63 protein-coding genes and 4 tRNA genes (1 of these 67 running past the window's edge) are annotated in these 54,788 nt (G+C 57.0%); 56 read left to right on the forward strand and 11 right to left on the reverse strand.

Annotation, left to right across the window (positions count from 1 at the left end; translation table 11 throughout):
• Positions 1-179 precede the first annotated feature (179 nt).
• The 50 genes from birA to bfr all read left to right on the forward strand — a co-directional run bounded on the left by birA (position 180) and on the right by bfr (position 36,746).
• Entirely contained in the window at positions 180-1,133 is a 954-nt protein-coding gene (gene birA, locus AC0IXA_RS19175) for a bifunctional biotin--[acetyl-CoA-carboxylase] ligase/biotin operon repressor BirA (protein WP_016772932.1), read from the forward strand.
• Positions 1,123-1,875, forward strand: a complete 753-nt coding sequence (locus AC0IXA_RS19180; protein ID WP_016772933.1) for a pantothenate kinase — start codon at positions 1,123-1,125, stop codon at positions 1,873-1,875. The genes birA and AC0IXA_RS19180 overlap by 11 nt, the downstream gene beginning before the upstream one ends.
• 7 nt (positions 1,876-1,882) lie before the next feature.
• Positions 1,883-2,314: a hypothetical protein gene (locus AC0IXA_RS19185; RefSeq protein WP_136494124.1), complete on the forward strand. Its 432-nt coding sequence runs from the start codon at positions 1,883-1,885 to the stop codon at positions 2,312-2,314.
• Between the two features lie 142 nt (positions 2,315-2,456).
• A tRNA-Tyr gene (locus AC0IXA_RS19190) sits at positions 2,457-2,541 on the forward strand.
• A 25-nt stretch (positions 2,542-2,566) separates the two neighbouring features.
• A tRNA-Gly gene (locus tag AC0IXA_RS19195) sits at positions 2,567-2,640 on the forward strand.
• Positions 2,641-2,667: 27 nt separating this feature from the next.
• Positions 2,668-2,743, forward strand: a tRNA-Thr gene (locus tag AC0IXA_RS19200).
• Between the two features lie 85 nt (positions 2,744-2,828).
• The gene (gene tuf / locus AC0IXA_RS19205) at positions 2,829-4,022 is read left to right on the forward strand and encodes an elongation factor Tu (RefSeq protein WP_024014521.1); all 1,194 of its coding nucleotides are present in this window, start codon (positions 2,829-2,831) and stop codon (positions 4,020-4,022) included.
• Between the two features lie 53 nt (positions 4,023-4,075).
• Positions 4,076-4,151 (forward strand) — tRNA-Trp (locus AC0IXA_RS19210).
• A 45-nt stretch (positions 4,152-4,196) separates the two neighbouring features.
• Positions 4,197-4,565, forward strand: a complete 369-nt coding sequence (gene secE / locus AC0IXA_RS19215; RefSeq protein ID WP_016772937.1) for a preprotein translocase subunit SecE — start codon at positions 4,197-4,199, stop codon at positions 4,563-4,565.
• Positions 4,566-4,574: 9 nt separating this feature from the next.
• Positions 4,575-5,108 carry a transcription termination/antitermination protein NusG gene (gene nusG, locus AC0IXA_RS19220; RefSeq protein WP_007957598.1) on the forward strand — a complete coding sequence of 178 codons (534 nt, stop codon included), beginning with the start codon at positions 4,575-4,577 and terminating at the stop codon, positions 5,106-5,108.
• Positions 5,109-5,226: 118 nt separating this feature from the next.
• Positions 5,227-5,658: a 50S ribosomal protein L11 gene (gene rplK / locus AC0IXA_RS19225; protein ID WP_003176435.1), complete on the forward strand. Its 432-nt coding sequence runs from the start codon at positions 5,227-5,229 to the stop codon at positions 5,656-5,658.
• Positions 5,658-6,353, forward strand: coding sequence for a 50S ribosomal protein L1 (gene rplA / locus AC0IXA_RS19230; RefSeq protein WP_016772938.1), 696 nt, complete (start codon positions 5,658-5,660; stop codon positions 6,351-6,353). The genes rplK and rplA overlap by 1 nt, the downstream gene beginning before the upstream one ends.
• Positions 6,354-6,551: 198 nt before the next feature.
• Positions 6,552-7,052 carry a 50S ribosomal protein L10 gene (gene rplJ, locus AC0IXA_RS19235; RefSeq protein WP_008081912.1) on the forward strand — a complete coding sequence of 167 codons (501 nt, stop codon included), beginning with the start codon at positions 6,552-6,554 and terminating at the stop codon, positions 7,050-7,052.
• Positions 7,053-7,125: 73 nt separating this feature from the next.
• Entirely contained in the window at positions 7,126-7,491 is a 366-nt protein-coding gene (gene rplL, locus AC0IXA_RS19240; RefSeq protein WP_007962228.1) for a 50S ribosomal protein L7/L12, read from the forward strand.
• Positions 7,492-7,712: 221 nt separating this feature from the next.
• Positions 7,713-11,786: a DNA-directed RNA polymerase subunit beta gene (rpoB, locus tag AC0IXA_RS19245; protein ID WP_016772939.1), complete on the forward strand. Its 4,074-nt coding sequence runs from the start codon at positions 7,713-7,715 to the stop codon at positions 11,784-11,786.
• Positions 11,787-11,850: 64 nt separating this feature from the next.
• Complete coding sequence (gene rpoC, locus AC0IXA_RS19250; protein ID WP_016772940.1) at positions 11,851-16,050, forward strand: DNA-directed RNA polymerase subunit beta'; 4,200 nt, start codon at positions 11,851-11,853, stop codon at positions 16,048-16,050.
• 216 nt (positions 16,051-16,266) lie between these two features.
• Complete coding sequence (rpsL, locus tag AC0IXA_RS19255) at positions 16,267-16,638, forward strand: 30S ribosomal protein S12 (protein ID WP_003186084.1); 372 nt, start codon at positions 16,267-16,269, stop codon at positions 16,636-16,638.
• Between the two features lie 107 nt (positions 16,639-16,745).
• The gene (gene rpsG / locus AC0IXA_RS19260) at positions 16,746-17,219 is read left to right on the forward strand and encodes a 30S ribosomal protein S7 (protein ID WP_016772941.1); all 474 of its coding nucleotides are present in this window, start codon (positions 16,746-16,748) and stop codon (positions 17,217-17,219) included.
• Positions 17,220-17,249: 30 nt separating this feature from the next.
• Complete coding sequence (gene fusA / locus AC0IXA_RS19265; RefSeq protein ID WP_016772942.1) at positions 17,250-19,355, forward strand: elongation factor G; 2,106 nt, start codon at positions 17,250-17,252, stop codon at positions 19,353-19,355.
• 31 nt (positions 19,356-19,386) lie between these two features.
• Positions 19,387-20,580 carry an elongation factor Tu gene (gene tuf / locus AC0IXA_RS19270; protein ID WP_024014521.1) on the forward strand — a complete coding sequence of 398 codons (1,194 nt, stop codon included), beginning with the start codon at positions 19,387-19,389 and terminating at the stop codon, positions 20,578-20,580.
• A 154-nt stretch (positions 20,581-20,734) separates the two neighbouring features.
• On the forward strand, positions 20,735-21,046 hold the full coding sequence (gene rpsJ / locus AC0IXA_RS19275) for a 30S ribosomal protein S10 (RefSeq protein ID WP_003186070.1): 312 nt from the start codon (positions 20,735-20,737) through the stop codon (positions 21,044-21,046).
• A gap of 80 nt (positions 21,047-21,126) precedes the next feature.
• On the forward strand, positions 21,127-21,762 hold the full coding sequence (gene rplC / locus AC0IXA_RS19280) for a 50S ribosomal protein L3 (RefSeq protein ID WP_003228738.1): 636 nt from the start codon (positions 21,127-21,129) through the stop codon (positions 21,760-21,762).
• Positions 21,763-21,774: 12 nt separating this feature from the next.
• Positions 21,775-22,377, forward strand: a complete 603-nt coding sequence (gene rplD, locus AC0IXA_RS19285; protein WP_003228735.1) for a 50S ribosomal protein L4 — start codon at positions 21,775-21,777, stop codon at positions 22,375-22,377.
• On the forward strand, positions 22,374-22,673 hold the full coding sequence (gene rplW / locus AC0IXA_RS19290) for a 50S ribosomal protein L23 (RefSeq protein ID WP_002555488.1): 300 nt from the start codon (positions 22,374-22,376) through the stop codon (positions 22,671-22,673). The genes rplD and rplW overlap by 4 nt, the downstream gene beginning before the upstream one ends.
• Positions 22,674-22,687: 14 nt before the next feature.
• Positions 22,688-23,512, forward strand: coding sequence for a 50S ribosomal protein L2 (rplB, locus tag AC0IXA_RS19295; RefSeq protein ID WP_016772943.1), 825 nt, complete (start codon positions 22,688-22,690; stop codon positions 23,510-23,512).
• Positions 23,513-23,528: 16 nt separating this feature from the next.
• Positions 23,529-23,804: a 30S ribosomal protein S19 gene (gene rpsS, locus AC0IXA_RS19300; RefSeq protein WP_011336172.1), complete on the forward strand. Its 276-nt coding sequence runs from the start codon at positions 23,529-23,531 to the stop codon at positions 23,802-23,804.
• Positions 23,805-23,815: 11 nt separating this feature from the next.
• A complete protein-coding gene (rplV, locus tag AC0IXA_RS19305) occupies positions 23,816-24,148 on the forward strand; it encodes a 50S ribosomal protein L22 (RefSeq protein WP_003103908.1) in 333 nt (110 codons plus the stop codon).
• Between the two features lie 13 nt (positions 24,149-24,161).
• A complete protein-coding gene (gene rpsC / locus AC0IXA_RS19310) occupies positions 24,162-24,848 on the forward strand; it encodes a 30S ribosomal protein S3 (protein ID WP_003176422.1) in 687 nt (228 codons plus the stop codon).
• A 12-nt stretch (positions 24,849-24,860) separates the two neighbouring features.
• Positions 24,861-25,274 carry a 50S ribosomal protein L16 gene (gene rplP, locus AC0IXA_RS19315; RefSeq protein ID WP_003228729.1) on the forward strand — a complete coding sequence of 138 codons (414 nt, stop codon included), beginning with the start codon at positions 24,861-24,863 and terminating at the stop codon, positions 25,272-25,274.
• Positions 25,274-25,465: a 50S ribosomal protein L29 gene (gene rpmC, locus AC0IXA_RS19320; RefSeq protein WP_002555481.1), complete on the forward strand. Its 192-nt coding sequence runs from the start codon at positions 25,274-25,276 to the stop codon at positions 25,463-25,465. The genes rplP and rpmC overlap by 1 nt, the downstream gene beginning before the upstream one ends.
• Before the next feature lie 2 nt (positions 25,466-25,467).
• Positions 25,468-25,734 carry a 30S ribosomal protein S17 gene (rpsQ, locus tag AC0IXA_RS19325; protein ID WP_003194644.1) on the forward strand — a complete coding sequence of 89 codons (267 nt, stop codon included), beginning with the start codon at positions 25,468-25,470 and terminating at the stop codon, positions 25,732-25,734.
• Between the two features lie 23 nt (positions 25,735-25,757).
• The gene (gene rplN, locus AC0IXA_RS19330; protein WP_002555479.1) at positions 25,758-26,126 is read left to right on the forward strand and encodes a 50S ribosomal protein L14; all 369 of its coding nucleotides are present in this window, start codon (positions 25,758-25,760) and stop codon (positions 26,124-26,126) included.
• 11 nt (positions 26,127-26,137) lie between these two features.
• On the forward strand, positions 26,138-26,452 hold the full coding sequence (gene rplX / locus AC0IXA_RS19335; RefSeq protein ID WP_003186046.1) for a 50S ribosomal protein L24: 315 nt from the start codon (positions 26,138-26,140) through the stop codon (positions 26,450-26,452).
• Between the two features lie 20 nt (positions 26,453-26,472).
• The gene (rplE, locus tag AC0IXA_RS19340; RefSeq protein WP_003210069.1) at positions 26,473-27,012 is read left to right on the forward strand and encodes a 50S ribosomal protein L5; all 540 of its coding nucleotides are present in this window, start codon (positions 26,473-26,475) and stop codon (positions 27,010-27,012) included.
• Between the two features lie 13 nt (positions 27,013-27,025).
• Positions 27,026-27,331, forward strand: a complete 306-nt coding sequence (gene rpsN, locus AC0IXA_RS19345) for a 30S ribosomal protein S14 (RefSeq protein ID WP_003186042.1) — start codon at positions 27,026-27,028, stop codon at positions 27,329-27,331.
• Between the two features lie 208 nt (positions 27,332-27,539).
• Entirely contained in the window at positions 27,540-27,932 is a 393-nt protein-coding gene (gene rpsH / locus AC0IXA_RS19350; RefSeq protein WP_016772944.1) for a 30S ribosomal protein S8, read from the forward strand.
• Positions 27,933-27,944: 12 nt separating this feature from the next.
• A complete protein-coding gene (rplF, locus tag AC0IXA_RS19355; RefSeq protein ID WP_007966176.1) occupies positions 27,945-28,478 on the forward strand; it encodes a 50S ribosomal protein L6 in 534 nt (177 codons plus the stop codon).
• Between the two features lie 10 nt (positions 28,479-28,488).
• Complete coding sequence (rplR, locus tag AC0IXA_RS19360; RefSeq protein ID WP_003186037.1) at positions 28,489-28,839, forward strand: 50S ribosomal protein L18; 351 nt, start codon at positions 28,489-28,491, stop codon at positions 28,837-28,839.
• 3 nt (positions 28,840-28,842) lie between these two features.
• Entirely contained in the window at positions 28,843-29,343 is a 501-nt protein-coding gene (gene rpsE / locus AC0IXA_RS19365; protein WP_007955637.1) for a 30S ribosomal protein S5, read from the forward strand.
• Between the two features lie 2 nt (positions 29,344-29,345).
• Entirely contained in the window at positions 29,346-29,522 is a 177-nt protein-coding gene (gene rpmD, locus AC0IXA_RS19370; protein ID WP_003176408.1) for a 50S ribosomal protein L30, read from the forward strand.
• Between the two features lie 3 nt (positions 29,523-29,525).
• Entirely contained in the window at positions 29,526-29,963 is a 438-nt protein-coding gene (gene rplO, locus AC0IXA_RS19375) for a 50S ribosomal protein L15 (RefSeq protein WP_003228720.1), read from the forward strand.
• A complete protein-coding gene (gene secY / locus AC0IXA_RS19380) occupies positions 29,964-31,292 on the forward strand; it encodes a preprotein translocase subunit SecY (protein ID WP_016772945.1) in 1,329 nt (442 codons plus the stop codon). It begins immediately after the preceding gene.
• 27 nt (positions 31,293-31,319) lie between these two features.
• Positions 31,320-31,436 (forward strand): 50S ribosomal protein L36, encoded by a 117-nt coding sequence (gene rpmJ, locus AC0IXA_RS19385; RefSeq protein WP_002555468.1) that lies wholly within the window; start codon positions 31,320-31,322, stop codon positions 31,434-31,436.
• A 130-nt stretch (positions 31,437-31,566) separates the two neighbouring features.
• On the forward strand, positions 31,567-31,923 hold the full coding sequence (rpsM, locus tag AC0IXA_RS19390) for a 30S ribosomal protein S13 (RefSeq protein WP_003186020.1): 357 nt from the start codon (positions 31,567-31,569) through the stop codon (positions 31,921-31,923).
• Between the two features lie 30 nt (positions 31,924-31,953).
• Positions 31,954-32,343, forward strand: a complete 390-nt coding sequence (gene rpsK, locus AC0IXA_RS19395; RefSeq protein WP_002555466.1) for a 30S ribosomal protein S11 — start codon at positions 31,954-31,956, stop codon at positions 32,341-32,343.
• An 18-nt stretch (positions 32,344-32,361) separates the two neighbouring features.
• Positions 32,362-32,982, forward strand: coding sequence for a 30S ribosomal protein S4 (rpsD, locus tag AC0IXA_RS19400; RefSeq protein ID WP_003176404.1), 621 nt, complete (start codon positions 32,362-32,364; stop codon positions 32,980-32,982).
• A gap of 22 nt (positions 32,983-33,004) precedes the next feature.
• The gene (locus AC0IXA_RS19405; RefSeq protein ID WP_016772946.1) at positions 33,005-34,006 is read left to right on the forward strand and encodes a DNA-directed RNA polymerase subunit alpha; all 1,002 of its coding nucleotides are present in this window, start codon (positions 33,005-33,007) and stop codon (positions 34,004-34,006) included.
• A 42-nt stretch (positions 34,007-34,048) separates the two neighbouring features.
• On the forward strand, positions 34,049-34,435 hold the full coding sequence (gene rplQ, locus AC0IXA_RS19410; RefSeq protein ID WP_003176402.1) for a 50S ribosomal protein L17: 387 nt from the start codon (positions 34,049-34,051) through the stop codon (positions 34,433-34,435).
• A 239-nt stretch (positions 34,436-34,674) separates the two neighbouring features.
• On the forward strand, positions 34,675-36,111 hold the full coding sequence (locus AC0IXA_RS19415; RefSeq protein WP_341639290.1) for a catalase: 1,437 nt from the start codon (positions 34,675-34,677) through the stop codon (positions 36,109-36,111).
• A 167-nt stretch (positions 36,112-36,278) separates the two neighbouring features.
• A complete protein-coding gene (gene bfr, locus AC0IXA_RS19420; protein WP_016772947.1) occupies positions 36,279-36,746 on the forward strand; it encodes a bacterioferritin in 468 nt (155 codons plus the stop codon).
• Positions 36,747-36,811: 65 nt separating this feature from the next.
• Here bfr and uvrA read toward each other — a convergent pair whose 3' ends face one another.
• Positions 36,812-39,646: an excinuclease ABC subunit UvrA gene (gene uvrA / locus AC0IXA_RS19425; RefSeq protein ID WP_016772948.1), complete on the reverse strand. Its 2,835-nt coding sequence runs from the start codon at positions 39,644-39,646 to the stop codon at positions 36,812-36,814.
• Between the two features lie 191 nt (positions 39,647-39,837).
• Here uvrA and AC0IXA_RS19430 point away from each other — a divergent pair, with 191 nt between their 5' ends.
• The 3 genes from AC0IXA_RS19430 to AC0IXA_RS19440 all read left to right on the forward strand — a co-directional run bounded on the left by AC0IXA_RS19430 (position 39,838) and on the right by AC0IXA_RS19440 (position 43,218).
• Positions 39,838-41,235, forward strand: coding sequence for an MFS transporter (locus AC0IXA_RS19430; RefSeq protein WP_122747494.1), 1,398 nt, complete (start codon positions 39,838-39,840; stop codon positions 41,233-41,235).
• A gap of 9 nt (positions 41,236-41,244) precedes the next feature.
• Entirely contained in the window at positions 41,245-41,763 is a 519-nt protein-coding gene (locus AC0IXA_RS19435) for a single-stranded DNA-binding protein (RefSeq protein WP_003228709.1), read from the forward strand.
• 249 nt (positions 41,764-42,012) lie between these two features.
• Positions 42,013-43,218 carry an acyltransferase family protein gene (locus AC0IXA_RS19440; protein WP_071173744.1) on the forward strand — a complete coding sequence of 402 codons (1,206 nt, stop codon included), beginning with the start codon at positions 42,013-42,015 and terminating at the stop codon, positions 43,216-43,218.
• Positions 43,219-43,272: 54 nt separating this feature from the next.
• Here the strand turns inward: AC0IXA_RS19440 and AC0IXA_RS19445 are convergent, their stop codons facing one another.
• The 7 genes from AC0IXA_RS19445 to AC0IXA_RS19475 form a co-directional block, all read right to left on the reverse strand.
• Positions 43,273-44,430 (reverse strand): glutathionylspermidine synthase family protein, encoded by a 1,158-nt coding sequence (locus tag AC0IXA_RS19445; RefSeq protein WP_471814348.1) that lies wholly within the window; start codon positions 44,428-44,430, stop codon positions 43,273-43,275.
• 1 nt (position 44,431) lies between these two features.
• Positions 44,432-45,127, reverse strand: a complete 696-nt coding sequence (locus tag AC0IXA_RS19450; protein ID WP_341639288.1) for a DUF1190 domain-containing protein — start codon at positions 45,125-45,127, stop codon at positions 44,432-44,434.
• An 18-nt stretch (positions 45,128-45,145) separates the two neighbouring features.
• Positions 45,146-45,571: a DUF350 domain-containing protein gene (locus AC0IXA_RS19455; protein WP_016772952.1), complete on the reverse strand. Its 426-nt coding sequence runs from the start codon at positions 45,569-45,571 to the stop codon at positions 45,146-45,148.
• Between the two features lie 15 nt (positions 45,572-45,586).
• Complete coding sequence (locus tag AC0IXA_RS19460; RefSeq protein ID WP_471814349.1) at positions 45,587-46,237, reverse strand: DUF2491 family protein; 651 nt, start codon at positions 46,235-46,237, stop codon at positions 45,587-45,589.
• A gap of 210 nt (positions 46,238-46,447) precedes the next feature.
• The gene (locus tag AC0IXA_RS19465) at positions 46,448-47,146 is read right to left on the reverse strand and encodes a PspA/IM30 family protein (RefSeq protein ID WP_016772954.1); all 699 of its coding nucleotides are present in this window, start codon (positions 47,144-47,146) and stop codon (positions 46,448-46,450) included.
• Positions 47,147-47,163: 17 nt separating this feature from the next.
• Positions 47,164-47,745 (reverse strand): YjfI family protein, encoded by a 582-nt coding sequence (locus tag AC0IXA_RS19470; protein WP_471814374.1) that lies wholly within the window; start codon positions 47,743-47,745, stop codon positions 47,164-47,166.
• Between the two features lie 230 nt (positions 47,746-47,975).
• On the reverse strand, positions 47,976-48,530 hold the full coding sequence (locus AC0IXA_RS19475; RefSeq protein WP_341639287.1) for a cysteine hydrolase family protein: 555 nt from the start codon (positions 48,528-48,530) through the stop codon (positions 47,976-47,978).
• A gap of 101 nt (positions 48,531-48,631) precedes the next feature.
• Between AC0IXA_RS19475 and AC0IXA_RS19480 the strand changes: the two genes are divergently transcribed.
• The 3 genes from AC0IXA_RS19480 to AC0IXA_RS19490 all read left to right on the forward strand — a co-directional run bounded on the left by AC0IXA_RS19480 (position 48,632) and on the right by AC0IXA_RS19490 (position 51,770).
• Entirely contained in the window at positions 48,632-49,633 is a 1,002-nt protein-coding gene (locus AC0IXA_RS19480) for a GlxA family transcriptional regulator (RefSeq protein ID WP_341639286.1), read from the forward strand.
• Between the two features lie 279 nt (positions 49,634-49,912).
• A complete protein-coding gene (locus AC0IXA_RS19485) occupies positions 49,913-51,022 on the forward strand; it encodes a DUF3182 family protein (RefSeq protein WP_341639285.1) in 1,110 nt (369 codons plus the stop codon).
• Positions 51,012-51,770 carry an alpha/beta hydrolase family protein gene (locus tag AC0IXA_RS19490; RefSeq protein ID WP_016772959.1) on the forward strand — a complete coding sequence of 253 codons (759 nt, stop codon included), beginning with the start codon at positions 51,012-51,014 and terminating at the stop codon, positions 51,768-51,770. The genes AC0IXA_RS19485 and AC0IXA_RS19490 overlap by 11 nt, the downstream gene beginning before the upstream one ends.
• 96 nt (positions 51,771-51,866) lie before the next feature.
• Here AC0IXA_RS19490 and AC0IXA_RS19495 read toward each other — a convergent pair whose 3' ends face one another.
• The 3 genes in view from AC0IXA_RS19495 to AC0IXA_RS19505 are tightly spaced (each overlapping or abutting the next) and all read right to left on the reverse strand, a layout consistent with a single transcriptional unit that may run on beyond the window.
• On the reverse strand, positions 51,867-52,853 hold the full coding sequence (locus AC0IXA_RS19495) for a lysylphosphatidylglycerol synthase domain-containing protein (protein WP_341639284.1): 987 nt from the start codon (positions 52,851-52,853) through the stop codon (positions 51,867-51,869).
• A complete protein-coding gene (gene clsB / locus AC0IXA_RS19500; RefSeq protein WP_341639283.1) occupies positions 52,850-54,124 on the reverse strand; it encodes a cardiolipin synthase ClsB in 1,275 nt (424 codons plus the stop codon). Before clsB ends, AC0IXA_RS19495 begins: the two co-directional genes overlap by 4 nt.
• Positions 54,121-54,788, reverse strand: the 3' portion of a protein-coding gene (locus tag AC0IXA_RS19505; protein WP_341639282.1) for an endonuclease/exonuclease/phosphatase family protein. It continues 130 nt past the right edge of the window; only the last 668 of its 798 coding nucleotides appear in the window; its start codon lies off the right edge, out of view; its stop codon occupies positions 54,121-54,123. Before AC0IXA_RS19505 ends, clsB begins: the two co-directional genes overlap by 4 nt.

Raw genomic sequence — 54,788 nt, forward strand, 5'->3', positions numbered from 1 at the left:
GATGGTAGTGTGGGGTTTCCCCATGTGAGAGTAGGTCATCGTCAAGATTAAATTCCGAAACCCCAATTGCGAAAGCACTTGGGGTTTTGTTTTGCCTGCGAGAAATGTGTCCGCTTGATTTCTATGCAACAGCCCGGGGCATGGCTATTATGCGGGCCTCATTGTGAGGCGATACCTGCATGCTGACGTTGTTGAATCTACTGAAGGATGGACGATTCCATTCCGGACAGGACCTGGGTGTTGCCCTGGGAATAAGCCGAAGTGCTGTATGGAAGCAGCTACAACAGCTAGAAGCTGAACTTGGCCTGTCGATCCATAAAGTTCGCGGTCGCGGATATCAATTGTCGACGCCTCTGACGCTCCTTGATCCTCTGGAAATAACCAGGAAGATGCCTCAATGGCCGGTGCGTGTGTTCGACTCTGTTGACTCGACAAATGCCGAAGCTCTGCGCTCCATCAGTGACGGCGCCGCCGCGCCGTTTTTGGTGCTCGCGGAGCGACAATTGGCAGGCCGTGGTCGTCGAGGTCGTAAGTGGGTAAGCCCATTTGCAGAAAATCTTTATTACAGCCTTGTACTCCGCATCGAAGGCGGCATGCGTCAGCTTGAGGGATTGAGCCTTGTTGTTGGCTTGGCGGTGATGCAGGCCTTGCGAAACACCGGTGTGCCCAATGCCGGTTTGAAGTGGCCCAATGATGTTTTGGTGGGTAACAAGAAAATAGCTGGCATTCTGCTCGAACTCGTCGGCGATCCGGCGGATGTGTGTCATGTTGTATTGGGTATAGGAATCAACGTGAATATGCAGGTTGCCGATGAGGTCGACCAGCAATGGACTTCTATAAAACTGGAGTCAGGCAAAGCCTGCGATCGCAATGCTCTGGTGGTTGAATTGAGTAATCAACTCAAGACTTATATCCATAAACACCAGCTCAACGGGTTCGCGAGTCTGCAGGCAGAATGGGCGGAAAATCATCTGTGGCAGGGGCGCTCCGTGTCGTTGATCGCGGGTAACAGCCGTATCGATGGAGTAGTGCTCGGGATTGATAACCAAGGCGGGTTGCGCTTGATTGTAGATGGTGTCGAAAAGGCCTTTAGTGGCGGAGAGCTCAGCCTGAGGTTGCGTGATGATTCTTGAGCTTGACTGCGGCAATAGCTTTATAAAATGGCGCGTGCTGGATGCGTCGGCCAGCGAGCTGGTCTCGGAAGGAGTTGTAGATTCCAATCAGGCTTTGCTTGAGAGCCTACGCATCATAAAGTCACTCTCGCTGCGCAAGTGTCGTTTGGTAAGCGTCAGGACCAACGAGGAAACCAGTGCTTTAACCGAAATGCTTGAGCGCGAGTTCAGTATTCCTATCTCGTGTGCGAAGCCCGCTCGCGAGATGTCTGGTGTTCGAAACGGCTACGAAGACTATGAGCGTCTGGGGCTTGATCGCTGGCTGGCGATGCTTGGCGGCTTTCACCTGGCTGCCGGGAGTGCTTGTCTGGTTCTCGACTTCGGTACCGCGGTTACTGCCGATTTTGTGGGGCCTGACGGTGAGCATCTCGGTGGGTTCATTTGTCCAGGCATGCCTTTGATGCGAAACCAGCTTCGCACCCATACCCGTAAAATTCGTTATGGTGATGAGGCGGCAGAGCGCGCCCTTTCCAGTCATGTCCCGGGGCGTACCACCGTGGAAGCGGTGGAGCGCGGTTGTTCTTTGATGCTGAGGGGCTTTGTTCTCACTCAATTAGAGCTGGCTCGAGCGTACTGGGGAGAGCAATTCACCGTCTTTATTACGGGAGGGGATGCCGAGTTGGTTAAAGGCGTCGCGCCTGACGCCAGGGTCGTGCCCGACCTGGTTTTTGTCGGCTTGGCGATGGCGTGTCCCTTGTCCTGAGGTTTATATGCGTTGGTTGTTCCTGCTCCTAGTGGTTCTCAATGTTTTTTACTATGTCTGGCATCAGCAGGAAGCGCCCTTGCGAGCCAAAGATGTAACGCCCCTTAGTCTGTATCGCGGTGCGCAGCAGGATATCCGTCTACTGAGCGAAACTGCTGGTGAAAGCGGGAGAGGGCAGGTGGTGCCGCGTCAGCAGTGTCTCTTCGTTGGTGGATTTTCTGAAGAGGATTCAATTGCCAGGTTGCAACAGCGCTTGGTGGCGATGAAGGTCAATGCTCAATCCGTGCCGAAAGCTGCTGCAGGAAGCGGTTACTGGCTTGCAGTTGCGCCGGATGGCCAGCCTTTGTTGGGCGATCAGCAGTTGCAAAACCTTTCCAAGGAATTCAATGGGTTAAAACATAAAATAATGCTGTGCGAAGGGGTTGCACCTGCTCAATAGTTTGCATAGAATGGCGCCCGCTCCACAGCGAACACCTTAAACGGGATTCGAAGTGAAGCGTGTCAACGCAGCTAACCTCAGGTTTTTAAATGAGAAAATGCTTGACAGGGGTTTGGCATGATATAGAATGCCGGCCTGATTAGGAGGGGTTCCCGAGCGGCCAAAGGGATCAGACTGTAAATCTGACGTCTACGACTTCGAAGGTTCGAATCCTTCTCCCTCCACCAGATTTAAGCGTGAGCTGCAGGCTCCGCGGGTATAGTTTAGTGGTAGAACCTCAGCCTTCCAAGCTGATGATGCGGGTTCGATTCCCGCTACCCGCTCCAAGTTTGCAGGTTGTGCAAAAGGGTTTTGCTCTTGTAGCTCAGTTGGTAGAGCACACCCTTGGTAAGGGTGAGGTCAGCGGTTCAAATCCGCTCAAGAGCTCCATATAACAAGGCAGATATGAAAATATCTGCCTTTGTTTTAATGGTTGATATTGTTTGTCTAATTTCTTCTGTAGAGGGTGATATCGATGGCTAAGGAAAAATTTGATCGTTCCCTGCCCCACGTCAACGTTGGGACCATTGGTCACGTTGACCACGGTAAAACCACTCTGACTGCTGCTCTGACTCGCGTCTGCTCCGAAGTTTTCGGTTCGGCCGTCGTTGAATTCGACAAGATCGACAGCGCACCGGAAGAAAAAGCTCGCGGTATCACCATCAACACCGCTCACGTTGAGTACAACTCGACTATTCGTCACTACGCTCACGTTGACTGCCCAGGTCACGCTGACTATGTGAAGAACATGATCACCGGTGCTGCCCAGATGGACGGCGCGATCCTGGTTTGCTCGGCCGCTGATGGTCCGATGCCACAAACCCGTGAGCACATCCTGCTGTCCCGCCAGGTAGGCGTTCCGTACATCGTGGTTTTCCTGAACAAGGCTGACCTGGTAGACGACGCTGAGCTGCTGGAACTGGTTGAGATGGAAGTTCGTGACCTGCTGTCGACCTACGACTTCCCAGGCGACGACACTCCGATCATCATCGGTTCGGCTCGTATGGCGCTGGAAGGCAAAGACGACAACGAAATGGGCACCACTGCCGTTCGTAAACTGGTTGAAACTCTGGATACCTACATCCCAGAACCAGTTCGTATGATCGACAAGCCATTCCTGATGCCAATCGAAGACGTGTTCTCGATCTCGGGTCGCGGTACTGTTGTGACTGGTCGTATCGAGCGCGGTATCGTTCGCGTTCAGGACGCTCTGGAAATCGTTGGTCTGCGTGACACCACCACCACCACCTGCACCGGTGTTGAGATGTTCCGCAAACTGCTCGACGAAGGTCGTGCTGGCGAGAACTGCGGCGTTCTGCTGCGTGGTACCAAGCGTGACGACGTTGAGCGTGGCCAGGTTCTGGTCAAGCCAGGTTCGGTCAAGCCGCACACCAAGTTCACCGCAGAAGTTTACGTTCTGAGCAAGGAAGAAGGCGGTCGTCACACTCCGTTCTTCAAAGGCTACCGTCCACAGTTCTACTTCCGTACTACTGACGTGACCGGTAACTGCGAGCTGCCAGAAGGCGTTGAAATGGTAATGCCAGGTGACAACATTCAGATGACTGTTACCCTGATCAAAACCATCGCGATGGAAGACGGTCTGCGTTTCGCTATCCGTGAAGGCGGTCGTACCGTCGGCGCTGGCGTCGTAGCCAAAATCATCGAATAAGCGGTTGTAATGTATTTTTCGGGCCGGCATAATGGTCGGCCTGATTTTGTTTTAGGTCAGTAGCTCAATTGGCAGAGCGACGGTCTCCAAAACCGTAGGTTGGGGGTTCGATTCCCTCCTGACCTGCCAGATTCACTCGGTGTGTCTGGCTTTCTTTTCACAGGATCTTCATAGATGACTCCTAAAGCTGAAGCTCAAGGCTCTCGCTTCGATCTGCTCAAGTGGCTTGTAGTAGTCGCTTTGGTAGTTGTTGGCGTTGTTGGCAATCAGTATTACGCTGCTTCGCCGATCCTGTACCGTGTACTCGCATTGCTTGCCATTGCTGCTGTAGCTGCCTTTGTAGGCCTGCAGACCGCGAAGGGCAAGTCTTTCTTTGTACTGGTTAAGGAAGCTCGCACCGAGATTCGTAAAGTCGTGTGGCCAACTCGCCAAGAAACCACGCAGACCACGCTGATTGTCGTGGCTGTTGTTCTGGTTATGGCGTTGCTGTTGTGGGGTCTTGATTCCCTGCTCGGCTGGCTTGTTTCCTTGATTGTCGGCTAAGGGTGTCCCGTGGCTAAGCGTTGGTATGTTGTGCATGCTTACTCGGGTTACGAGAAGCATGTGATGCGCTCGCTGATCGAGCGCGTAAAGCTGGCTGGCATGGAAGATGGCTTCGGCGAGATTCTGGTTCCCACTGAAGAAGTGGTTGAGATGCGTAACGGCCAGAAGCGCAAAAGCGAACGGAAGTTTTTTCCAGGCTATGTGCTGGTCCAGATGGATATGAACGAGGGTACTTGGCACTTGGTCAAGGATACTCCTCGGGTGATGGGTTTTATCGGTGGTACCGCTGACAAGCCTGCGCCAATTACAGATAAAGAGGCAGAAGCGATTCTGCGTCGCGTTGCTGATGGTAGCGACAAGCCGAAGCCGAAGACTTTGTTCGAGCCGGGCGAGACTGTACGTGTCAATGACGGTCCATTCGCTGATTTCAATGGCGTTGTGGAAGAGGTTAACTACGAAAAGAGCCGGATCCAAGTGGCAGTGCTCATTTTCGGTCGCTCTACTCCGGTGGAGCTCGAGTTCAGTCAGGTCGAGAAGGTCTAACTGGACAAGCAATCCCAACCCCGCAGCCTTAGGCTGTGGGGTTTTGTCGTCACTGGGATAAACGCGCAAGTAACCGGGGAGCCTTTCGAGGCGTTCGAACCCGTAATTGGAGTGCCTCATGGCCAAGAAGATTACCGCTTACATCAAGCTGCAAGTGAAAGCCGCTCAGGCTAACCCAAGTCCACCGGTTGGTCCTGCTCTGGGTCAGCACGGCGTGAACATCATGGAGTTCTGCAAGGCTTTCAACGCCCGTACTCAGGGTCTTGAGCCAGGTCTGCCGACTCCAGTGATCATCACTGTCTACAGCGACCGTAGCTTCACTTTCGAAACCAAATCCACCCCTGCTTCGGTTCTGCTGAAGAAGGCGGCCGGTCTGACCAGCGGTTCCGCTCGTCCGAACACCGTTAAGGTTGGCACCGTTACCCGTGCTCAGCTGGAAGAAATCGCGAAAACCAAAAACGCGGATCTGACTGCAGCTGATATGGATGCAGCCGTGCGTACTATCGCCGGTTCTGCTCGTAGCATGGGCCTTAACGTGGAGGGTGTGTAATGGCTAAGCTGACCAAGCGTCAAAAGGCTATCGCCGGCAAAATCGAAGCAGGCAAAGCCTACAACATCGTAGACGCCGCTGCTCTGCTGGCCGAGCTGTCGACTGTCAAGTTCAGCGAGTCGTTCGACGTTGCTGTAAACCTGGGTGTAGACCCGCGTAAATCCGACCAGGTTGTTCGTAGCGCTACTGTGCTGCCACACGGCACTGGCAAGACCGTTCGCGTTGCTGTGTTCACCCAGGGTCCAGCTGCTGAGGCCGCTCTGGCTGCCGGCGCTGATCGTGTAGGTATGGACGACCTGGCTGCCGAAATGAAAGGCGGCGATCTGAACTATGACGTAGTGATCGCATCCCCGGATGCCATGCGCGTTGTAGGTCAGCTGGGTCAGATCCTCGGTCCACGCGGCCTGATGCCTAACCCGAAAGTCGGCACCGTAACTCCAGACGTAGCCAACGCGGTCAAGAACGCCAAGGCTGGTCAGGTTCGTTATCGCACCGACAAAAACGGCATCATCCACACTTCCGTTGGCAAGATGGGCTTCGACGCCGTCAAACTGAAGGAAAACGTTGAAGCCCTGATCGCTGATCTGAAGCGTATCAAGCCAGCTTCCTCGAAAGGCATTTACGTCAAGCGCGTTACCCTGAGCACCACCATGGGCCCAGGTCTGGTTATCGACCAGAGCTCGCTCGACGCGTAAGACAAAGGTTGGCGCGGTTTGCCGCGCCAATTGAAAGATTGGGGTCCCTGCCTGGCGGGGGCTATCCAAGACCGTAGGCGGCGCAAGCCTTAAACCTCAAGCCTACGCAGATGGTGCTCCCGGTTCCTTACCGAATCAGACACCAAAACGACATTCGGTTCCGATCGAATGAAACGGTAACAAGCAGGAGTTAAACCCGTGGCAATTAATCTCGAAGACAAGAAGGCCATCGTCGCTGAAGTCAACGAGGCTGCCAAAGTCGCTCTGTCCGCTGTCGTGGTTGATGCACGTGGCGTAACAGTAGGCGCAATGACCGGACTCCGTAAAGAGGCTCGTGAAGCTGGCGTTTACGTACGTGTTGTACGTAACACCCTGCTCAAGCGCGCTGTTGCTGACACTCAATACAGTGTCCTCAACGACGTGTTCACCGGCCCGACCCTGATTGCATTCTCGAACGAACATCCGGGCGCTGCTGCCCGTATCTTCAAAGAGTTTGCCAAGGGTCAGGACAAGTTCGAGATCAAGGCAGCTGCGTTCGAGGGCAAGTTCCTCGCAGCTAATCAGATCGACGTACTGGCAACTCTGCCGACCCGTGACGAAGCAATTTCTCAGCTGATGAGCGTGATTCAAGGCGCAACCAGCAAATTGGCTCGTACTCTGGCGGCAATTCGCGACCAGAAAGAAGCTGCCGCAGCCTAAGGCTCGTCACTTCTCGCGTTTTTTGTTTATTTCGATGGTCGCGTAGGCCGTCCCCCAATTCAGGAATTGAGTCATGTCTCTGACTAACGAACAAATCATCGAAGCAATCGGCCAGAAATCCGTAGTGGAAATCGTTGAGCTGATCAAAGCGATGGAAGAAACCTTCGGTGTTACCGCTGCTGCCGCTTCGGCTGGCCCAGCTGTAGCTGCTGCTGCTGTTGAAGAGCAAACCGAGTTCAACGTTGTTCTGCTGGAAGCTGGCGAGAAGAAGGTTAACGTGATCAAGGCAGTTCGTGAACTGACCGGTCTGGGCCTGAAAGAAGCCAAAGAGAAAGTAGACGGCGCTCCTCAGGTTGTAGCTGAAGGCGTTTCGAAAGAAGCGGCTGAAGACGCCAAGAAGAAGCTGGAAGAAGCAGGCGCTAAAGTCGAGCTGAAGTAAGCATCGACTTTGCTCCTCCAGCCCGAGCGTCAAGCGACAGGCTGATGGCTGGTGGCTCTTGCCACCGGCCTTTTTCCGTTATTGGCAGCCGACTGGGTCGGTGCCGGTAAAGGCGCTGTAACCACCCGATGCGGTGGCGCAAACCATGGGGTTTGCACGATTTTCTGGCTGCTCCCGTCGGGAGGGGCCAAACAAGCAGGTGACCAAGCTGGGGAACGCTGATGGCTTACTCATATACTGAGAAAAAACGTATCCGCAAGGACTTTAGCAAGTTGCCGGACGTCATGGATGTGCCTTACCTCCTGGCCATCCAGCTGGATTCGTATCGTGAATTCTTGCAAGCGGGAGCGACTAAAGATCAGTTCCGCGACGTGGGCCTGCATGCGGCCTTCAAATCCGTTTTCCCGATCATCAGCTACTCCGGCAATGCTGCGCTGGAGTACGTCGGTTATCGCCTGGGCGAACCGGCATTTGATGTCAAAGAATGCGTATTGCGCGGTGTAACTTTCGCCGTACCTTTGCGGGTAAAAGTGCGCCTGATCATTTTCGACAAAGAATCGTCGAACAAAGCGATCAAGGACATCAAAGAGCAAGAAGTCTACATGGGTGAAATCCCCCTGATGACTGAGAACGGTACCTTCGTAATCAACGGTACCGAGCGTGTTATCGTTTCCCAGCTGCACCGTTCCCCGGGCGTGTTCTTCGACCACGACCGCGGCAAGACGCACAGCTCCGGCAAACTGCTGTACTCGGCTCGCATCATTCCTTACCGCGGTTCGTGGCTGGACTTCGAATTCGACCCGAAAGACTGCGTCTTCGTGCGTATCGACCGTCGTCGCAAACTGCCGGCTTCGGTACTGCTGCGCGCACTCGGTTACACCACCGAAGAAGTGCTGGACGCGTTCTACACCACCAACGTATTCCACCTGAGCGGCGAAACCCTCAGCCTGGAACTGGTGCCATCGCGCCTGCGTGGTGAAGTTGCGGTTCTGGACATCCAGGACGAGAAGGGCAAGGTCATCGTTGAGCAAGGCCGCCGTATTACCGCGCGCCACATCAACCAGATCGAAAAAGCCGGTATCAAGACGCTGGACGTGCCACTGGACTACGTCCTTGGCCGCACCACCGCCAAGGCTATCGTGCACCCGGCCACCGGCGAAATCCTGGCTGAATGCAACACCGAGCTGAACACTGAAGTCCTGGCAAAAATCGCCAAGGCTCAGGTCGTTCGCATCGAGACCCTGTATACCAACGACATCGACTGCGGTCCGTTCGTCTCCGACACGCTGAAGATCGACTCCACCAGCAACCAATTGGAAGCGCTGGTCGAGATCTATCGCATGATGCGTCCAGGCGAGCCGCCAACCAAAGACGCTGCCGAGACCCTGTTCAACAACCTGTTCTTCAGCCCTGAGCGCTATGACCTGTCTGCGGTCGGCCGGATGAAGTTCAACCGTCGTATCGGTCGTACCGAGATCGAAGGTTCGGGCGTGCTGTGCAAGGAAGACATCGTCGCGGTTCTGAAGACTCTGGTCGACATCCGCAACGGTAAAGGCATCGTCGATGACATCGACCACCTGGGTAACCGTCGTGTTCGCTGCGTAGGCGAAATGGCCGAGAACCAGTTCCGCGTTGGCCTGGTACGTGTTGAGCGTGCGGTCAAAGAGCGTCTGTCGATGGCTGAAAGCGAAGGCCTGATGCCGCAAGACCTGATCAACGCCAAGCCAGTGGCTGCGGCGGTGAAAGAGTTCTTCGGTTCCAGCCAGCTGTCGCAGTTCATGGACCAGAACAACCCGCTGTCCGAGATCACCCACAAGCGTCGTGTCTCTGCACTCGGCCCTGGCGGTCTGACTCGTGAGCGCGCGGGCTTCGAAGTTCGTGACGTACACCCGACTCACTACGGTCGTGTCTGCCCGATTGAAACGCCGGAAGGTCCGAACATCGGTCTGATCAACTCCCTGGCTGCGTACGCTCGCACCAACCAGTACGGCTTCCTGGAAAGCCCGTACCGCGTGGTGAAAGAGGGTGTGGTCACCGACGAGATCGTGTTCCTGTCCGCTATTGAAGAAGCCGATCATGTGATCGCGCAGGCTTCGGCGACCATGAACGAGCAGAAAGTCCTGATCGACGAACTGGTTGCCGTACGTCACCTGAACGAATTCACCGTCAAGGCGCCGGAAGACGTCACCCTGATGGACGTTTCGCCGAAGCAGGTTGTGTCGGTTGCAGCGTCGCTGATTCCGTTCCTCGAGCACGACGACGCCAACCGTGCGTTGATGGGTTCGAACATGCAGCGTCAGGCTGTACCGACTCTGCGCGCTGACAAGCCGCTGGTAGGTACCGGCATGGAGCGTAACGTAGCCCGTGACTCCGGCGTTTGCGTCGTGGCTCGTCGTGGTGGCGTGATCGATTCCGTCGATGCCAGCCGTATCGTGGTTCGTGTTGCCGATGACGAAGTTGAAACCGGTGAAGCCGGTGTCGACATCTACAACCTGACCAAATACACCCGCTCGAACCAGAACACTTGCATCAATCAGCGTCCGCTGGTGCGTAAAGGTGATCGCGTTCAGCGTAGCGACATCATGGCCGACGGCCCGTCCACCGACATGGGTGAACTGGCACTGGGTCAGAACATGCGCATCGCGTTCATGGCATGGAACGGCTTCAACTTCGAAGACTCCATCTGCCTGTCCGAGCGTGTGGTTCAGGAAGACCGTTTCACCACGATCCACATTCAGGAACTGACCTGTGTGGCCCGTGACACCAAGCTTGGCCCAGAGGAAATCACTGCGGACATCCCGAACGTGGGTGAAGCTGCACTGAACAAGCTGGACGAAGCCGGTATCGTTTACGTAGGTGCCGAAGTAGGCGCAGGCGACATCCTGGTTGGCAAGGTCACTCCGAAAGGCGAGACCCAACTGACTCCGGAAGAAAAACTGCTGCGTGCAATCTTCGGTGAAAAAGCCAGCGACGTTAAAGACACCTCCCTGCGCGTGCCAACCGGCACCAAAGGTACTGTCATCGACGTACAGGTCTTCACCCGTGACGGCGTTGAGCGTGATGCTCGTGCACTGTCGATCGAGAAGTCTCAACTGGACGAGATCCGCAAGGATCTCAACGAAGAGTTCCGCATCGTTGAAGGCGCGACTTTCGAGCGTCTGCGTTCCGCACTGGTAGGCCACAAGGCCGAAGGCGGCGCCGGCCTGAAGAAGGGTCAGGACATCACCGACGAAGTACTCGACGGTCTTGAGCACGGCCAGTGGTTCAAACTGCGCATGGCTGAAGATGCTCTGAACGAGCAGCTCGAGAAGGCTCAGGCCTACATCGTTGATCGTCGTCGTCTGCTGGACGACAAGTTCGAAGACAAGAAGCGCAAACTGCAGCAGGGCGATGACCTGGCTCCAGGCGTGCTGAAAATCGTCAAGGTTTACCTGGCAATCCGTCGCCGCATCCAGCCGGGCGACAAGATGGCCGGTCGTCACGGTAACAAGGGTGTGGTCTCCGTGATCATGCCGGTTGAAGACATGCCGCACGATGCCAATGGCACCCCGGTCGACGTGGTCCTCAACCCGCTGGGCGTACCTTCGCGTATGAACGTTGGTCAGATCCTCGAAACCCACCTGGGCCTCGCGGCCAAAGGTCTGGGCGAGAAGATCAACCGGATGGTCGAAGAGCAGCGTAAAGTCGCTGAACTGCGCACCTTCCTGGACGAGATCTACAACCAGATCGGCGGTCGTAACGAAGATCTGGACAGCTTCTCCGATCAGGAAATCCTCGATCTGGCGAACAACCTGCGTGGCGGCGTTCCAATGGCCACTCCAGTGTTCGACGGCGCCAAGGAAAGCGAAATCAAGGCCATGCTGAAACTGGCAGACCTGCCGGAAAGCGGCCAGATGCAACTGACCGACGGCCGTACCGGCAACAAGTTCGAGCGTCCAGTTACCGTTGGCTACATGTACATGCTGAAGCTGAACCACTTGGTAGACGACAAGATGCACGCGCGTTCTACCGGTTCTTACAGCCTGGTTACCCAGCAGCCGCTGGGTGGTAAGGCGCAGTTCGGTGGTCAGCGTTTCGGGGAGATGGAGGTCTGGGCACTGGAAGCATACGGTGCTGCTTACACTCTGCAAGAAATGCTCACAGTGAAGTCGGACGATGTGAACGGCCGTACCAAGATGTACAAGAACATCGTGGATGGCGATCACCGTATGGAGCCGGGCATGCCCGAGTCCTTCAACGTGTTGATCAAGGAAATTCGTTCCCTCGGCATCGATATCGATCTGGAAACCGAATAACACGTGACGCGAATCGAGAGCGGGGCAGGAATGCCCGCTCTCTGCTCCGCCAGGAGGAAAGGCCTTGAAAGACCTACTGAATTTGCTGAAAAACCAGGGTCAAGTCGAAGAGTTCGACGCCATCCGCATCGGATTGGCCTCGCCGGAGATGATCCGTTCGTGGTCGTTCGGTGAAGTTAAAAAGCCGGAAACCATCAACTACCGTACGTTCAAACCCGAGCGTGACGGCCTGTTCTGCGCCAAGATCTTTGGTCCGGTAAAGGATTACGAGTGCCTGTGCGGTAAGTACAAGCGCTTGAAACACCGTGGTGTGATCTGCGAGAAGTGCGGCGTTGAAGTTGCACTGGCCAAGGTTCGTCGTGAGCGCATGGCGCACATTGAACTGGCTTCGCCGGTTGCCCACATCTGGTTCCTGAAATCGCTGCCGTCGCGTATCGGCCTGCTGATGGACATGACCCTGCGTGATATCGAACGCGTTCTCTACTTCGAGAGCTATGTCGTTATCGATCCAGGCATGACCACCCTTGAAAAAGGTCAGCTGCTGAACGACGAGCAGTATTTCGAAGCGCTGGAAGAGTTCGGTGACGATTTCGACGCCCGCATGGGTGCCGAAGCTGTCCGTGAACTGCTGCACGCTATCGACCTGGAGCACGAGATTGGCCGTCTGCGCGAAGAGATTCCGCAAACCAACTCGGAAACCAAGATCAAGAAGCTGTCCAAGCGTCTGAAGTTGATGGAAGCCTTCCAGGGTTCCGGCAACCTGCCAGAGTGGATGGTGCTGACCGTTCTGCCGGTTCTGCCGCCAGATCTGCGTCCACTGGTCCCGCTGGATGGCGGTCGTTTCGCGACCTCCGACCTCAACGATCTGTATCGTCGAGTGATCAACCGTAACAACCGTTTGAAGCGCCTGCTGGATCTGTCCGCGCCGGACATCATCGTGCGCAACGAAAAGCGTATGTTGCAGGAAGCGGTCGATGCACTGCTCGACAACGGTCGTCGTGGCCGCGCTATCACTGGTTCCAACAAGCGTCCTCTGAAATCCCTGGCTGACATGATCAAGGGTAAGCAAGGTCGTTTCCGTCAGAACTTGCTCGGTAAGCGTGTTGACTACTCCGGTCGTTCGGTAATTACCGTAGGCCCGACCCTGCGTCTGCACCAGTGCGGTCTGCCGAAGAAGATGGCTCTCGAGCTGTTCAAGCCGTTCATTTTCGGCAAGCTGGAAATGCGTGGTCTGGCGACCACCATCAAAGCGGCCAAGAAAATGGTCGAGCGCGAGTTGCCAGAGGTTTGGGACGTTCTCGCTGAAGTGATTCGCGAACACCCGGTTCTGCTCAACCGTGCGCCGACCCTTCACCGTCTGGGTATCCAGGCGTTTGAACCGGTACTGATCGAAGGTAAGGCTATCCAGCTGCACCCTCTGGTCTGCGCCGCGTACAACGCCGACTTCGACGGCGACCAGATGGCCGTGCACGTACCGCTGACGCTGGAAGCCCAGCTCGAAGCGCGTGCGTTGATGATGTCGACCAACAACATTCTGTCGCCAGCCAACGGTGAGCCAATCATCGTTCCGTCGCAGGACGTTGTATTGGGTCTGTACTACATGACTCGTGAAGCGATCAACGCCAAGGGCGAAGGTCGTGTGTTCGCGGATCTGCAGGAAGTCGACCGTGTGTTCCGTGCCGGCGAAGCCGCACTGCACGCCAAGGTCAAGGTTCGTATCAACGAAACCGTCAACGACCGTGACGGCAACAGCGTGAGCGGTACCCGTATTGTCGACACCACTGTCGGCCGTGCGCTGCTGTTCCAGGTTGTGCCAAAAGGTCTGTCGTTCGACGTAGTCAACCTGCCGATGAAGAAAAAGGCGATCTCCAAGCTGATCAACCAGTGCTACCGCGTGGTTGGTCTGAAAGAGACCGTGATCTTCGCTGACCAGTTGATGTACACCGGTTTCGCTTACTCGACCATCTCCGGCGTTTCCATCGGTGTTAACGACTTCGTTATCCCGGATGAAAAAGCCCGCATCATCGGTGCAGCCACCGACGAAGTGAAAGAGATCGAGAGCCAGTACGCCTCCGGCCTGGTAACCCAGGGCGAGAAGTACAACAAAGTGATCGACCTCTGGTCGAAAGCGAACGACGAAGTTTCCAAGGCGATGATGGCCAACCTCTCGAAAGAGAAAGTCATCGACCGTCACGGCGACGAAGTCGACCAAGAGTCTTTCAACTCGATGTACATGATGGCTGACTCGGGTGCGCGGGGTTCCGCAGCACAGATTCGTCAGCTGGCCGGTATGCGTGGTCTGATGGCCAAGCCGGATGGTTCCATCATTGAAACGCCGATTACTGCGAACTTCCGTGAAGGTCTGAGCGTACTTCAGTACTTCATCTCGACTCACGGTGCTCGTAAAGGTCTGGCGGATACCGCGTTGAAAACCGCTAACTCCGGTTACCTGACTCGTCGTCTGGTAGACGTGGCGCAGGATCTGGTAGTAACCGAGATCGATTGCGGCACCGAACACGGTCTGCTGATGACTCCGCACATTGAAGGCGGTGACGTTGTAGAACCGTTGGGTGAGCGCGTATTGGGTCGTGTCATTGCCCGTGACGTATTCAAGCCGGGTACCGAGGACGTTATCGTTCCTGCCGGCACTCTGGTTGACGAGAAGTGGGTCGAGTTCATCGAGCTGAACAGCATCGACGAAGTGATCGTGCGTTCGCCGATCAGTTGCGAAACCCGCTACGGCATCTGCGCCAAGTGCTACGGCCGTGATCTGGCTCGTGGTCACCAGGTGAACATCGGTGAAGCGGTCGGCGTTATCGCTGCGCAGTCCATCGGTGAGCCGGGTACCCAGCTGACCATGCGTACGTTCCACATCGGTGGTGCGGCAAGCCGTACTTCCGCAGCCGACAGCGTTCAGGTGAAGAATGGCGGTACCGTCCGTCTGCACAACCTGAAGCACGTTGAGCGAGTGGATGGTCATCTGGTTGCTGTGTCCCGTTCCGGTGAGCTGGCAATCGCGGACGACTTCGGTCGTGAGCGCGAGCGTTACAAGCTGCCGTACGGTGCTGTGATTTCGGTTAAGGAAGGTGACAAGGTCGACGCTGGCGCAATCGTGGCCAAGTGGGATCCGCACACTCACCCGATCGTTACCGAAATGAAAGGTACCGTGACCTACGTGGGCATGGAAGAAGGCATCACGATCAAGCGTCAGACTGACGAATTGACCGGTATGACCAACATTGAAGTACTTGACGCGAAAGATCGTCCGGCTGCCGGTAAGGAAATCCGTCCAGCAGTGAAGATGGTCGACGACAACGGCAAGGATCTGTTGCTGCCAGGCACTGACGTTATCGCTCAGTACTTCCTGCCAGCCAACGCCCTGGTCGGTGTGGCTGACGGTGCGAAGATTGCGATCGGTGACGTTATCGCTCGTATCCCGCAGGAAACTTCGAAGACTCGTGACATCACCGGTGGTCTGCCGCGTGTTGCCGACCTGTTCGAAGCCCGTCGTCCGAAAGAAGCGTCGATTCTGGCTGAAGTCAGCGGCACCATCGCGTTCGGTAAAGAGACCAAAGGCAAGCGTCGTCTGGTCATTACCCCGAACGACGGTAGCGATCCGTACGAAGAGCTGATTCCGAAGTGGCGTCACCTGAACGTCTTCGAAGGCGAACAGGTAAACCGCGGCGAAGTTATCTCCGACGGTCCAAGCGATCCGCACGACATCCTGCGTCTGCTGGGTGTAAGCGCGCTGGCCAAGTACATCGTCAACGAGATCCAGGACGTTTATCGTCTGCAAGGCGTGAAGATCAACGACAAGCACATCGAGACCATCCTGCGTCAGATGCTGCGTAAAGTTGAGATCTCCGAGTCCGGCGATTCCAGCTTCATCAAGGGCGACCAGATGGAACTGACTCACGTTCTGGTAGAGAACGAGCGTCTGAGCGCGGAAGACAAGTTTGTCTCCAAGTTCACTCGCGTTCTGCTGGGTATCACCAAGGCGTCGTTGTCCACCGAATCGTTCATCTCGGCGGCTTCCTTCCAGGAAACCACTCGCGTACTGACCGAAGCGGCAGTCACCGGCAAGCGCGATTACCTGCGCGGCCTGAAAGAAAACGTAGTCGTGGGTCGTCTGATCCCGGCCGGTACCGGTCTTGCCTATCACAGCGAGCGCAAGCGTCGCCGTGATGCCGACAAGCCGTTGCGCGTAAGCGCCAGTGAAGTGGAAGCTGCACTGACCGAAGCGCTGAACTCGAGCGGTAACTGAGTTCTGCGATAAACGAGCGTGAGGCCCTGATCGCTCCGTTCGTCGAATCGAGACATCAAGTCAAGGTTCGATGGGCGGGGAGGTCGGGGCCTTGCCTTGACTGGAATCAAGATCCTCTTTAGACTCTTGATCCCCTAAATTTGGCGGGAATTCGTTCCTGCCATTTTGCTTTTCTTGCAAGACAATAGCGTCGCAAGACAACAGTGGAGCTAGTAGATGGCAACTATCAACCAGCTGGTACGTCAGCCGCGTAAGCGTATCGTCGAGAAATCCGACGTACCTGCGCTGCAGAACTGCCCGCAACGTCGTGGCGTGTGCACCCGTGTGTACACCACCACGCCGAAAAAACCTAACTCGGCACTGCGTAAAGTATGCCGTGTGCGTCTGACCAACGGTTTCGAGGTTTCCTCGTACATCGGCGGTGAAGGCCACAACCTGCAAGAGCACAGCGTGGTACTGATCCGCGGCGGTCGTGTAAAAGACTTGCCAGGTGTTCGTTACCACACCGTTCGCGGCTCCTTGGATACTTCCGGCGTTAAAGGCCGTAACCAGGGTCGTTCGAAGTACGGTACCAAGCGTCCGAAGTAATCGGCCGTTTTGCAGATTTTTATTTTATTGAGTCGATAAGAGTAAGGTCGGGCACGCATCCATCGGATCTGTCCCGAGCTAACCTGAAGACCGCTTGAGGGCTTATCATGCCAAGACGTCGCGTAGCAGCAAAGCGTGAGATTCTGGACGATCCGAAATACGGAAGCCAGATCCTCGCCAAATTCATGAACCACGTTATGGAAAGCGGCAAGAAAGCCGTTGCCGAGCGTATCGTTTATGGTGCCCTGGAAACCGTTGCGGCCCGTAAGGCTGGCACCGATCCCCTGGAACTCTTCGAAAAAGCACTCGACGCCATCGCTCCGCTGGTCGAAGTGAAGTCGCGCCGCGTTGGTGGTGCTACTTACCAGGTTCCGGTCGAGGTTCGTCCTTCCCGTCGTAACGCTCTGGCAATGCGCTGGTTGGTAGACTTCGCCCGTAAGCGCGGCGAGAAGTCTATGGCTCTGCGTTTGGCTGGCGAACTGCTGGATGCTGCTGAAGGTAAAGGTGCTGCTGTTAAGAAGCGTGAAGACGTGCACCGTATGGCCGAAGCTAACAAAGCTTTCTCGCACTACCGCTTCTAATTTTAGCTTCACTAATTTTGCGAGGGCTTTATGGCTCGTACTACTCCGATTAGCCGCTACCGTAACATCGGTATCGTCGCTCACGTGGATGCTGGTAAAACCACCACCACCGAGCGCGTACTGTTTTACACCGGCAAAAGTCACAAAATGGGCGAGGTGCATGATGGCGCCGCGACCACAGACTGGATGGTTCAGGAGCAGGAGCGTGGTATTACCATTACTTCTGCTGCCATCACCGCCTTCTGGAAAGGTTCCGAGAAGCAGTACTCTCACGAGCACCGTTTCAACGTAATCGATACCCCGGGCCACGTTGACTTCACCATTGAAGTTGAGCGTTCCCTGCGCGTACTCGACGGCGCTGTCGTTGTGTTCTGCGGTACTTCGGGTGTTGAGCCGCAGTCGGAAACCGTATGGCGTCAAGCCAACAAATACGGCGTTCCACGTCTTGTTTACGTAAACAAGATGGACCGTGCCGGCGCCAACTTCCTGCGCGTGATCGGTCAGATCAAGCAGCGTCTGGGTCACACTCCGGTGCCGATCCAGTTGGCTATCGGTTCCGAAGACAACTTCCAAGGTCAGATCGATCTGATCAACATGCAAGCTGTCTACTGGAACGACTCCGACAAAGGTATGGTCCCTGTTCGCAAGGACATTCCTGCCGAGCTGCAAGAGCTGGCTGAAGAGTGGCGCAACAACATGGTTGAAGCCGCTGCCGAAGCCAACGAAGAGCTGATGAACAAGTACCTGGAAGGCGAAGAGCTGTCGATCGAAGAGATCAAGGCTGCTTTGCGTCAGCGTACTATCGCCGGCGAAATAGTTCTGGCCGTTTGCGGTTCTTCGTTCAAGAACAAGGGTGTTCCCCTGGTTCTCGACGCCGTTATCGACTACCTGCCTGCTCCGACCGACATTCCTGCTATCAAGGGTTCCAACCCTGATAACGAGGAAGAAGAGATGGAGCGTCATGCAGACGACAACGAGCCTTTCGCGGCTCTGGCGTTCAAGATCGCTACCGACCCATTCGTGGGTACCCTGACTTTCGTCCGCGTTTACTCGGGCGTGTTGAACTCCGGCGACGGCGTGATCAACTCGGTCAAGGGCAAGAAAGAGCGCGTGGGTCGTATGGTGCAAATGCACGCAAACGCCCGTGAAGAGATCAAGGAAGTACGCGCTGGTGACATCGCGGCCCTGATCGGCATGAAGGACGTCACCACCGGTGAAACCCTCTGCAACGCTGACAAGCCAATCATCCTGGTTCGCATGGACTTCCCGGAGCCGGTTATTTCGGTTGCCGTAGAGCCTAAGACCAAGGATGACCAGGAAAAAATGGGTATCGCTCTGGGCAAGCTTGCTCAGGAAGACCCGTCTTTCCGCGTTAAAACTGATGAAGAGACTGGTCAGACGATCATCTCCGGCATGGGCGAGCTGCACCTGGACATCCTGGTTGACCGGATGCGCCGTGAGTTCAACGTCGAAGCCAACATCGGCAAGCCTCAGGTTTCGTATCGTGAGCGCATCACGAAGAACTGTGAAATCGAAGGCAAGTTCGTTCGTCAGTCCGGTGGTCGCGGCCAGTTCGGTCACTGCTGGATCCGTTTTGCTCCTGCTGACGAAGGTCAGGAAGGTCTGCAATTCGTGAACGAAGTTGTAGGTGGTGTGGTTCCTAAGGAATACATCCCGGCTATCCAGAAGGGTATCGAAGAGCAGATGAAGAACGGCGTTGTTGCCGGCTATCCGCTGATCGGCCTGAAGGCTACGGTGTTCGATGGTTCTTACCACGACGTCGACTCCAACGAGATGGCGTTCAAGGTGGCTGCTTCCATGGCGACCAAGCAACTGGCCCAGAAGGGTGGTGGTGAGTTGCTCGAGCCGATCATGGCGGTAGAGGTTGTTACGCCTGAAGACTATATGGGTGATGTGATGGGCGACCTTAACCGTCGTCGCGGCATGATCCAGGGTATGGAAGACACAGTGTCCGGCAAGGTTATCCGTGCCGAGGTACCACTGGGTGAGATGTTCGGTTATGCGACCGACGTTCGTTCCATGTCCCAGGGTCGCGCAAGCTACTCTATGGAATTCAAAAAATACGATACGGCTCCGTCGCACATCGTCGAATCCGTAACCAAAAAACAAGGCTGATTCAGCCCCTTTAGGCTAGGAGTTAATTGTCGTGGCTAAAGAAAAATTTGATCGTTCCCTACCGCACGTCAACGTTGGCACCATTGGTCACGTTGACCACGGTAAAACCACTCTGACTGCTGCTCTGACTCGCGTCTGCTCCGAAGTTTTCGGTTCGGCTGTCGTTGAATTCGACAAGATCGACAGCGCACCAGAAGAAAAAGCTCGCGGTATCACCATCAACACCGCTCACGTTGAGTACAACTCGACTATTCGTCACTACGCTCACGTTGACTGCCCAGGTCACGCTGACTACGTGAAGAACATGATCACCGGTGCTGCCCAGATGGACGGCGCGATCCTGGTTTGCTCGGCCGCTGATGGTCCGATGCCACAAACCCGTGAGCACATCCTGCTGTCCCGTCAGGTAGGCGTTCCGTACATCGTGGTTTTCCTCAACAAGGCTGACCTGGTAGACGACGCTGAGCTGCTGGAACTGGTTGAGATGGAAGTTCGTGACCTGCTGTCGACCTACGACTTCCCAGGCGACGACACTCCGATCATCATCGGTTCGGCTCGTATGGCGCTGGAAGGCAAAGACGACAACGAAATGGGCACCACTGCCGTTCGTAAACTGGTTGAAACTCTGGATACCTACATCCCAGAACCAGTTCGTATGATCGACAAGCCATTCCTGATGCCAATCGAAGACGTGTTCTCGATCTCGGGTCGCGGTACTGTTGTGACTGGTCGTATCGAGCGCGGTATCGTTCGCGTTCAGGACGCTCTGGAAATCGTTGGTCTGCGTGACACCACCACCACCACCTGCACCGGTGTTGAGATGTTCCGCAAACTGCTCGACGAAGGTCGTGCTGGCGAGAACTGCGGCGTTCTGCTGCGTGGTACCAAGCGTGACGACGTTGAGCGTGGCCAGGTTCTGGTCAAGCCAGGTTCGGTCAAGCCGCACACCAAGTTCACCGCAGAAGTTTACGTTCTGAGCAAGGAAGAAGGCGGTCGTCACACTCCGTTCTTCAAAGGCTATCGTCCACAGTTCTACTTCCGTACTACTGACGTGACCGGTAACTGCGAGCTGCCAGAAGGCGTTGAAATGGTAATGCCAGGTGACAACATTCAGATGACTGTTACCCTGATCAAAACCATCGCGATGGAAGATGGTCTGCGTTTCGCTATCCGTGAAGGCGGTCGTACCGTCGGCGCTGGCGTCGTAGCCAAAATCATCGAGTAAGACTTTTAAAGTCAGCTTGATGGATTGAAAAAGCCCCCGCTCAGCGGGGGCTTTTTTATTGGGTTGACACCTATCGGGGGCGTCTATAGAATTGCGCCTCCTTTTAACGGGCGTATTGCGCCCGGTGGGAATAGCAGCCGGAGTCTGAAATCCAATGCAAAATCAGCAAATCCGTATCAGGTTGAAGGCTTTTGACCATCGCCTGATCGACCAATCAACCCAGGAAATCGTGGAAACCGCGAAACGTACTGGTGCTCAAGTGCGTGGTCCAATTCCACTGCCTACCCGTAAAGAGCGGTTCACCGTTCTGGTTTCCCCGCACGTCAACAAAGACGCGCGTGACCAGTACGAGATCCGCACTCATAAGCGTGTTCTGGACATCGTCCAGCCAACGGATAAAACCGTTGATGCGCTGATGAAGCTTGATCTTGCGGCCGGTGTGGAAGTGCAGATCAGCCTCGGCTAAGACTCGGTCTTGGTCGTGTAACGCTCTGAAATGGGCGGCCATAGCGGGTGAAAGCCCCGTACACTCATGAGGTTTACAACATGACTATTGGTGTAGTCGGTCGTAAATGCGGTATGACCCGTATTTTCACCGAAGAAGGTGTCTCCATTCCGGTCACGGTCATTGAGATCGAGCCGAATCGCGTCACCCAGTTCAAAACTGAAGAGACCGATGGCTATCGTGCAGTGCAAGTCACTGTCGGCGAGCGTCGCGCTTCGCGTGTAACAGCAGCTCAGGCTGGCCACTTCGCTAAAGCGAACGTTGCCGCTGGTCGCACCACCATGGAATTCCGCCTTGAAGAAGGCGAGTACCAGGCTGGCGATCTGATCAACGCTGAAATCTTCGCCGCTGGTCAACTGGTTGATGTAACCGGTCAGTCCAAGGGTAAAGGCTTCCAGGGTACGATCAAGCGTTGGAATTTCCGCGGGCAAGATAACACCCACGGTAACTCCGTATCCCACCGCGTCCCAGGCTCTATCGGCCAGTGCCAGACTCCTGGTCGTGTATTCAAGGGCAAAAAAATGTCCGGTCATATGGGCGCTGAGCGCGTGACCGTGCAGTCCCTGGAAGTAGTGCGCGTGGACGCTGAACGCAATCTGTTGTTGGTCAAGGGTGCTGTTCCTGGCGCTACTGGCGGCAACCTGGTTGTACGTCCAGCAGCCAAGGCTCGCGGTTAAGGGGAAGCTGACATGCAATTAAATGTAAATGACGCTCAAGCGATCGAAGTTTCCGAACTGACATTTGGCGGCGAATTCAACGAGACGCTGGTTCACCAAGCAGTCGTGGCCTACATGGCCGGCGGCCGTCAAGGTAGCAAGCAGCAGAAGACCCGTTCCGACGTTCGTGGTGGCGGCAAGCGCCCATGGCGTCAGAAAGGTACTGGCCGTGCTCGTGCCGGTACTATCCGTAGCCCAATCTGGCGTGGCGGCGGTACCACTTTCGCAGCTCGTCCACAGGATCACTCCCAGAAGCTGAACAAGAAGATGTATCGCGCAGCAATGCGTTCCATCCTTGCTGAGCTGGTGCGTACTGATCGTCTGGTCGTGGTTCAGGATTTCGCTGTTGAAACTCCGAAAACCAAAGATCTGCTGGGCAAGCTGAACAACATGAGCCTGACCGACGTTTTGATCGTGTCGGACGCTGTTGATCAGAACCTGTACCTGGCTGCTCGCAACCTGCCGCACGTAGATGTACGTGATGTGCAAGGTTCCGATCCAGTTAGTCTGATCGCATACGACAAGGTGTTGATCACCGTGTCGGCCGTGAAGAAATTCGAGGAGCTGCTGGGATGAACCAGGAACGCGTATTTAAAGTTCTGCTTGGCCCGCACGTTTCCGAGAAGGCTACGGTTCTGGCAGACAAGAAAGGCCAGTTCGTTTTCAAGGTTGCTACCGATGCAACCAAGCTGGAAATCAAGAAGGCCGTCGAAAGCCTGTTCAGCGTGAAAGTAGAGCGCGTCACTACCCTGAACGTTCTGGGTAAGAGCAAGCGCACTGCTCGCGGTCTGGGCAAGCGTAATGACTGGAAGAAGGCAGTTATCTCCCTTCAGCCAGGCCAAGATCTCGATTTCAGCAGCAGTGCTGAGTAAGGAAGGGGTGCATCATGGCAATCGTTAAATGCAAACCGACTTCCCCTGGCCGCCGTTTTGTGGTCAAGGTGGTCAACCAGGAGCTGCATAAAGGCGCTCCTCACGCACCGCTGCTCGAGAAAAAATCGAAGTCTGGTGGTCGTAACAACAATGGCCGTATTACCACTCGTCACATCGGTGGTGGTCATAAGCAGCATTACCGTATGGTCGATTTCCGTCGCAACGACAAAGATGGCATCGTCGCCACTGTCGAGCGTATCGAATACGATCCAAACCGTACTGCTCACATCGCACTGCTGTGCTACGCAGACGGCGAGCGCCGCTACATCATCGCCCCTAAAGGCGTGAGTGCTGGCGACCAGCTGATCGCAGGCGCTCTGGCTCCAATCAAGCCAGGCAACGCTCTGCAACTGCGCAACATTCCAGTCGGTTCTACCGTACACGGCATCGAATTGAAGCCAGGTAAAGGTGCACAGATCGCTCGTTCCGCTGGTGCTTCGGCTCAGCTGATCGCTCGTGAAGGTGTCTACGTGACCCTGCGTCTGCGTTCCGGTGAAATGCGTAAAGTCCTGGCTGAATGCCGTGCGACCCTGGGTGAAGTCTCGAACTCCGAGCACAGCCTGCGTTCGCTGGGTAAAGCTGGTGCCAAACGCTGGCGTGGCGTTCGCCCAACCGTTCGTGGTGTTGCCATGAACCCGGTTGACCACCCACATGGTGGTGGTGAAGGTCGTACCTCTGGTGGTCGTCATCCGGTATCGCCATGGGGCTTCCCGACTAAGGGCGCGAAGACTCGTGGTAATAAGCGTACCGACAAAATGATCGTCCGTCGTCGCAAGTAAATAGAGGGATACGACAGTGCCACGTTCTCTGAAAAAAGGTCCTTTTATTGATCTTCACCTACTGAAGAAGATCGAAGTGGCGGCGGAAAAGAACGATCGCAAACCAATTAAAACCTGGTCGCGTCGTTCGATGATCCTGCCACAAATGGTCGGTCTGACCATCGCAGTACACAACGGTCGTCAGCACGTCCCAGTTCTCGTTAACGAAGACATGGTCGGCCACAAACTGGGCGAGTTCGCCGGTACCCGCAACTATCGCGGGCACGTGGCTGACAAGAAAGCCAAGCGTTAAGGGGTAAGGAAATGGAAGTAGCCGCTAAGTTGTCGGGCGCTCGAATCTCCGCCCAGAAAGCCCGCTTGGTCGCCGACCAGATCCGCGGGAAGAAGGTGGGCGAAGCGCTCAACCTGTTGGCTTTCAGCAGTAAGAAAGCCGCCGAGATCATGAAGAAAGTGCTGGAGTCGGCCGTAGCCAACGCCGAGCATAACGAAGGCGCAGACGTTGATGACCTGAAGGTCAGCACCGTTTTCGTCAACGAAGGGCGTTCGCTGAAGCGCATCATGCCACGTGCCAAAGGCCGTGCTGATCGCATCGTCAAGCGGTCTTGCCATATCACTGTCAAGGTTGCTGACAAGTAACGGAGTCGAAGAGATGGGTCAGAAAGTACATCCCATTGGCATTCGCCTGGGAATCGTCAAGGAGCACACCTCCGTCTGGTACGCAGACGGTCGGACTTATGCGGACTACTTGTTCGCAGATCTGAAAGTGCGTGAGTATCTCCAAGACAAACTAAAAAGCGCGTCCGTAAGCCGTATCGATATCCATCGTCCGGCCCAAACTGCACGCATCACCATCCACACTGCTCGTCCAGGTATCGTTATCGGGAAGAAAGGTGAAGATGTTGAGAAACTGCGTCAGGACCTGACCAAGCAAATGGGTGTGCCTGTGCACATCAATATCGAAGAGATCCGCAAGCCGGAGCTCGACGGTATGCTGGTTGCGCAGAGCGTAGCTCAGCAGCTGGAGCGTCGTGTAATGTTCCGTCGCGCTATGAAGCGCGCTGTACAGAACGCCATGCGCATTGGTGCCAAAGGCATCAAAATCCAAGTGAGCGGTCGTCTCGGCGGTGCTGAAATCGCACGTACTGAATGGTATCGCGAAGGTCGTGTGCCACTGCACACCCTGCGTGCCGACATCGACTATGCCAACTACGAAGCTCACACCACTTACGGTGTGATCGGTGTAAAGGTTTGGATCTTCAAAGGCGAAGTTATTGGTGGTCGCCAAGAAGAACTGAAACCACAAGCACCAGCGCCTCGTAAAAAAGCTGCTAAGTAAGGGGTACGCCAAATGTTGCAACCAAAGCGTACGAAGTTCCGCAAGCAGATGACCGGCCACAACCGTGGTCTGGCACTGCGCGGTAGCAAAGTCAGCTTCGGCGAGTTCGCGCTGAAGTCTGTTGCTCGTGGTCGTCTCACCGCTCGTCAGATCGAGTCAGCGCGTCGTGCTCTGACCCGTCACGTAAAACGTGGCGGCAAGATCTGGATCCGTGTATTCCCGGACAAGCCGATCTCCAAGAAACCTCTCGAGGTTCGTATGGGTAAAGGTAAGGGTAACGTGGAGTACTGGGTTGCCCAGATTCAGCCAGGCAAAGTCCTGTATGAAATCGAGGGTGTTTCTGAAGAGCTGGCGCGTGAGGCTTTCGCCCTGGCTGCTGCAAAGCTGCCGCTCGCCACCTCCTTTGTTAAACGGACGGTGATGTGATGAAAGCGAATGAACTTCGTGAAAAATCCGCACAGCAGCTGAACGAGCAACTGCTCGGCTTGCTGCGCGACCAGTTCAATCTGCGCATGCAGAAAGCAACTGGCCAGTTGGGGCAGTCTCATCTGCTCTCGCAAGTTAAGCGTGACATCGCTCGCGTGAAGACTGTGCTCAACCAGCAGGCAGGTAAGTGATCATGGCTGAAGCCGAAAAAACTGTCCGTACGCTGACTGGCCGTGTTGTCAGCGACAAGATGGACAAAACCATCACCGTTCTGATCGAGCGTCGCGTAAAGCACCCGATCTACGGTAAATACGTTAAGCGTTCGACTAAGCTGCACGCGCACGACGAAACCAATCAGTGCCACATCGGCGACAAAGTCACTATTCGTGAAACTCGTCCGATGGCCAAGACCAAGTCTTGGGCGCTGGTTGATGTTCTCGAACGCGCTGTGGAAGTCTAAGGGCTAGGGGTCGGAGAAATTATATGATTCAGACTCAATCCATGCTCGATGTGGCCGATAACAGCGGCGCTCGCCGTGTTATGTGCATCAAGGTGCTGGGTGGCTCCCATCGTCGTTACGCTGGTATCGGTGACATCATCAAAGTTACCGTCAAGGAAGCAATTCCTCGCGGTAAAGTGAAAAAAGGCCAAGTGATGACTGCTGTTGTAGTCCGCACTCGTCACGGCGTACGTCGTGCTGATGGCTCCATTATCCGCTTTGATGGCAACGCTGCTGTTCTTCTGAACAACAAGCAAGAGCCGATCGGCACCCGTATCTTTGGGCCAGTGACCCGTGAACTTCGTACTGAGAAGTTCATGAAGATCGTCTCGCTCGCCCCAGAAGTGCTGTAAGGAGATCCGACATGCAAAAGATTCGTCGTGACGACGAGATCATCGTGATCGCCGGCAAAGACAAAGGTAAGCGCGGTAAGGTGCTGAAGGTTCTTGCTGACAACCGTCTGGTTGTTGGTGGTCTGAACCTGGTCAAGCGTCATACCAAGCCTAACCCGATGTCGGGCGTACAGGGCGGTATCGTCGAGAAAGAAGCGCCACTGCACGCTTCCAACGTCGCCATCTTCAACGGCGAAACCAACAAGGCTGACCGCGTTGGTTTCAAAGTAGAAGACGGTAAGAAAATTCGTGTCTTCAAGTCGACCCAAAAAGCGGTTGATGCTTGAACACTGCTAGGTAGAAGACCATGGCACGACTAAAAGAGATTTACCGGAAGGAAATCGCTCCGAAACTTAAGGAAGAACTTAAGCTTTCGAACGTGATGGAAGTTCCGCGCGTTACCAAAATCACCCTGAACATGGGTCTGGGCGAAGCGATCGGCGACAAAAAAGTCATCGAGCACGCTGTTGCTGACCTGGAAAAGATCACCGGCCAGAAAGTCGTTGTGACCTACGCTCGTAAATCCATCGCTGGCTTCAAAGTCCGCGAAGGATGGCCGATCGGCGTCAAAGTGACCCTGCGCCGTGAGCGTATGTACGAGTTCCTGGATCGTCTGCTGTCGATCTCCCTGCCTCGGGTTCGCGACTTCCGCGGCCTGAATGCCAAGTCCTTCGATGGTCGTGGCAACTACAGCATGGGCGTGAAAGAGCAGATCATCTTCCCGGAAATCGACTACGACAAGATCGATGCTCTCCGCGGTCTGGACATTACCCTGACCACCACTGCCAAGAACGATGATGAAGGCCGCGCTCTGCTGCGTGCTTTCAAATTCCCGTTCCGCAACTGATTGGAGTAGGAAAATGGCCAAGAAGAGCATGAAGAACCGTGAGCTGAAGCGTCAGCTCACCGTTGCCAAGTACGCCACCAAGCGTGCAGCGCTGAAAGCTATCATCGTCGATCTGAACGCAAGTCCAGAAGCGCGTTGGGAAGCTACCGTAGCTCTGCAGAAGCAACCACGTGACGCTAGCGCTTCGCGCATGCGTAACCGTTGCCGCCTGACTGGTCGTCCGCACGGCGTGTACCGCAAGTTCGGCCTCGGCCGTAACATGCTGCGTCAAGCTGCAATGCGTGGTGACGTACCAGGTCTGGTTAAAGCCAGCTGGTAACAGTTGTCAAAGTCTCGATGTTCGGGTTCGCAAGAACCAGACCATCGGTGGCCTTGAATCTGAATCAAGCCCCTTTTGGGGCTTGATTCATTTCTGGGGTGTGTCTAGAATGACCGGCTCGCCTGAGCCCGTGTTTTTCTGCCCGGAAGTTCTCGGCGACAAGTAGTAGCCGCAAGGCTAATTTTTTTGTATTAGGAGCGTCTAGCCCATGAGTATGCAGGACCCGTTAGCGGACATGCTAACTCGAATCCGTAATGCCCAGATGGCTGAAAAGTCTGTCGTAAGCATGCCGTCTTCCACGTTGAAGGCTGCTGTAGCAAAAGTCCTGAAGGACGAAGGTTACATCGCGGATTTTCAGATCACCACCGACGCCAAGCCGTCGCTGTCCATCTCGCTGAAGTACTTCGAAGGCCGTCCGGTTATCGAAGAAGTGAAGCGCGTTAGTCGTCCAGGCCTGCGTCAGTACAAGTCCGTTGAAGATCTGCCGAAAGTTCGTGGCGGTCTTGGCGTGTCTATCGTCTCCACCAACAAAGGTGTGATGACGGATCGTGCTGCGCGCGCTGCCGGTGTCGGCGGCGAAGTTCTTTGCACTGTGTTCTAAGGGGGGATAAGCATGTCTCGCGTCGCTAAGAACCCCGTTAAGCTGCCAGCCGGTGTCGAAGTCAAATTCGCAGGCCAACAGCTTTCGGTGAAGGGTGCCAAGGGCACTCTTGAACTGAACATCCATTCGTCCGTTGAGATCGTTGAAGAAGCTGGTGAGCTGCGTTTCGCTGCTCGCAATGGCGATCAACAAACTCGCGCAATGGCCGGTACCACGCGTGCGTTGGTAAACAACATGGTCCAGGGCGTAAGCCAAGGCTTCGAGCGCAAGCTCCAGCTGGTCGGTGTTGGTTACAAAGCGCAAGCAAAAGGTCAGGTTCTGAACCTGGCTCTTGGCTTCTCGCACCCAGTGGATTACGAACTGCCGCAAGGCATCACCGCTGAGACTCCTAGCCAGACCGATATCCTGATCAAGGGCATCGACAAGCAGCTGGTAGGTCAAGTGGCCGCCGAGATCCGCGACTTCCGTCCACCAGAGCCGTACAAAGGCAAAGGTGTGCGCTACGCGGACGAAGTCGTCCGTCGTAAAGAAGCCAAGAAGAAGTAGGGCATAGCAAATGACCGACAAAAAAGTTACTCGACTGCGTCGCGCTCGCAAAGCACGCCTGAAAATGCACGAACTCGAAGTCGTGCGTCTCTGCGTGTTCCGCTCGTCGCAGCACATCTACGCCCAGGTCATCTCGGCCGACGGCAACAAAGTCCTGGCAAGTGCCTCGACTTTGGATAAAGAACTGCGTGATGGTGCCACTGGCAACATCGACGCGGCCACAAAGGTTGGCCAGCTGGTCGCTACGCGTGCTAAGGCCGCTGGCGTATCGCAAGTGGCTTTCGACCGCTCTGGCTTCAAGTATCACGGCCGCGTTAAAGCGCTGGCTGATGCTGCTCGTGAAGCTGGGCTGGAGTTCTAAGTTATGTCAAATAACGACCAAAAGCGCGACGAAGGCTACATCGAGAAGCTGGTTCAAGTTAACCGCGTAGCCAAAACCGTTAAAGGCGGCCGTATCTTCACTTTCACCGCGTTGACCGTGGTTGGTGATGGTAAAGGGCGTGTTGGCTTCGGCCGTGGCAAGTCGCGTGAAGTGCCTGCTGCGATCCAGAAGGCAATGGAAGCTGCTCGCCGCAACATGATTCAAGTTGACCTGAACGGCACCACTCTGCAGTACGCAATGAAGTCCGCTCACGGCGCTTCGAAGGTGTACATGCAGCCTGCTTCTGAAGGTACCGGTATCATCGCTGGCGGCGCTATGCGTGCTGTCCTCGAAGTTGCTGGCGTTCAGAACGTTCTGGCCAAGTGCTACGGCTCGACTAACCCGGTAAACGTGGTTCACGCCACTTTCAAGGGTCTGAAGGCTATGCAGTCTCCTGAGTCCATCGCTGCCAAGCGTGGCCTGCGTGTTGAGGAGATCAAGTAATCATGGCTACCGTTAAAGTTACGCTGATCAAAAGCATGACCGGCCGCATCCCTAACCACAAACTGTGCGTTAAGGGTCTGGGTCTGCGTCGCATCGGTCACACTGTAGAAGTCCAGGATACTCCCGAGAATCGCGGGATGATCAACAAGGCTTACTACATGCTGCGTGTCGAGGGTTAATCGATGAAACTCAATGATCTGAGTCCAGCGCCGGGTTCCCGTCGCGAAAAGCATCGTCCGGGCCGTGGTATCGGTAGTGGTTTGGGCAAGACTGGTGGCCGTGGTCACAAAGGTCAGACCTCCCGCTCCGGTGGCACCATCGCTCCAGGCTTTGAAGGCGGTCAACAGCCGCTGCATCGTCGCCTGCCCAAGTTCGGTTTCGTTTCCCTGAAAGCCATGGATCGCGCAGAAGTGCGTTTGTCCGAGCTGGCCAAAGTGGAAGGCGACATCGTTACTGTGCAGTCCCTGAAAGATGCCAACGTGATCAACGTCAACGTACAGCGTGTGAAAATCATGCTGTCCGGTGAAGTGACTCGCGCTGTCACTATCGGCAAGGGAATCGGCGCCACCAAAGGTGCGCGTGCGGCTATCGAAGCAGCTGGCGGCAAGTTCGAGGAATAAATGGCTAAGCAAGGTGCTCTCTCTGCGCTCGGCAAAGGCGGTATGTCTGAACTCTGGGCTCGTCTGCGTTTTCTGTTCCTGGCGATTATCGTCTACCGAATAGGCGCACACATCCCGGTTCCAGGTATCAACCCGGACCGACTCGCAGACCTGTTTCGACAGAATGAGGGGACCATTCTTAGCTTGTTCAACATGTTCTCCGGCGGCGCGCTGGAACGGATGAGCATCTTTGCACTGGGGATCATGCCGTACATTTCGGCATCGATCATCATGCAATTGATGACCGCCGTCAGCCCGCAGCTGGAGCAGTTGAAGAAGGAAGGTGAAGCTGGCCGTCGCAAGATTAGCCAGTACACCCGCTACCTCACCGTCGCTCTCGCTCTGGTCCAGGCTATTGGCATGTCCATTGGTCTGGCCGGGCAGGGCGTCGCGTTCACTGGTGACTTTGGCTTCCATTTCGTCGCGGTAACCACATTTGTGGCTGGTGCGATGTTCATGATGTGGCTGGGTGAGCAGATTACTGAGCGTGGTGTTGGCAACGGTATCTCGATGTTGATTTTTTCGGGTATCGTCGCCGGTCTTCCGAGAGCAATCGGGCAGTCTTTCGAGTCTGCGCGTCAGGGTGATATCAACATCTTCGCCCTGGTTGCCATCGGTTTGCTGGCAGTAGCGATTATCGGTTTCGTGGTGTTCATTGAGCGTGGCCAGCGTCGTATCGCTGTTCACTACGCCAAGCGTCAGCAGGGCCGCAAGGTTTTTGCTGCGCAGACAAGCCACTTGCCGCTGAAGGTGAACATGGCCGGTGTTATTCCGGCTATTTTCGCGAGCAGCATCTTGCTGTTTCCGGCTTCGTTGGGTGCCTGGTTCGGTCAGTCTGAAGGTATGGGCTGGTTGCAGGACATCTCGCAGTCGATCGCTCCTGGTCAGCCGTTGAATATTCTGCTGTTTAGTGCAGGGATTATTTTCTTCTGCTTCTTCTATACGGCGTTGATGTTCAATCCGAAAGACGTAGCGGAAAACCTGAAGAAGTCCGGTGCCTTTATTCCGGGCATCCGTCCAGGTGAGCAGTCTGCGCGCTATATTGATGGCGTTCTGACCCGCTTGACCCTGTTCGGTGCTCTTTACATGACGGCCGTGTGCCTGTTGCCCCAATTCCTGGTGGTTGCAGCAAACGTTCCGTTCTACCTTGGCGGGACCTCGTTGCTGATCGTGGTCGTGGTTGTGATGGACTTCATGTCCCAAGTACAATCGCACCTCGTTTCGCACCAGTACGAATCCCTGATGAAGAAAGCCAACCTGAAGGGTTACGGCAGCGGCATGTTGCGCTGAGTACCCATAAGGTTCGAGGAGTTGGTGATGAAAGTTCGTGCATCGGTGAAAAAGCTGTGCCGTAACTGCAAGATTATTCGCCGCGAAGGTGTTGTTCGAGTAATTTGCAGCGCGGAACCGCGTCACAAACAGCGCCAAGGCTGAGTGTGATTGTGCTTCAAGCCCGGTAGCTAGTGCGCTACCGGGTTGATTATTTGTTATTACAGCGATATTATCTCGCGCCCTATTTCTTGGCTTCCGGGGCGTAGGTAGCTGTCAATTGGAGTCCCACTGAATGGCCCGTATTGCAGGCGTTAACATTCCAGATAACAAGCATACTGTTATCTCGCTGACCTACATCTATGGTGTTGGTCGCACTACTGCGCAGAAGATCTGTGCAGTGACTGGGGTAAACCCAGCAGCAAAGATCAAAGATCTGAGCGACGAGCAAATTGAACAGCTGCGTGGCGAAGTGGCGAAGTTCACCACTGAAGGTGACCTGCGTCGCGAAATCAACATGAAAATCAAGCGCTTGATGGACCTCGGTTGCTATCGCGGTCTGCGTCATCGTCGTGGTCTGCCAGTACGCGGTCAGCGTACCAAGACCAACGCGCGTACCCGTAAAGGTCCGCGTAAGCCGATCCGCAAGTAATCGCCCCAGCGAATCGACAGGAATTTAATCATGGCAAAACCTGCTGCTCGTCCTCGTAAAAAAGTTAAAAAGACAGTGGTTGATGGCATCGCCCACATCCATGCATCTTTTAACAACACCATCGTGACCATTACCGACCGTCAAGGTAACGCTCTTTCCTGGGCTACCTCCGGTGGTTCGGGTTTCCGCGGTTCCCGCAAGTCCACCCCGTTCGCTGCTCAAGTAGCTGCTGAGCGTGCTGGTCAAGCTGCGCTGGAATACGGCCTGAAAAACCTCGACGTCAACGTCAAGGGTCCAGGTCCAGGTCGTGAATCCGCAGTCCGCGCTTTGAACGGCTGTGGCTACAAGATCGCCAGCATCACCGACGTGACGCCAATCCCGCACAACGGGTGCCGTCCGCCGAAGAAGCGCCGCGTGTAATCCAGGAGATTGTAAAGAATGGCTCGTTACATTGGTCCAAAATGCAAACTCGCTCGTCGCGAAGGCACCGATCTCTTCCTGAAGAGCGGCGTGCGCGCGATCGAATCGAAGTGCAACATTGAAGCAGCACCTGGTATCCACGGCCAGCGCCGCGGTCGCCAGTCCGACTACGGCACCCAACTGCGTGAAAAGCAGAAGGTCCGTCGTATCTACGGCGTTCTCGAGCGTCAGTTCAGCGGCTACTACAAAGAAGCTGCTGGCAAGAAAGGTGCAACCGGTGAAAACCTGCTGCAACTGCTCGAATGCCGTCTGGACAACGTTGTATACCGTATGGGCTTTGGTTCGACTCGTGCCGAATCCCGTCAACTGGTATCGCACAAGTCGATCAGCGTAAACGGTCAGACCGTAAACGTTCCGTCGTATCAGGTTCGTGCTGGTGACGTGGTTGCAGTTCGCGAGAAAGCAAAAAACCAACTTCGCATTGTCCAAGCTCTCGATCTGTGTGCCCAACGTGGCCGCGTAGAATGGGTAGAAGTAGACACTGAGAAGAAGTCGGGCGTTTTCAAGAACGTTCCTGCTCGCAGTGATCTGTCCGCCGACATCAACGAAAGCCTGATTGTCGAGCTCTACTCCAAGTAAGGGCTAGAAAATAGGTGCATCCATGCAGATTTCGGTAAATGAGTTCCTGACACCCCGCCACATTGATGTGCAGGTTGTCAGTCCAACCCGCGCCAAGATCACTCTCGAGCCTCTCGAGCGTGGTTTTGGCCACACCCTGGGCAACGCGCTGCGCCGCATCCTGTTGTCCTCAATGCCCGGCTGCGCAGTAGTCGAGGCCGAGATTGACGGTGTGCTCCACGAGTACAGCGCCATCGAAGGTGTACAGGAAGACGTAATTGAAATCCTGTTGAACCTTAAAGGTCTGGCCATCAAGCTGCACGGTCGTGACGAAGTTACGCTGACCTTGTCGAAGAAGGGTTCGGGGGTGGTTACCGCTGCCGATATTCAGCTGGATCATGATGTCGAGATCGTTAATCCCGATCACGTAATCGCTAACCTGGCGTCTAACGGCGCCCTGAACATGAAGCTCACCGTAGCTCGTGGTCGTGGTTATGAACCAGCCGACTCGCGTCAGAGCGATGAAGACGAAAGCCGCAGCATCGGTCGCTTGCAGCTTGACTCTTCGTTCAGCCCGGTTCGCCGTATCGCTTACGTGGTGGAAAACGCCCGTGTCGAACAGCGTACCAACCTGGACAAGCTGGTTATTGATCTGGAAACCAACGGTACCCTGGATCCTGAAGAGGCTATCCGTCGCGCTGCAACCATCCTGCAACAGCAGCTGGCTGCGTTCGTCGACCTCAAAGGTGAAAGTGAGCCGCTGGTTGTCGAGCAGGAAGACGAGATCGATCCGATCCTGCTTCGCCCGGTTGACGATCTGGAACTGACTGTACGTTCGGCTAACTGCCTTAAGGCGGAAAACATCTACTACATCGGCGACCTGATTCAGCGTACCGAAGTAGAGCTGTTGAAGACTCCGAACCTGGGCAAGAAATCCTTGACTGAAATCAAGGACGTTCTGGCCTCCCGCGGTCTGTCCCTCGGCATGCGCCTCGACAACTGGCCGCCTGCAAGTCTTAAGAAGGACGACAAGGCGACTGCCTGATCGTCGTAATCACCGAACGTAGTGTTTGGTAAGGAATGAACCATGCGTCATCGTAAAAGTGGTCGTCACCTGAGCCGCACCAGCTCGCACCGCAAGGCCATGTTCCAAAACATGGCGGTGTCGCTGTTCGAGCACGAGCTGATCAAAACTACTCTGCCAAAAGCCAAAGAACTGCGCCGCGTAGCCGAGCCGCTGATCACTCTGGCCAAGACAGACAGCCTGGCTAACCGCCGTCTGGCTTTCGACCGTACTCGTTCGAAAGCTATCGTTGGTAAGCTCTTCAACGACCTGGGCAAGCGTTACGCTACCCGTGAGGGTGGCTACCTGCGCATCCTCAAGTGCGGTTTCCGCGCTGGCGACAACGCGCCTATGGCGTATGTCGAGTTGGTTGATCGTGCTACTGCTGGCGAAGCTGTATCCGCCGAGTAAGACGTCAGTCTGAAACAAAGAACCGGGCCTAGTGCCCGGTTTTTTGTGCCTGTAAGAAATGCGTCGTCCGTACAAGTTTCTGACATGGTTGAACTGCCACTATGTGCCGGGAAAACATAATTAGTAATTATCTATCGATGCCTGCAAGTTAATGAATTTGTAGCTGTAACGTCGATGATCAATACTTCCCGCCAAGCCCATTAGCCGGCAGTTCAAGACTGACAGAGGAAGAAGACCGCATGAGCCAGACCAAGATGCTTACAACCGCCAGTGGCGCGCCAGTCGCTGACAACCAGAATTCCCGTTCCGCCGGCCCACGCGGTCCGCTGCTTCTCGACGATTTCCATCTGATCGAAAAACTCGCGCACTTCAACCGTGAAAACATTCCTGAGCGCCGTGTCCACGCTAAAGGCTCGGGCGCCTACGGCACGTTCACCGTTACCCGTGACATCACTGAATACACCAGTGCAAAGTTGTTCGAGTCGGTAGGCAAACAAACGCCAACCTTTCTGCGCTTTTCCACCGTAGGTGGCGAGCGTGGTTCGGCCGACACTGAGCGCGATCCGCGCGGCTTTGCCTTGAAGTTCTACACCGAGGAAGGCAATTGGGACATCGTTGGCAACAACACGCCAGTGTTCTTCATCCGCGATCCGCTGAAATTTCCTGACTTTATTCACACGCAAAAGCGTCTGCCGCAAAGCAACCTGAAAAGCGCGCAGATGATGTGGGATTTCTGGTCGCATTCGCCTGAAGCGCTGCACCAGGTCACCATCCTGTTTTCTGATCGTGGCATCCCTGACGGCTATCGCCATATGCACGGCTTCGGCAGTCACACTTACAGCCTGATCAACGCCAAAGGCGAGCGTCACTGGGTCAAGTGGCACTACAAGACCCAGCAAGGCATCAAGAACCTGGCGCCCGCCGACGCCGCCCGTTTGGCCGGTACCGATCCGGACTACGCGCAGCGTGACCTGTTCGAGGCCATCGAGCGCGGTGAATTCCCGAAATGGCGCGTGTGCATTCAGATCATGACCGAAGCGCAGGCGGCGGCTCATTACGAGAACCCATTCGACGTGACCAAGACTTGGTCGCAGAAGGAGTTTCCGCTGATCGAAGTCGGTGAGCTGGAGTTGAATCGCAACCCGCTGAACTACTTCGCTGAAGTTGAACAGGCTGCGTTTGGCCCGAGCAACATGGTGCCAGGTGTCGGTCTGTCGCCAGACCGCATGCTGCAAGGCCGTGTATTCGCCTACGCTGACGCGCACCGTTACCGTGTAGGCACCAATCACCAGCAATTGCCGGTGAACGCTCCGCGCAGTCCGGTGAATACTTATCAGCGTGACGGCTCCATGGCGTTCGGCAGCAATGGCGGCGCGGCGCCGAACTATGAACCGAACAGCTACGTTGAGTCGCCGAAGCAAGCGCCGCATTACGCGGAGCCAGCGCTGGCCTTGAGCGGTGCCGCTGATCGTTATGATCACCGCGAAGACACCGACTACTACAGCCATGCCGGTGCCTTGTTCCGCTTGATGAGCGACGAGCAGAAAGCATTGCTGGTCAGCAACATTGCCGGTGCGATGGCGGGTGTTTCCAGCGACGTCGTCGATCGTCAGTTGCAGCATTTCTACAAAGCCGATCCGGCGTATGGAGAAGCAATCGCAAAGCTGCTCAACTGACAGCTTAACGTAGTCTAAACGAGAAGCAGAACCGCCCTCATTTGGGCGGTTTTTGCGTTTTTTGGCCCGTTTTTCTCAGAATATCTTCGCTTTTATTGCGCGTGGTGAGTGACCTTCCGGTCAGGTTGGTTCAAACTACAGGCTTTCAGGAAGGGAGATGTAGGGCGATGCAAGGCCACCCAGATGTAATCGATTACCTCAATACGTTGCTGACCGGCGAGCTGGCCGCGCGTGACCAATATTTCGTTCATTCGCGGATGTATGAGGACTGGGGGTTCACCAAGCTCTACGAGCGCATCAACCACGAGATGGAAGAAGAAGCCGGCCACGCCGATGCGTTGATGCGGCGGATTCTGATGCTCGAAGGCACGCCGCGCATGCGTCCGGACGATCTGGATGTCGGCACCACGGTGCCTACGATGCTCGAAGCGGATCTGCGCCTCGAATACAAAGTCCGCGCTGCGCTGTGCAAAGGCATCGAACTTTGCGAGCAACACAAGGACTATGTCAGCCGCGAAATTCTGCGGGTTCAGCTCAACGACACCGAAGAAGATCACACCTACTGGCTGGAAAAGCAGCTGGGCCTGATCAAGCTGATCGGTCTCGAGAACTACCTGCAATCCCACGCGTCCTGATTGCTCCAGCTACAAAAAAGCCCCTGGCACCTTAACGGTGCCAGGGGCTTTTTCATGCCTGGCAGTTAAGCCCGGTCACGGATCAGCAGTGGCTTGAGGTAATGGCCGGTGTGAGATTGCTTCATCTCGGCAACTTCCTCCGGCGTACCGGTGGCAATGATCTGACCGCCCTTGGAACCGCCTTCAGGACCGAGGTCCACCAGCCAGTCAGCGGTCTTGATCACATCGAGGTTGTGCTCGATGACCACCACAGTGTTGCCGTGGTCGCGCAGGCGATGCAGGACGTCGAGCAATTGCTGAATATCGGCGAAGTGCAAGCCGGTGGTTGGCTCATCGAGGATATACAGGGTTTTGCCCGTATCGCGCTTGGACAGCTCGCGCGACAACTTGACCCGCTGTGCTTCACCGCCGGACAGGGTCGTCGCCGACTGCCCGAGCTTGATGTAGGACAGGCCGACATCCATAAGCGTTTGCAGCTTGCGCGCCAGTGCCGGCACCGCATCGAAGAACTCCCGAGCTTCCTCGATGGTCATTTCGAGGGTCTCGTGGATGCTCTTGCCCTTGTATTTGATCTCAAGGGTTTCGCGGTTGTAGCGCTTGCTCTTGCACACATCGCAGGGCACGTAGATGTCCGGCAGGAAGTGCATTTCCACCTTGATCAGGCCATCACCCTGGCACGCTTCGCAGCGACCGCCCTTGACGTTGAACGAGAAACGCCCCGGGCCGTAACCCCGCGAGCGCGACTCGGGCACGCCGGCAAACAGTTCGCGGATCGGCGTGAACAACCCGGTGTAGGTCGCCGGGTTGGAACGCGGCGTACGGCCAATCGGGCTCTGGTCGATATCGACGACTTTATCGAGATGTTCCAGACCTTTGATGCTGTCATGCGCGGCCGCTTCCAGCGTGGTCGCGCCATTGAGCGCCGTGGCGCTGAGCGGGAACAGCGTGTTGTTGATCAGTGTCGATTTACCCGAACCGGATACGCCAGTCACGCAAGTCAGCAGACCGATCGGGATGTCCAGATCGACATTGCGCAGATTGTTGCCACGCGCACCTTTGAGCGACAGATTCAGCTTCTTGTTGCGCGGCGTGCGTTTGGCCGGCACTTCGATCTTCACCCGGCCGGACAGGTATTTGCCGGTCAGCGAATCCGGGTGCGCCATGACTTCATCCGGCGTGCCTTCGGCAACGATCCGCCCGCCGTGCACACCTGCGCCAGGACCGATATCGACGACATAGTCAGCCAGACGAATCGCGTCTTCATCATGCTCGACCACGATTACCGTGTTGCCGATATCGCGCAAATGCTTGAGCGTACCGAGCAGCCGATCGTTGTCGCGCTGATGCAGACCAATGGACGGTTCATCGAGGATATAAAGAACGCCGACCAGACCGGCGCCAATCTGGCTGGCCAGACGAATCCGTTGCGCCTCGCCACCGGACAATGTGTCGGCACTGCGATCCAGCGACAGATAGTCGAGGCCGACGTTGACCAGAAATTGCAGACGCTCGCGGATTTCCTTGAGGATCTTGTCGGCGATCTCGCCACGCCGACCGGTCATCTTCAGCGCGCCGAAATATTCACAGGCATCGCCGATCGGCAGATTGGTCACTGCCGGCAGGGTTTTCTCACCGACCCAGACGTGCCGCGCTTCACGGCGCAGACGCGTGCCACGGCAATCCGGGCAGGCCTGATGGCTGAGGAACTTGGCCAGCTCTTCGCGCACGCTCGCCGATTCGGTTTCGCGATAGCGACGCTCAAGATTCGGCACGATGCCCTCGAAAGGGTGCGAGCGTTTGACGATGTCGCCACGGTCGTTCAGGTATTTGAAGTCGACGTTCTGCGAGCCGCTGCCGTGCAGGATGAACTTCTGCTGCTCGGCGCTCAGCTCGTTGAAGGGCTTGTCCAGGCTGAACTTGTAGTGCGAGGCGAGTGAGCCGAGCATCTGGAAGTAATAGACGTTGCGCCTGTCCCAGCCGCGTATTGCACCTTCGGCCAGGGTCAGCTCGCCATTGACCAGACGCTTGATGTCGAAGAACTGCTTCACACCCAGGCCGTCACAGGTCGGGCAGGCGCCGGCCGGGTTGTTGAAGGAAAACAGCTTGGGTTCCAGTTCGCTGATCGCATGGCCGCAGATCGGGCAGGCGAAGCGTGCGGAGAAGATCATTTCTTCGCCCGGCTCGTCGTCCATCGGCGCGACCAGGGCAATGCCGTCGGCCAGCTTCAGCGCGGTTTCGAAGGATTCGGCCAGACGTTGCTGCAGATCGGCGCGGACCTTGAAGCGATCGACGATCACATCGATCGAATGCTTCTTCTGTTTATCCAGCTTCGGCAGCTCATCGAGCTCGCAAATGCGTCCGTTGACCCGGGCGCGGACGAAACCTTGCGCACGCAATTCTTCGAAGACCGACAGGTGTTCGCCCTTGCGCTCGCGGATCACCGGCGCCAGCAGCATCAGTTTGCTGCCTTCCGGCTGCGCCAGCACCAGATCGACCATCTGGCTGACGGTCTGCGCCTCCAGTGGAATGTCGTGATCCGGGCAACGCGGCGTACCGACGCGGGCGTAGAGCAAGCGCAGGTAGTCGTAGATTTCGGTGATGGTGCCGACCGTGGAACGCGGGTTGTGCGAGGTCGACTTCTGTTCGATGGAGATCGCCGGCGAGAGGCCTTCGATGGTGTCGACGTCGGGTTTTTCCATCATCGACAGGAATTGCCGGGCATAGGCCGACAGCGATTCGACATAGCGGCGCTGCCCTTCGGCATACAGCGTGTCGAACGCCAGCGACGACTTGCCGGATCCGGACAGGCCGGTGATGACGATCAGTTTGTCCCGTGGCAGGGTCAGGTCGATGTTCTTCAGGTTGTGGGTACGGGCCCCACGTATCAGGATCTTGTCCAAAGTGGCCTCGCTTGGCGGGCGTCGAAAACGTAGGAGTATACGGGCAAATACTGGATGGATGCACACTATCAAACGAAGGGCGTTTTGCCGTTCATGAAGAGAGTTTCATCTATACGCGTCATAGCGTCGCGATATACCCCGTCTTCCGATGGGACTGGTAGAATCGCCGCCGGTTCACACGAGGTTTTTCCATGCACGATCCCCACAGCGAACGCATGAGTGGCAGCGAGACCCGCGCGGCGAGCGGTCTGGCCCTGGTGTTCGCCTTCCGTATGCTTGGCATGTTCATGGTGTTGCCGGTGCTGGCGACCTATGGCATGGATCTGGCGGGAGCGACCCCGGCCCTGATCGGGCTGGCGATTGGCGCTTACGGTCTGACCCAGGCAATTTTCCAGATTCCGTTCGGGATCATTTCCGACCGCATCGGTCGCCGGCCGGTGATCTACCTCGGCCTGATCGTCTTCGCTCTCGGCAGTGTTCTGGCTTCCCAGGCCGATTCAATCTGGGGTGTGATCGCCGGGCGGATCCTGCAAGGCGCCGGGGCGATTTCCGCAGCGGTGATGGCGCTGCTTTCCGACCTGACCCGCGAGCAGCATCGGACCAAAGCCATGGCGATGATCGGCATGACCATCGGCCTGTCGTTCGCCGTGGCCATGGTGGTCGGGCCGTTATTGACCAGTGCGTTCGGGCTGTCCGGGCTGTTCCTCGCCACTGGCGCCATGGCGCTGGTCGGCATCCTGATCATCATGTTCATGGTGCCGCAATCCACCGGGCCGTTGCAGCACCGGGAATCCGGCGTGGCCCGGCAGGCGCTGATGCCGACTCTCAAGCACCCGGACCTGCTGCGCCTGGATCTGGGCATCTTTGTGTTACATGCCATGTTGATGTCGAGCTTCGTCGCCCTGCCGCTGGCACTGGTGGAAAAAGCCGGTCTGCCCAAGGAACAGCACTGGTGGGTCTACCTCACCGCGTTGCTGATTTCGTTCTTCGCCATGATCCCATTCATTATCTACGGCGAGAAGAAACGCAAAATGAAACGAGTTTTGCTCGGCGCCGTCATGACATTGATGCTGACTGAACTATTCTTCTGGCAGTTCGGCGACAGCCTGCGCGCTCTGGTGATCGGTACGGTGGTGTTTTTCACCGCGTTCAATCTGCTCGAGGCATCGTTGCCGTCGCTGATCAGCAAGGTTTCACCGGCAGGCGGCAAGGGCACGGCCATGGGCGTGTACTCCACCAGCCAGTTCCTCGGTTCGGCACTCGGCGGGATACTCGGCGGCTGGTTGTTCCAGCATGGCGGTCTGTCGGTTGTGTTCCTCGGATGCGCCGCGCTGGCTGCACTTTGGCTGGCCTTTGCTGTTACCATGCGCGAACCTCCCTACGTGACGAGCCTGCGCTTGCCGTTGTCGCCCGAAGCGATCCGCGAAGCGGGTCTGGTCGAGCGCCTCAAGGCCCTGGTAGGGGTAACAGATGCAGTGATAGTCGCCGAAGAGGCGGCTGTTTACATCAAACTGGACAAAGAATTAGTGGATCGCAGCACCCTCGAACGCCTGGTCAACAACCCGGCCGGGGCTGCGTGCGACGCTTAGGAGAACGTTATGGCCCGTGGGGTTAACAAAGTCATATTGGTCGGCACTTGCGGCCAGGATCCCGAAGTTCGCTACCTGCCTAACGGTAATGCCGTGACCAACCTGAGTCTGGCCACCAGCGAACAATGGACCGACAAGCAGACCGGTCAGAAGGTCGAGAAGACCGAGTGGCATCGTGTGTCGATGTTCGGCAAGGTGGCCGAGATTGCCGGTGAATACCTGCGCAAGGGGTCGCAGGTCTACATCGAAGGCAAGTTGCAGACCCGCGAGTGGGAAAAGGACGGCATCAAGCGTTACACCACTGAAATCGTGGTCGACATGCAAGGCACCATGCAACTGCTCGGCGGCCGTCCACAACAGGGCGACCAGCAAGGCGGTGGCAACAACTACCAGCAGCAGGCGCCACGTCAGCAGGCTCCACGCCCGCAGCAGTCGGCTCCACAGCAGCGTTCGGCTCCGGCGCCTCAGCAGGCCGCGCCGCAACCGGCTCCGGATTTCGACAGCTTCGATGACGATATTCCGTTCTGAAACTGATCGCTTCCAGACAAAGCCCTCGCAATTGCGAGGGCTTTGTCGTTTTGCAGGGGCATGGATGAAAAGAATGCCCGGCAACTGACCAATGAGTCGGGTTGGACATCCGGAAAGTTTTTTGCACGGAGGCTTGAAGGCCGTCGCGGACCGCTCCATGATCGCTCTCGAGGAATGCCAACTCAGTTCATTCCCGCAGCGTTTTCAGGCGCTATGAAGCCTGTCTCCCCATAAGAACAAGAGAATTTCATGAGCACTCGCAAGAACAAGGAAATCGAGTATTTGCGCGGGGCGGCCATTCTCATGACGGTCCTGACCCACCTCCCTCAATTGTTGCCGTTCCATGACTCGTCCTTGTTGAGCCTGTTCAACGTGTACTCCCCATGGACCGGGGTGGATTTGTTCTTCTGTATTTCAGGCTACGTCGTCAGCAAGGCGTATCTCGACTATTTCGATAGCCACCGTGAGCAGAACAGATTCGGATTGGCCGCGACGTCGTTCTGGATCCGGCGGGCTTATCGCCTCTTGCCCACAGCATGGTTGTGGGTGCTGATACCGTTGGCGTTTTCAATTTTTTTCAACGAGTCGAATGCGTTTCAGTCGTGGTTTTACAACCTGCGCAGTTTTACTGCTGTGGCTACGTTCACTGGCAACCTGGCCAATCAGTACGGTTTGTTGCTTGGCCCGAACTCGGTGTACTGGAGTCTGGCGCTGGAGGAGCAGTTCTACCTCATCTTCCCGCTTTTTCTGCTACTGGTGACATCGGCGCGCTGGCGGGTGATTATTCTGCTTGCCTTGATCGCCCTGCAGTTCGGCTTTGATCGCAATGGTTTTGCGGCGCCCCCGGCACCGATGCTGTTCTCCTTCAGGCTCGATGCGATGATGTGGGGCATCGTGCTTTGCCTGTTCTCCCGCACTTCGCTTTATAAAGACATCGAGCCGGTTGCGCTCGGTGCCAGTATCTTCAAGCGTTTGGCGACCACGCTGTTTTTGCTGTATCTGTTGGGTGCCATCGCAGGGCAGATGATCGCGGTGCCGATTGCTGTTGGTCTGGTCGCGATGACGGCCGTGGTCATTGTCTGGCTCGCCAGTTACCAGAAGGGCTACATCTACTGTCCTTCTGTTTTCCAGAGCCTGTTCGAATGGTTGGGTTCACGGTCTTACGCTTTGTACGTTGTGCACATATTCGCCTACCACCTGAGTACCGAGATCTGGACGCGGATTGCGTCCACTAGCGGCGCGACGCTGGGGGCCGGGCACACGATCGAACTGTTGCTCACTGCGTTGCTGATCATGGTGGTGTGCAGCGAACTGAATTACCGATTCGTTGAAACACCACTGCGTCGCCGTGGCGCTGAAATAGCCCGACGCAGAATGGCAAGAGTGTCGACGGATGAACCGTCCAGAGACGAGGTTCCGATACGGAATGGGTCACGAACAACCGAAGTGTCTTAACTGGGATGAAAAGCCGTAGCGCGCCAACGCTATGGCTTTTTCATGTCTGGCAGTTCAGTCGAGAATGAGATGCGGCAGGAAGCGACTTGAATCCTTGGTGATCAGACTATTGTCCTCGCGCACACCAATCCCCGCCGCCTCATCACCAATCACCCACGAGCCAATCAGCGTGTAGCTGTCGCCAAACTTCGGCAGCGGTGCGAACTCCTGCAAGATGAACGGCGCATCGGTGTAAGGCCCGTCCTCTTTGACGATCAGCCCCTCCGCTGTTTGCAGTTCGATGTTGGCACCTTCGCGGGAAAAGTACGGCTTGCGCACCCAGCCCTTTGGCACGGCGCTTTGCGGATTCGGATCAAGGTGCGCGGCGAGCAGATTCGGATGTCCCTTGTGCAATTCCCACAGCAGCGGCAGCGCACCCTTGTTCGACAGAATCGCCTTCCACGCCGGTTCGAAAAACTGCGTGTCACACTCGGCGATCGCCGCGCCGAACGGTTCGTGGAAGATGAATTCCCAGGCGTGCAGCTTGAACAGGTGCGGGATCCAGCGATCCTGCAGATCGACGAAACGACCCTCAGCCGTCAGGCCGATGTCTTCGATATCGATGTGGCGTGATTCGATGCCGACCTTTTCCGCGATCAGCCGCAGGTAATCGGTGGTGCCTTTGTCCTCGACCGAGTCTTTCATCGAGGCAAAGTAGAACGGCCGCTTCAACTGCAATTCGGCGAAGGCCTGATGCAGCTTGGTGTCGATGCTGTTGAACTGGTCGGCATGCCGGGGCAAGGTGCCGCGTTTGATGCACTGCTCCAGCCAGCCCCACTGAAACGCCGCCGCTTCATAGAGGCTGGTCGGCGTGTCGTAGTTGAGCTCCAGCAGTTTCGCCGGCCCGTTGCCGCTGTAGGAAAAGTCCATGCGACCGTACAGATGCGGATGACCCTCGCGCCAGGAGGTGCGGATCATGTCGTAGTACGCCGCCGGGATGCTGAGGCGATCGAGCAACTCCTCGCTGTCGACCACGCGATCCACCAGGTCCATGCACATCTCGTGCAGTTCGGTGGTCGGGTCTTCCAGATCGTTTTCGATCTGCGCCAGGCTGAACTGGTAGTAGGCGCTTTCGTCCCAGTACGGTTCGTCGTCGATGGTGTGGAACAGGAAACCGAGGCTTTCGGCGGTGTGTTTCCAGTCGGGGCGCTCGGCGCAGTGGATCTTTTTCATGTCAGCTGCTCGAGCGTCCGGAACTGCTGCCCCAGCCACCCCAACCGCTGCGGGCGCTGGACTGACTGCCGAAGCCGCCGCGCGAAGTCGACGACGCAACGTTCACCGGTTTGCTCTTGCTGCTCTCGTAATCCGACTGGCTGCGCGAGGTTGTGTCAGCTCGGCGGTACTGCGTTGAGGTGTTGTACGGCTGGCGCGTTTCGCGATCACGGTAAACAGTGCGTTCGGCGTTGTTGCTCATTGCGTTGCCGATCAGCCAGCCGGTCAGCCAGCCATTGCCGCCGCCACCTGAGCCACCGGAATAGTGCGAGCCGCCGTGGCTGGCGCTGCTGCTGGTGTCGCCCGCCGGCATTTGCGAATTGGCGATGGCATCGAGATCTTGCGGCGTCTCGGCATTGCCCGGCACTTTGAAGCCGCCGAGTTTCGGCACGAAACGGCCATCGGAATTTTTCTGACACCAGCCAGCGGCAAAGTCTGCGTCGCACTTGGCCTTGTCGTTGTAGGGCGGGGCGATGCGCCGATGTTCGTTCAGGGCGGCGACGTAGGCGCTGGAGCAGAGATCGGCGGCCACTTCGGCATCGATACACTGTTCAACGCTCTGGAAATTGCGCGGCTGATCCAGCGCCGCTGCTTCACCGGAAATCGCCATCGCCACCGACGCGGCGAGGGACAACTGCACGTATTTGCTGCGTTTCATCGAGAGGCTTCCTGCCGGTCAGTGGGACGGGGTCATGCACGCGGCATTGAGCATGCCGACGCTGATCGCCACGGCCGCCACATAGATGCCGGCGGCGACTTCGCCGTTGGCGATGCGCTGGGACGTGCCCTTGAGCACCAGCCCGGTAGCAACGAACGCCAACAGCTGCACGACGGCGGCGATGACCGCCCAGAGGACAAAGTCGAGCACGTTGACCGAGTAGGCGATCACGTTGCTCGCCGGAATGGCGAAACCGATGATCGCCCCGGAGAGGGCAATGGCGGCGGCAGTGTTGCCGGCACGGATCAGTTCGAATTCCTTGTGCGCGGTAATGCGCGTGTAGACGAATTGAAACAGCATGAACAGCAACACGGCGCCGATCAGGTAGACGACAAAACCGACCAGCGCGGTTTTGTTCAGGGAAACGGCCAAGACTTCCAGCATGAAAAACTTCCTTTTTTAAATGGCGCTCAAATCAGTCGTGTACAGCGAGATGCCCAGCGAGGTGCTCAGGCTGACGGTGCCTTCTTCGTCCTGTTCGACGGAGAACAGCAGCAGTTCGCGGCGATCGGTCAGGCCGGTGTCGCGGGCATACAGCATGGCGTGGAGCTTGATGGTGTAGGACTCGTCCGGGTTGACCACGTGTTCGGTCATTGGCACCAGTTCGGTCTGATGCAGCTCGGTGCCCCATTCGCGGGTGTATTCAACACCGTCGTGGGTGTAGGTCGGCAGACCGATCAGGCTGTTGGGGCCGGCCAGACGTTGGAGTTCGGCGTCACTGTTGACCGTTACATAGCTGAGGTAATTGAACAGCGTGACCGACTCGACCTGATCATCGCCGGTGACGTGGATCTGCACCCAGAAATCCTCGTCGTTCATGTAGTAGCGGTGCAGCTTGTTGGACTGGCCGAGATCGACCCAGCCGGCGCTCCACACCGCTTGATCGAATGGCACCCGCACCGACGTCGAGCCTTCCAGCAGCAATGCCAGGGTCGTGTCGAAGCGCACGCCTTTGCCTTGTGCCATGCCCAGTGGACCGCTGGCGCCGGTGCTCGTTGGCGCAACGGTCTGCCAATTGCTGGTGCCGAGCAAGTCTTTAAACCATCCCATGGGTACGTTCCTTGAAGCGGGTGGAGGTGTTCGGGGGTGAAAAAGTGGCGGTAGTGTAACGGGCGAAGCGGTGAACGAGCAGAGGCAATTACGCCGTGAAACCATGTGGGAGCGAGCCTGCTCGCGAATGGGTTGTGTCAGTCACTCGATTATTTGACTGTCACGACGCTTTCGCGAGCAGGCTCGCTCCCACAAGTTACCGTTCAGTCATTACTGCGCGGACTTCTGCTTCAGCCGCTCAAGGATCGCATTGGCGCTGCCTTCGTTCGGCGTGATGCCGGCGTCGCGCAGTTTGCGTTCCAGGTCGTTGCCGGTGGAGGCGTCGGCCAGTTCGTCTGCGGCGTTCAGTTCGGCAGCGCGTTGCTGCTGCTTGGCTTGCAGGCGGTTCAAGGTGCCGACCGCGGTTTCCAGTTTGCCGTTGGCGCCGCCGCTGGCAATCGAGGCGCTGACCTGGGCTTTCTGCACGCTGTCGCGGGCCTTGGCCATGTCCACTTGCTGGCGCAGGCTCTTGATCCGCGATTCGGCTTTGCTGATGTCTTTGCGCATGTTGTCGGCGTAGGCGCCGAATTCATCGCTGAGTTTCTTCTCGGCAGCGAGGTCGTTGGTCAGGGTCGAAATCGCTTCGGCCACTTCCAGCGCCAGGTCTTCGCGGCCGGCATTCAGTGCGGCCACAGCCTTGGCTTCGAGGTCCTTGATCTTGGCGTCGTACTCGCTGACGCGGTCGGCGGCCAGTTTGTGCTTGGCCATGATCGTCACCAGTTCGCGGCGGGCGTTGGACAGCGCGGTGTCGGCGTCACGGATTTCCTGATCGAGGATGCGCAGGGCCTGCTGGTCGGCGATGGCTTCGCCGACTTCATTGGCGCCGCCGCGCAGTGCGGTGAACAACTTGCTCCAGATGGACTGAGTCATTGGATATTCCCTGTTGATTACTTGAAGAAGTGTTCGAAGGCTTCGCTGGCGCGCTGCACGTTGTCGACCAGGGTTTTCACCTCGGTGACCACGTTGGTCAGGCTCGAGTCGGCGCTGAGGGCGCCGAACATGTTGTAGACGGTCTGCCCGTTCGGCATCGATTCGATCCCGATCGACGACAGCGGGAACATCTCGCGGCTGCGCAGCACGGCATCGTTGAACGCCTGGACGTTGCTGATCGAATCGATGTCCACCAGCACGGTGTCGACGATGATCTGCTGGCCGGCCACGGCGATGTGAATCGGCAGGCCGCCGAATTCGTTCATTTCCAGCTTGATGCTCGGTTCGGAGCTCTGGATCAGGGACAGCGAAATCTCTTGGGAAGCCACCTCGTCCAGCGCCTTGAGGGCATTGAAGAGGCTGTCGATGGTCCAGTTGTTGCCTGCGCTCATGTATTTCTCCGACATGAAAGAGCCAGCCAGAATCGGTTGGCGTAGCTGTTGCTCCATTTGCTTGAGCAAGCTTCGGTTTTCCGGAAGCACCCAAGTTTCGTGTTTCACATAACCGGCGGCGGCCAGGCCTGCGCGCATCTGCTTCATGTAGAAGCTCGACGGTTTTTTCGCTGACGTCTTGCCACGCTCGCCCTTGGGGCTGGCTGCGGCAGGCGTAGGAGTGCGGCTTGTCATGGCTGGAATCCGGTTATGAGCGTCTCACGCGTGGGCCACACTACAACCAATGCAAAGTGCCATCAATGACTCACGCGTGAGATTTTCATGACAGACGCAAAAAGGCCCGCAACGGGGCGGGCCAGGGGATTGCGCAGTTGTTGCTAGGCGTTGCTGCCCAGGAACTGCTCAGTCGATACCACGCTGGCATAGGCGAAACCCAGCGCCGCCATGAATGCTGCGTGCACGTGGGCGGCCGGCACCGTCAGGCCGTTGAATTCCAGATCACGGCTGGCGCAGGCATCGTGAACCACCGTGACCGCATACCCCATGTCCGCCGCCGCGCGGGTGATGCCATCGACGCACATATGGCTCATGCTGCCGACCACCACCAAGTCGGTGATGCCGTGTTCGTCGAGCACCGCTTTCAGTTCGGTTTCACGGAACGAGTTGACGAAGTGCTTGAGCACCACCGGCTCGTCGGCGCGGTTGAGCACTTTCGGATGCAGTTTCGCGCCTTCGGAGCCGGGAGTGAAAAACGGCGCGTCTTCGGAGGTGAATTCATGCCGAATGTGGACCACCGGATCGCCCGTTTCGCGAAAGGCTGCGATCAGCCGTGCGGCGTTATCGGCAGCGGCGTCGGCGCCGACCAGCGGCCACTTGCCTTGGGGGAAGTAGTCGTTCTGGATATCGACTACGATGAGCGCTTGCTTGGCCATGGGATTGTCCTCGAGACGGTGATTGGGTGTGGCCTCAGTATTGACACTGGCCGAGGATTCGAGGATTGGCCGCACCGACAATAGACGGGGGAAAACTGACAATGGCTGCACAAAGAGCCGCCACCGCTGAACTGGGCGTGCTGATTTACCCCGGCGCGCAACTGGCGGCGGTGCACGGTCTGACCGATCTGTTCGCCGTGGCCAACCGCATCGCTGCCGAGTATCAGGCTGTGCAATTGCCCGTGCTGCGGGTCACTCACTGGCAGGTCGAGGGCGAGCAGTTGCCGGCGCGGGTCTATGACAGTCATCCGGGCGGTGAGGACGCTTTGCTCGCCGTGCTGATTCCGCCGTCCCTTGGCGGGTTCGATGCGGCGCAGATGACCGCGAGTCTCGCGCAATGGCTGCGCGATCAGCATGCGCGCGGCGCAACCCTTGGTGGTGTTTGTGTGGGCTCGTTGATGCTCGCTGAAAGCGGCTTGCTCGACGGTCGCAGTGCCACCACCCACTGGACCTCGGCCCAGGCGTTTGCCGAGCGTTACCCGAAGATCAAACTGAAGGCCGACACGCCGATTGTCGACGACGGTGACCTGATCACCACGGCGGGGCTGATGGCCTGGTCGGAACTGGGACTTCGCCTGGTCGATCGCTTGCTCGGCCCGAGCATCGCCACCGCGACCGCGCGTTTTCTGGTGATGGAACACAGCGACAGCGCCAGTGAATGCGGGAGCAATTTCGCGCCGATCCTCAGCCATGGCGACGCGTCGATTCTCAAGGTTCAGCACTGGCTGCAAAGCACCGGGGCGACGGATGTTTCGCTGAACGCGATGGCCGAGCGCGCGGGCCTTGAAGAACGCACTTTCCTGCGCCGATTCCGCGCCGCTACAGGCTTGAAACCGACCGAGTATTGCCAGCACCTGCGGGTTGGCAAAGCGCGAGAAATGCTCGAGTTCACCAATGGCACGATCGACCACATTGCCTGGACGGTGGGCTATCAGGATCCGGGCGCGTTTCGCGCGATTTTCAAGAAGATTACCGGGTTGGGGCCGAGTGAGTACCGGGGGCGGTTTGGTGTGAACCCCGCTCCCAGAGCGACGATGAACTAATGTGGGAGCGAGCCTGCTCGCGAAGGCGCTGGATCCACAGAATTGTAGTCGGCTGACACTACGCTTTCGCGAGCAGGCTCGCTCCCACAATGATCGCGGCGAGGATGAGAGATCGTGCAATTTGCCGGAGTTTTGCCCGCTGTCGTGCAGTTTGAAACAGGCGTGATGCCAGCACAGTCACGGCAAACTCCCGATTATCGGGCGGTTCGGGGGGATCGTTGATTGGCCTGATCTCTGCAATTTCCTTTGAGAACCCATCGACTGATAAAAGGGGAACGCATGACCCCGACACCCAGCAAAAAAATTGTCGTGGCCCATTCGGTGCGTGCCGAGGCGCCGCAACATGAAGTCGAGACCAACAAGGCTCTGGCGCGCTGGTTGGCGCAGATTCTCGGTTGCAAGTTCGGCGGCAGTTACGACCCGGCCAAACATTCGGGCCGCGACCTCTATCTGCTGCCGACACAAACCATCGTCGGCGCGGCCCACGCGCAAGCACTTGGCATCAACGGCCCCGATGACTTGTGGGGCGGTTACGTCGAATACGATTTCATCTGCACCAAAGCCATCAGCCACGGTTTGCGCAGTCATCTGGCGCAGGCGCCGCAGGGCTGGTCGCCGCTGTTTTCGGAACGGGTGCGCAACGTTGTGCTCGACGGTCTCAGCGTATTCGCCCTGGAAGATGCACGGCCCGCCGCCGAACATTTGCTGTACGCCGGGCCGATTCGCTTGAAGCCGATTCACGCTTGCGCCGGGCGCGGTCAGGAAGTGATCAAAAGCCTCGACGCGTTCGATGAGATCCTCGTGCGGCCCGAGTCGCAAAGCCTGTTCAGGGACGGCGTAGTGCTGGAGCAGGACTTGAGCAACGTCGTCACCCACAGCGTCGGCCAGTCGTTCATCGGCGGCAAAGTGTTGAGCTACTGTGGTGATCAATACTTGACCGAGGACGGCCAGGGCGAAGAGGTCTACGGCGGTTCGACTCTGCTGGTGGTGCAAGGGGGCTATGACCAATTGCTCGTGCTGGATCTGCCTGATGATGTGCGTCTGGCCATCGAGCAGGCGCAGGTCTTCGACAGTGCCGCCAACGAAGCCTACCCGCGCTTCTTCGCCTCGCGGCGCAATTACGATATCGCCCAAGGCCTCGACGCCAGCGGCAACCCGCGCAGCGGCGTGCTCGAACAATCCTGGCGCATGGGCGGTGCCAGCAGCGCCGAAGTGGCGGCGCTGCAAAGCTTCGTCAACGATCCACAGATGCGCGCGATTCGCGTGTCGTCGGTGGAAACCTATACCGATCAGGCGCTGCCGGCGGACGCCATCGAGGTCTATCGCGGACCGGCGGAAAACAGCGCATTTCTTCTCAAATATGTGACGGTCCAATCCTATGACGGCTAGAAGCGAAAGCATTCAAATCGACATTGATGACGAACAGATGAGTGGGACCTTTCTCAGTCCCAAATCGAAGGTCCCGGGGGTGTTGTTTGTGCACGGTTGGGGCGGCAGTCAGGAACGTGATCTGGAACGGGCCAAAGGCATCGCCGGCCTGGGTTGCGTATGCCTGACTTTCGACCTGCGCGGGCACACCGGCGGCACCGGAATCCCGCTGACCCGGGTGACCCGTGAAGACAATCTGCGTGATTTGCTGGCGGCCTACGATCGCTTGCTGGCGCACCCGGCCCTCGACACTTCGGCGATCGCCGTGGTCGGCACCAGTTATGGCGGCTATCTGGCCTCGATCCTGACCTCATTGCGCCCGGTGCGCTGGCTGGCGCTGCGCGTGCCGGCGCTTTACCGCGACGAGCAATGGCACACGCCCAAACGCGATCTGGACAAGGCCGACCTGCGCGATTATCGCGGCACGCTGGTGCGCGCCGACAGCAATCGCGCCCTGCATGCCTGCTCGCAATTCACGGGTGACGTGCTGTTGGTGGAATCGGAAACCGACGATTTCGTGCCCCACGCGACGATCATGAGTTACCGCGCCGCCTGTCAGCAGACTCACTCGTTGACCCACCGGATCATCGATGGCGCGGATCACGCGTTGAGTGACCCGGTGTCGCAGCAGGCCTACACCTCGATTCTGGTGGACTGGATTACCGAGATGGTGGTGGGGGAGCGGTTGAGCATTATCCAATCCAGATGATCTGTCGCGTGTACCGGCCCTTTCGCGAGCAGGCTCGCTCCCACAGTTTGTGGAAGCGAGCCTGCTCGCGAAAGGGCCATCAGCAGCAATGCATGGTCAGGAAGGTTTCTTCTCGATGCGCAACGCCTTGGCCTTGGCTTCCACCACCAGATACATCACCACCGTAATCAACAGCGGCAGCAGAAAATAGATCGCCCGATACGCCAGCAATCCCGCGACCAGACTGCCGCGCGATGCCTCGTGCTGCAGCAGGGCCACAAACACAGCTTCCAGCACACCCAGCCCCGCCGGAATGTGCGTGATCACCCCGGCAATCGCGCTGATCAACAGCACGCCGAGCACCAGCGGATAATCCAGTTTGCTTGGCAGCAGAGTGAAGATCACCGCCGCCATCAGCGACCAGTTCAACGCGCCCAAAAGCAACTGCAGCACCGCCATGCGCAGCGACGGCAAATTGATTTCCACGCCGCGTATCGACCACTCGCGGCGCTTGGAAAACTGACACGCCGCCAGATAACCGGCGCTGACCAGCAGCAATAACACACCGACCAGTTGCAAGGCCGAACTGCTGAGCTTCCAGCCCGGCGGCATCGTCACCAGACCGCTGCTGAACACTACGCCGGCGATGGTCATGTAGCCGAACCAGTTGGTCGCCAGGCTCAGGCCGAGAATCTTGGCAATGTTGCCTTTGCTTACGCCCAGCCGCGAATACAGGCGATAGCGCATGGCGATGCCGCCGACCCAGGCGCTGAGATTGAGGTTGAAGGCGTAGCTGATGATGCCCACCGGCAGGATCTGCTTCCAGGTCAGGTCCTGACGAATGTAGGTGCGGCCGATCAGGTCGAAACTGGCGTACACCAGAAAACTCAGCAGGGTCAGGCTGGCGGCGATGATCAGCGTGCGCACCTTGAAATCGGCAAGGGTTTCCAACACCTCGGTCCATTCGATGCGGGTGGCGAACATCGTCAGCAGGACGATCAGCGCGAGGAAAAACAGGATGGTCAGCGGGCGTTTCCAGCGGCTCCATTTTGACGGCGCCGCTTGTGCCGAATGGCTATCGGAGTGCACTTCGGAATGACTCATGGACGCGCACCTCGGAAAGGCTTCAGACGCGGTTTATGCGCCGGCAGCCAACCGGCCATGGCCGGGAAGTGCCGCAGGAAGTGGAACACCAGAAAGCCCACGGTCATGTGCCAGATGCGCCCACGCGGCAACAGTTTGGCGTCCATGGCCTTGCAGTGGTTCTGGCTGAGGTCTTCGAGGCGTTCGTACAGGTGCTGATTGAATGCGCGGTCGCGGATCAGCACGTTGGCTTCCAGATTCAGCGACAGGCTCAGCGGGTCGAGATTGCTCGAGCCCACGGTGCTCCAGTCATCATCGACCAGCGCGACCTTGCCGTGCAGCGGGCGCTGGCAGTATTCGTGGATCTGCACGCCGGCACGCAGCAGATAATCGTAGGTCATGCGCGCCGCCAGTTTGGCTACGAGCATGTCCGGCTGGCCCTGCAGGATCAGCCGCACCTCGACGCCACGGCGGGCGGCGTTGCGGATTTCGCGCAGCAAACGGTAGCCGGGAAAGAAGTAGGCGTTGGCGATGATCACCCGGCGCTTGGCCTTGCGCAGCACCTGCAAATACACGTCTTCGATATCGGTGTTGTGTTGATCGTTATCGCGGAACACCAGGCGCACCTGGCCGTCGTGGTCGGTGAAGGCCATTTCCTCCAGACGCTGGCGCCGGCGCTGCCACCAGAACCGCGCGCGCCCGGGGCGACCGCTTTGCAGCAGGGCGAAGTGATGGATATCGGCGACCACCGGGCCCTGGATCTCCACCGAGTAATCCTGCTTGGCTTCAGGGCCGAAATCGGCCAGGTGATCGCCGGAAAAATTGATCCCGCCAATGAACGCGATCAAACCATCGACCACCACGATCTTGCGGTGCAAGCGGCGGAACCAGTTGGTGCGAATGCCGAGGTGCTTGGGCGCCGGATCGAAGATCTGCAGGTGCACGCCGGCATCGCTCAAGGCCGACAGATAGCTGGTGCTCAGCTCGCCACAGCCGAAGCCGTCGAGGCTGACCGTGGTGCGCACGCCGCGCTGGGCGGCTTCGATGAGGATTTGCTGCAACTCGGCGCCGACCTTGTCTTCGAAAACGATGAAGGTCTCCAGCAGAATCTCGCTCTTGGCTGCGCGCATCGCTTCGAACACGCGGGGGAAATATTCCTCGCCGTTCTCCAGCAGCTCTACGCGGTTGTTGCTGTGCCATTGATACTCGACGTCAACGTGGCCGGGCTCGCGCACCGGCGGGTTCAGCGGGACCGGGTCGACGGCAGATTTTTCCAGTGGCGCACTGTTCATAGTTCAATCTCCACCGATAACGGTGCGTGGTCGGAAAGGTGTGACCAGGGCCGGTTGGTCAATACTTTTGGCCGGCTGGCCTTGAGGTTGCGTACGTAGATGCGGTCGAGTCGTAGCGCTGGCAGCCGCGCGGGAAAACTGCGCGCCGGCTTGCCGTACTGCTCGGCGAACACTTCGCGCAGGCCAGAGGGCTTGAGCTGCGCATCGGCACGCTGGCGCCAGTCATTGAAATCTCCAGCGACGATCACCGGGGCATCGGCGGGCAATTCGGCGAGACGTTGCATCAGCAGATCCAGTTGCGCGTTGCGGTGGCTCTCGCGCAGGCCCAGATGCACGCAGATCGCGTGCACTTCGGTGCCGTCGCCAGGCAGGCGCAGCACGCAATGCAACAGGCCGCGGTTCTCATGGCCGCTGATCGACACATCGAGGTTGTCGTGGCGGATGATCTGGAATTTCGACAGCAGCGCATTGCCGTGATCGCCCGCCGGATACACCGCGTTGCGCCCGTAGGCGAATTGCGGCCAGAGGCTGTCGGCGAGAAATTCGTATTGCGGCATCGTCGGCCAGTTGTCGTAGCGTTTCGGATGCTGCTCGTGCGTGCCGTGGACTTCCTGCAGAAACACCACGTCGGCGGCGACACTGCGCACCGCTTCACGCAGCTCCG

Source organism: Pseudomonas sp. AC083, assembly GCF_979253165.1.

What these genes read in the sequence shown, in the direction of transcription:
- birA (WP_016772932.1), top strand. Translation starts at nt 180, where the DNA reads ATGCTGACGTTGTTGAATCTACTGAAGGATGGACGATTCCATTCCGGA.
- AC0IXA_RS19180 (WP_016772933.1), top strand. Translation starts at nt 1,123, where the DNA reads ATGATTCTTGAGCTTGACTGCGGCAATAGCTTTATAAAATGGCGCGTG.
- AC0IXA_RS19185 (WP_136494124.1), top strand. Translation starts at nt 1,883, where the DNA reads ATGCGTTGGTTGTTCCTGCTCCTAGTGGTTCTCAATGTTTTTTACTAT.
- tuf (WP_024014521.1), top strand. Translation starts at nt 2,829, where the DNA reads ATGGCTAAGGAAAAATTTGATCGTTCCCTGCCCCACGTCAACGTTGGG.
- secE (WP_016772937.1), top strand. Translation starts at nt 4,197, where the DNA reads ATGACTCCTAAAGCTGAAGCTCAAGGCTCTCGCTTCGATCTGCTCAAG.
- rplK (WP_003176435.1), top strand. Translation starts at nt 5,227, where the DNA reads ATGGCCAAGAAGATTACCGCTTACATCAAGCTGCAAGTGAAAGCCGCT.
- rplA (WP_016772938.1), top strand. Translation starts at nt 5,658, where the DNA reads ATGGCTAAGCTGACCAAGCGTCAAAAGGCTATCGCCGGCAAAATCGAA.
- rplL (WP_007962228.1), top strand. Translation starts at nt 7,126, where the DNA reads ATGTCTCTGACTAACGAACAAATCATCGAAGCAATCGGCCAGAAATCC.
- rpoB (WP_016772939.1), top strand. Translation starts at nt 7,713, where the DNA reads ATGGCTTACTCATATACTGAGAAAAAACGTATCCGCAAGGACTTTAGC.
- rpsL (WP_003186084.1), top strand. Translation starts at nt 16,267, where the DNA reads ATGGCAACTATCAACCAGCTGGTACGTCAGCCGCGTAAGCGTATCGTC.
- rpsG (WP_016772941.1), top strand. Translation starts at nt 16,746, where the DNA reads ATGCCAAGACGTCGCGTAGCAGCAAAGCGTGAGATTCTGGACGATCCG.
- fusA (WP_016772942.1), top strand. Translation starts at nt 17,250, where the DNA reads ATGGCTCGTACTACTCCGATTAGCCGCTACCGTAACATCGGTATCGTC.
- rpsJ (WP_003186070.1), top strand. Translation starts at nt 20,735, where the DNA reads ATGCAAAATCAGCAAATCCGTATCAGGTTGAAGGCTTTTGACCATCGC.
- rplC (WP_003228738.1), top strand. Translation starts at nt 21,127, where the DNA reads ATGACTATTGGTGTAGTCGGTCGTAAATGCGGTATGACCCGTATTTTC.
- rplD (WP_003228735.1), top strand. Translation starts at nt 21,775, where the DNA reads ATGCAATTAAATGTAAATGACGCTCAAGCGATCGAAGTTTCCGAACTG.
- rplW (WP_002555488.1), top strand. Translation starts at nt 22,374, where the DNA reads ATGAACCAGGAACGCGTATTTAAAGTTCTGCTTGGCCCGCACGTTTCC.
- rplB (WP_016772943.1), top strand. Translation starts at nt 22,688, where the DNA reads ATGGCAATCGTTAAATGCAAACCGACTTCCCCTGGCCGCCGTTTTGTG.
- rplV (WP_003103908.1), top strand. Translation starts at nt 23,816, where the DNA reads ATGGAAGTAGCCGCTAAGTTGTCGGGCGCTCGAATCTCCGCCCAGAAA.
- rpsC (WP_003176422.1), top strand. Translation starts at nt 24,162, where the DNA reads ATGGGTCAGAAAGTACATCCCATTGGCATTCGCCTGGGAATCGTCAAG.
- rplP (WP_003228729.1), top strand. Translation starts at nt 24,861, where the DNA reads ATGTTGCAACCAAAGCGTACGAAGTTCCGCAAGCAGATGACCGGCCAC.
- rpmC (WP_002555481.1), top strand. Translation starts at nt 25,274, where the DNA reads ATGAAAGCGAATGAACTTCGTGAAAAATCCGCACAGCAGCTGAACGAG.
- rpsQ (WP_003194644.1), top strand. Translation starts at nt 25,468, where the DNA reads ATGGCTGAAGCCGAAAAAACTGTCCGTACGCTGACTGGCCGTGTTGTC.
- rplN (WP_002555479.1), top strand. Translation starts at nt 25,758, where the DNA reads ATGATTCAGACTCAATCCATGCTCGATGTGGCCGATAACAGCGGCGCT.
- rplX (WP_003186046.1), top strand. Translation starts at nt 26,138, where the DNA reads ATGCAAAAGATTCGTCGTGACGACGAGATCATCGTGATCGCCGGCAAA.
- rplE (WP_003210069.1), top strand. Translation starts at nt 26,473, where the DNA reads ATGGCACGACTAAAAGAGATTTACCGGAAGGAAATCGCTCCGAAACTT.
- rpsN (WP_003186042.1), top strand. Translation starts at nt 27,026, where the DNA reads ATGGCCAAGAAGAGCATGAAGAACCGTGAGCTGAAGCGTCAGCTCACC.
- rpsH (WP_016772944.1), top strand. Translation starts at nt 27,540, where the DNA reads ATGAGTATGCAGGACCCGTTAGCGGACATGCTAACTCGAATCCGTAAT.
- rplF (WP_007966176.1), top strand. Translation starts at nt 27,945, where the DNA reads ATGTCTCGCGTCGCTAAGAACCCCGTTAAGCTGCCAGCCGGTGTCGAA.
- rplR (WP_003186037.1), top strand. Translation starts at nt 28,489, where the DNA reads ATGACCGACAAAAAAGTTACTCGACTGCGTCGCGCTCGCAAAGCACGC.
- rpsE (WP_007955637.1), top strand. Translation starts at nt 28,843, where the DNA reads ATGTCAAATAACGACCAAAAGCGCGACGAAGGCTACATCGAGAAGCTG.
- rpmD (WP_003176408.1), top strand. Translation starts at nt 29,346, where the DNA reads ATGGCTACCGTTAAAGTTACGCTGATCAAAAGCATGACCGGCCGCATC.
- rplO (WP_003228720.1), top strand. Translation starts at nt 29,526, where the DNA reads ATGAAACTCAATGATCTGAGTCCAGCGCCGGGTTCCCGTCGCGAAAAG.
- secY (WP_016772945.1), top strand. Translation starts at nt 29,964, where the DNA reads ATGGCTAAGCAAGGTGCTCTCTCTGCGCTCGGCAAAGGCGGTATGTCT.
- rpmJ (WP_002555468.1), top strand. Translation starts at nt 31,320, where the DNA reads ATGAAAGTTCGTGCATCGGTGAAAAAGCTGTGCCGTAACTGCAAGATT.
- rpsM (WP_003186020.1), top strand. Translation starts at nt 31,567, where the DNA reads ATGGCCCGTATTGCAGGCGTTAACATTCCAGATAACAAGCATACTGTT.
- rpsK (WP_002555466.1), top strand. Translation starts at nt 31,954, where the DNA reads ATGGCAAAACCTGCTGCTCGTCCTCGTAAAAAAGTTAAAAAGACAGTG.
- rpsD (WP_003176404.1), top strand. Translation starts at nt 32,362, where the DNA reads ATGGCTCGTTACATTGGTCCAAAATGCAAACTCGCTCGTCGCGAAGGC.
- AC0IXA_RS19405 (WP_016772946.1), top strand. Translation starts at nt 33,005, where the DNA reads ATGCAGATTTCGGTAAATGAGTTCCTGACACCCCGCCACATTGATGTG.
- rplQ (WP_003176402.1), top strand. Translation starts at nt 34,049, where the DNA reads ATGCGTCATCGTAAAAGTGGTCGTCACCTGAGCCGCACCAGCTCGCAC.
- AC0IXA_RS19415 (WP_341639290.1), top strand. Translation starts at nt 34,675, where the DNA reads ATGAGCCAGACCAAGATGCTTACAACCGCCAGTGGCGCGCCAGTCGCT.
- bfr (WP_016772947.1), top strand. Translation starts at nt 36,279, where the DNA reads ATGCAAGGCCACCCAGATGTAATCGATTACCTCAATACGTTGCTGACC.
- AC0IXA_RS19430 (WP_122747494.1), top strand. Translation starts at nt 39,838, where the DNA reads ATGCACGATCCCCACAGCGAACGCATGAGTGGCAGCGAGACCCGCGCG.
- AC0IXA_RS19435 (WP_003228709.1), top strand. Translation starts at nt 41,245, where the DNA reads ATGGCCCGTGGGGTTAACAAAGTCATATTGGTCGGCACTTGCGGCCAG.
- AC0IXA_RS19440 (WP_071173744.1), top strand. Translation starts at nt 42,013, where the DNA reads ATGAGCACTCGCAAGAACAAGGAAATCGAGTATTTGCGCGGGGCGGCC.
- AC0IXA_RS19445 (WP_471814348.1), bottom strand. Translation starts at nt 44,430, where the DNA reads ATGAAAAAGATCCACTGCGCCGAGCGCCCCGACTGGAAACACACCGCC.
- AC0IXA_RS19450 (WP_341639288.1), bottom strand. Translation starts at nt 45,127, where the DNA reads ATGAAACGCAGCAAATACGTGCAGTTGTCCCTCGCCGCGTCGGTGGCG.
- AC0IXA_RS19455 (WP_016772952.1), bottom strand. Translation starts at nt 45,571, where the DNA reads ATGCTGGAAGTCTTGGCCGTTTCCCTGAACAAAACCGCGCTGGTCGGT.
- AC0IXA_RS19460 (WP_471814349.1), bottom strand. Translation starts at nt 46,237, where the DNA reads ATGGGATGGTTTAAAGACTTGCTCGGCACCAGCAATTGGCAGACCGTT.
- AC0IXA_RS19465 (WP_016772954.1), bottom strand. Translation starts at nt 47,146, where the DNA reads ATGACTCAGTCCATCTGGAGCAAGTTGTTCACCGCACTGCGCGGCGGC.
- AC0IXA_RS19470 (WP_471814374.1), bottom strand. Translation starts at nt 47,745, where the DNA reads ATGAAGCAGATGCGCGCAGGCCTGGCCGCCGCCGGTTATGTGAAACAC.
- AC0IXA_RS19475 (WP_341639287.1), bottom strand. Translation starts at nt 48,530, where the DNA reads ATGGCCAAGCAAGCGCTCATCGTAGTCGATATCCAGAACGACTACTTC.
- AC0IXA_RS19480 (WP_341639286.1), top strand. Translation starts at nt 48,632, where the DNA reads ATGGCTGCACAAAGAGCCGCCACCGCTGAACTGGGCGTGCTGATTTAC.
- AC0IXA_RS19485 (WP_341639285.1), top strand. Translation starts at nt 49,913, where the DNA reads ATGACCCCGACACCCAGCAAAAAAATTGTCGTGGCCCATTCGGTGCGT.
- AC0IXA_RS19490 (WP_016772959.1), top strand. Translation starts at nt 51,012, where the DNA reads ATGACGGCTAGAAGCGAAAGCATTCAAATCGACATTGATGACGAACAG.
- AC0IXA_RS19495 (WP_341639284.1), bottom strand. Translation starts at nt 52,853, where the DNA reads ATGAGTCATTCCGAAGTGCACTCCGATAGCCATTCGGCACAAGCGGCG.
- clsB (WP_341639283.1), bottom strand. Translation starts at nt 54,124, where the DNA reads ATGAACAGTGCGCCACTGGAAAAATCTGCCGTCGACCCGGTCCCGCTG.